Origin of the sequence: Streptacidiphilus neutrinimicus, from assembly GCF_000787815.1 — a bacterium.
Lineage (GTDB): Bacteria > Actinomycetota > Actinomycetes > Streptomycetales > Streptomycetaceae > Streptacidiphilus > Streptacidiphilus neutrinimicus.
The window spans coordinates 97,262-151,644 of sequence record NZ_BBPO01000003.1; the positions used below are offsets into that span (position 1 = coordinate 97,262).

The window sequence follows — 54,383 nt, forward strand, 5'->3', positions numbered from 1 at the left end:
CCGCCCGGGGATTGGCCCCACCGACATGAGCAGCGTCAGCGTCGTCGTCCCCTGCTACAAGTACGGCCACTACCTGGAGGACTGCGTCCGCAGCGTGCTCGACGAACAGCCGGGCGTCGACGTCCGGGTCCTGATCATCGACGACGCCTCCCCGGACGACTCCGCCGAGACCGCCCGCAAGCTCGCCGCGCAGGACGAGCGCATCGAGGTGCGGGTGCACGAGCAGAACCGCGGGCACATCGCCACCTACAACGAGGGCCTGCTGGAGTGGGCCGACGGGGACTACTGCGCCCTGCTCTCCGCCGACGACCGCCTGGTCCCCGGTGCGCTGAGCCGCGCGGCGGCCCTGCTGGACGCCCACCCCGAGGCCGGCTTCGCCTACGGGCGTCCCATCCACTTCCAGCACGGCCTGCCCCTGCCGCGGGCCCGCACCGGCGTCGGCGGCCAGGTCGTCTACCCCGGCCACTGGTGGCTCGACCGGCGCTTTCGTGAGGGCACCGGCTGCATCACCTCGCCGGAGGTGGTCGTGCGCACCTCGCTCCAGCGCGAGGTCGGCGGCTACGACCCGGAGCTGCCGCACGCCGGCGACATCGAGATGTGGATGCGGCTCGCCGCGCACGCGGACGTCGGCTACGTGAGCGGCGCGGACCAGGCCTACTACCGCGTCCACGGCCAGAACATGTCCACCACCGACTTCGGCGGCCAACTGGACGACCTGCGCCAGCGCCTGGTCGCCTACGACTCGGCCCTGGCCAAGTGCGCCGAGCGCCTGCCCGACGTGGAGCGTCTGCGCGAGACCGTCCACCGCAGGCTGGCCCGCTACGCGCTGAGGCGCGCCTACCGCGCCTACGACCGCGGCCGCACGGACGTGGTCCCCGTCGACGAGCTGGTCGACTTCGCCCGCGCCTGCACCCCCGCGGCGGACGCCCTCCCGGAGTTCCGCGCGCTGCGCCTGCGCCGCCGCGTCGGCCCCCGCGCCATGCCCTACCTGCAGCCCCTGGTCCTGTCCGCGCTCTACGAGCGCGGCCGCGAGTGGCTCTGGTGGCAGTCCTGGAAGCGCCGCGGCCTGTGAACCGAACGCTGACATGTGAACGGGCGGCGAGAAGCGGGCGCGAGCTTTCGGCTGCGCCGGGAGCCCCGCGCGCGGGGGCAGGGAGGCCCGGACGGTCCGCCGTGCGGGCGGGCGCTGTCAGGTGGCGTGCCGCGGCCGCCGGGAAGGCGTCAGGCCGGGGCGAGGGCGGTGCGGCGGCGGCGCCGGGCGCGGCCGAGGAGCCAGCGGTCGGTCCACAGGGCCGTCGTGATGCCGCCGAAGGCGCCCAGCATGGCGACGCCCACCAGGCCGCGGCTCCTGGTGCCGCTCAGCAGCGCCGCGTTCGGCGGGACGAGCACCGAGACGGTCATCCGGGCGGCGGAAGGAACGTGCTCGGTGTTCTGCAGGGCGACGACGTGCGTCGTGTAGACGTCGATGACGCGCTGTGCCACGGCGTCCGCCGTGTTCGGGTCGGGCTGGTCGGCGGTGATCTGCAGCGAGGGGATCAGGTACTGCGGCGTGGCGTTGGTACCGCTGTTGCGCGGCGCCAGCGTGTAGACGCCGTGCACGCCCGCGGCTGCGAGCTCGGCCTGACCGGACGGCGTGCCGAGCTGCTGGACGACATCGTAGGAGACCGTCGCCAGCGTCGGCTGGAGATTGGCGAGCTGGTTGGGCTGGTTGCCGGTGACCGGCGGCTTCAGCACGACCACCGCCGAGGCGCGGTAGAGCTGGGTGGGCTTGAGCACGTGGTACGCGCCCGCCGCGGTCAGCAGCAGGGCGAGCAGCAGCACGTACCAGCGTCGGAGCAGGGCGCCGACGAACGCTTCGGGCGACACGGGCTGTCCTTCCGTCAGGATCGATACTGCCAGCACTACTTGACCCCACGCCAGGAGATCGATGAGTCTGATCCGGACTTCCGGGGGGAGGAGCGACGGTGAGCCTGGCCGATATCCTGGCGACCCTGCGTCGGCGTTGGTACCTGGTGGTGCCGATCTGCGTGGTCAGTCTGCTGGCGGGGGGCTATCTGTACCGGACGGTTCCGGTCAGCTACGAGTCCGAGAGCTCCATCAGCCTGCTGGACTCCACGGATGTGGCCAAGCTGGCGCCGACCTTCGGCAATCCCATCTCCAACGCCGGCGGGTCGCTCATCGTCACCGCCGACGTGCTGATCCGCACCCTCCAGTCCGCCGACGCGGCCCGTTCGCTGCAGGACCTGGGCGTCACCGACACCTACAAGGTGGGCTTCGCCGTCGACGCCCCCGGGCCGCTCCTCACGCTGAGCGTGACCGGGGTCGGCAGGACCCGGGTGCTGGACGAGACCACCACGCTGACCCGCTTCGCCGGGCAGCAGCTGCACGCGCTCCAGCTCCAGGCCGACGTGCCCACGGCGTTCCAGGTGCAGTCCACCCCCGTCGTTCTGCCGCAGCAGCCGGTGTCGCAGCTCAAGACCAAGATGCAGGACGTCGCCGGAACCGTCATCATCGGGTTCACCAGCGCGTTCCTGCTCTGCTTCGTGGTCGACGCCGTCTCCCGGGCCCGTCGCGCACGCCGCGGCGAGACGCGGGCCCCCGTGCCCGTGACACGCCGCCGCGGCCTGCTGCACCGTCCGCTGGACGCGACCGCCGTGCTGACGGTCTACCTGTACCTGGCCCTGTTCATCCCCTCCAACCTGGCCGTGCCCGCGCTCGGCGGGGTGGGCACGCCCGCGAACGTCTTCGCGCTGCTCGGCCTGCTCTGGTTCCTGGCCTCGTGGCTCGGCGGCCGGATCACCGCGCCCGCCGGCACCCGCTCGGCGCGGCTGGCGATGTGCGTGCTCGCGGCCGCCGTGCTGCTCAGCTACATCGCCGACGCCGCCCGGGACAGCTCGCACGAGGAGCAACTCGGCGCCGACCGGGGCGTGATCGGCCTGCTGGTCTGGGTCGGCCTGGTCGTGCTCACCACGGCCGGGATCCAGGACCGCGGCCGACTGGACGTGCTGATGCGCCGTCTGGTCGTGCTCGGCGCCGTCGTGGCGGCTCTCGGCTACTACGACTTCTTCTCCGGGACCAACATCGCCGACTCGATCCAGATCCCCGGCCTGCACGCGAGCGTCACCGGCATCGAGGCGATGAACCGCGGCGACTTCGTCCGGCCGCGCTCCACGACGGCGCAGCCGCTGGAGTTCGGCGGGATGCTGGCGATCCTGCTGCCCTTCGCGATCCACCAGGCCCTCGACCCGGTGCGGCGCGGGCAGCGGCTGTGGCGTCGTTGGGCGCCCGTCGCGCTCATGGCGGGCGCGCTGCCGCTGACCGTCTCACGCACCTCCATCATCGGCGCGGCGCTGATCGCGCTGGTGATGCTGCCGCGGTGGAAGCCGCAGCGGCGCTGGACCTCGATCGCGGTGATCGGCGTCGGCGTGGCCGGCCTCAAGGTGATGATCCCCGGCCTGATCGGGACCATCGTCAACCTCTTCTCCAGCTTCCTGTCCAACTCCGACAGCAGCACCCAGGCCCGGACGGTGAAGTACGCCGAGATCGTCCCCTACCTGGAGCAACGCCCGCTGTTCGGGCGCGGGTTCGGCACCTTCACGCCGGATCTGTATTTCTACACCGACAACCAGTACATGCTGATCCTGGCCGAGATGGGCGGGCTGGGCCTGATCGCGCTGTTCGTTCTCTGCTTCACCGGGATGCACCACGGCGGCGCGATCCGCCGGCTCACGCGCCGCGAGTCGGACCGGGAGCTCGGGCAGGCCTTCTTCGCGTCCTCGGTCGTGACGCTGGTGATCAGCGCGACCTTCGACTCGCTGAGCTTCCCCATGTTCGCGGGCGTCTTCTTCCTGCTGCTCGGCGCGGGCGGCCGCTACGCCGCCTTCGTCCGTGCCGAGGCCGCGTCCCGCGACTCCTCGGTTCCCGACCCCGACCCCGAGGTCACCGTCCCGCCGGCGGCCTCGGCCGCACCCGTTCTCGTGGAGGCCTGATGACCCCGACCACCGCACCGCCTGTGGCCGTGGTGGCCGTCACCTGGAACAGCCAGGCGGTGCTGCCCGGCTTCCTCGCCACGCTGCCGCAGGCCATGGCCGGCACCGAGTGGCGCCTGGTGGTCGCGGACAACGACTCCGCCGACGACACCGTGGCCGTGCTCAAGGAGCAGGCCCCCGAGGCCACCGTCGTGCAGACCGGCCGCAACGCCGGCTACGCCGCCGGGATCAACGCCGCGCTGGCCGCGGCGGCGCAGTGGCCCGGCGGCCACGGCCCCGTCCTCGTCTGCAACCCCGACATCCGGATGGAGCCCGGCTGCGCCCGGATCCTCATGGACGCGCTGGACGCGCCGCTGCCCGACGGCTCCAGAGTCGGCATCGCGGTGCCGCGGCTGGTCGACGAGGACGGCACGGTCGCGTACTCGCTGCGGCGCGAGTCCAGCGTCACCCGGGCGCTGGGCGAGGCCCTGATCGGCAACCGCCGGGCCGGGCGCTTCCCGCGGTGGAGCGAGCTGGTCACCGATCCGGCCGCGTACGCGGCCCCCACCCGCGCCGACTGGGCGACGGGCGCGCTTCTCGCGCTCTCGCGCGCGTGCGTGGACGCCTGCGGGTCCTGGGACGAGTCCTTCTTCCTCTACTCGGAGGAGACGGAGTACTGCCTGCGCGCCGGCGACCTGGGCTTCGCGACCCGCCTCGTCCCCGAGGCGGTCGCCTCCCACCTGGGCGGCGACTCCAAGGTCTCGCCCCGCCTGTGGACCCTGCTCACCCTCAACCGCGTGCGCCTCTTCCGCCGCCGCAACAACGCCGCCGCGTCGGCGGCGTTCCACGCGGCGGTCCTCCTGCGCGAACTCTCCCGCGCCGCCCTCGCCCGCCCCCAGAGCCGCATGGCCGCGCGCGCCCTCCTCTCCCCGGCCAAGCTCCGCGAGACACCCGGGCCGTGAGCGGCGAAGGGCGCGCGACAGCGCGCCCCTCCTGCGTGCCGTGCGTCAGCGCGGCTTGCGGCAGACCATCGCGGTGAAGTCGTGGCCGAGTTCGGGCAGGGCCTTGTCCTCGAAGGCGAAGCAGAGTTCCAGCAGGTCCTCCGTCTCGGGGTCTTCGGTGAGGAAGTTGTGCGCGATGCCCGAGAGGGCGATGTGCAGGACCGTGCCGCCGTAAGGGCGCTCCTCGACCACGTCGAAGACGCGACGCAGGCCCGGCAGGAGGGCGGCGGCGTCGACCGCCTCGGAGGGGTCGTCGAGGACCATCGACATGCGGCTCGGGCGGATCACCCGGTGCTTGGTGCGGCCGTCGGCGAGGCGCCTGCGCGCGGCCGGGAGCTGCGCCAGCAGCTCGTTCGCGGCGGCGAGCTGGGCGTCCGTCCACTGGAAGCGGGTCGGGCCCACGAACTCGTCGACCACCAGCAGGCCGTCGGGGTGCAGGAGTTCGGCCAGGCGCGGCAGGGTCGCGTCCAGCTCGGAGAAGTGGTGCAGCGACTGGAGACCCAGCAGGACGTCGAAGCGCTCGCCCTGGCGGGTCATCTCCTGGACGTCGGCGACGCGGAAGCGCAACACCTCCGCGAGGTCCGCCTCGGCCGCGGCCGCGGTGGCGAACTCGATGCGCTGCGGCGCGACGTCCACGCCCTCCAGCCGGGCGAACGCCCCGGTGCGTGCCCACAGGATCTCGTTGCCGCCGGTGCCGCAGCCGAGGGAGAGGCCGTGCAGACCCGTGCGTGGGGCGAAGTGCGGCGCGAAGTGCGAACGGGCCACATACTGCGGGAAGGTGAGGTCCGCGTCGCCGGTCATCAGGTGGTTCCAGCGCCGGATCACGGCGGGTATCGCCCACCACTCCGTCATCGACGGCTCGACCTCGGACCAGTGCTCCACCACCCGGCGGCTGCCGCGTACCTTCAGTTTCGCCAGCACCGGGTCGAGGTCGAGCCGGCGCACCTTGCGCAGCAGCCGGTCGGCGTCGTGGCGGTTGACCAGGTTGTTCAGCATGCGTCCCTCCAGTCGGAGAAGAAACTCGCGGGGTTGACCAGGTAGCGCACGGTCGCCTCGGGGACGTGCCGGACGCGGTGACGGCGGCCGTAGCGGCGGATCAGTTCCCAGTCCTCGCGCGGCAGCACCTCGGGACGCCGCCGCAGGCGGCTGAAGTGCAGCGCCGGGGTGCGGCGGGCGACGAACGCGTTGGTGTCCAGGAACGCCTCGTAGGCGGCCCGTCGCCGGTCGAACGGCACGGACAGCACGTCGTGGTCCCGGCCGTCCGGCAGCACCCGGCGCAGGGCGGTGTAGACGCCGTCGACGGCGGGGGAGCCGTCGCGGCCGGTGAGGGCGGCCAGCGCCCGGCTCAGGTGGTCGGGCTCCCAGAGGTTGTCGTCGTCCAGGAACGCCACGTAGCGCGAACGGGTCAGCCGCACCCCGACGTTGCGCACGATCCCGGCCACGCCGATGTTGCGCGCCAGCGAGACGGCGAACAGGCGGGGGTCGTCGGGAAGTTCGGGCAGCCCCGCGCCGTCGTCGACGACCATGACGACCTGGTCGGAGACGCTCTGCGCGAGCGCGGAGGCGACGGCGGCGCGCAGCTGCTCGGGGCGCCGATGCGTGGCGATCACCGTGGCGACCCGCCCCTCCGGGAGCCTGCGCAGCTGGGCGGACAGGCGGCGCACCTCGGCGTCCTCGAAGCGGCGCAGCGGGATCGACCCGGGGGCGAGGAGCAGCTTGTTGCGCCATTCGAACAGCACCATCCAGCCGAAGGTCCGCTTCAGCGGCTCCCACAGCAGTCGGCGCGCGGTCGGGTGGGGCACGTGGGGTCCTTCCGTCGGTGCGAGGTGCGAGGTGCGAGGTGCGAGGTGCGAGGTGCGAGGTGCGAGATACGGGGACAGGGGTACGGGGACGGGGTACGGGGAGCGGTCAGGACGAGGGCGGCGGCACGAGGGCGCCGTCGGAGAGGCGGTTGCCGGTCCACTGGTTGCCGGAGCCCTCGCTGTTCCACGCGGTCGCGGTCCCGTACGCGCCGCAGGCGGGGTGGTACTGAGTGGAGAAGAGGTTGTCGGTGACCGTGATGCCGGTGGCCCCCGTGCCGCCGCCGTAGAGCGCGTAGGCGCCGCCGGCCATCCAGTTGTGGTCGACGACGGTGTTGTGGACGGTGGCCGAGTCCGCGTAGAGGCCGATGCTGGCCGACGCGCCCTGGGTGATGCCCACGGGATTCAGCAGCGTGTTGTTGCGGATCACCAGCGCGCCGTCGCCGCCGCCGTCGCTGATGACCGCGTCCGCGTGCTGCCACTCGCCGCCGGCGTTCACGAAGGGCCGGATGTCGTGCACGTAGTTGTCGTGCAGGTAGCCCTGGCCCATCGACAGCGCGTTGCCGAAGACGGAGATGTCGCTCCAGCCGACCTCGACGGAGCTGGTGCCCATGTTGGACACGGCGTAGTCCTCCCCGCCGTTGTCCGGCCCCTTGCCGGGGACGCCGGTGATGGTGGAGTGCAGCACGCGCAGACCGTGGTGCCCGGGGCGGAGGTTGACGCCCCACCAGTTGCTGGACGTGATCCGGCTGTCGATGACGGTCACGTCGTCCGCGTACACGTCGAGGGAGCCGGTGATGTCCCAGCCCCGGATGACGGTGCCGTTGGTGGTGATGTCGGTGGTCGCGCCCGGGAGGTGATGCGGTGTCAGCGCGATGCGCGCCCCGGTGCTCGACGCGTCGGGGAAACCGCAGGCGGAGGGCGAGGCGCAGCCGTCCGCCGGAAGCGCGCCGCCCTGCGGTCCGGCGGCCGCCGTGCCGGGGGCCGATCCACTCGGCTTCGGTGAGCCGGAAGCTGAGGTGGAGGCGGAGGCGGACGCCCCTGGGCTGCCCGGGGAGGCTGCCGGCGAGGCGCTGCCGCCGGGTAAGGAGTCGCCGCCTCCGGTCCGGCAGTGGGCGGCTCCGCCCGTCGGCGTGGCGGCGGGGGAGCAGTCCGCGGCGTTCCGCCCGGCCGTGCTCGAACAGGCGGCGTCGACGGCGAGCACGAGCAACCCGACGACCACGCCGATCAGTAGCACCCGGCGAAGCCGCGGGCCGGGCCGGGCCGGTCTGCCGGGAGGGGTGGGCACCAGGGACATCGGGATCTCCTCGCTTCGGAGCGAGCGGGCTGGGGATGAGCGGGCTGAATTGAGCGGGCTCCGGCTCGACCGGGTGTCGGGTGTCGGGCTGTCAGGTGTCGTGCGGGCGCGGCGTTCCCGCCACGATCAGGGCCGGACGCCGTCCGCGCCGGTCCCGTCCAGGAGCGGCTCGGGATCCGACTCGGAGGAGTGCCGCGGCGGCGGGACGGGCGGTCGGCTCGGGCCGGGCAGCAGCGCGCGGGGCCGGGCGTGACGGCCGTGGCGGGGCTCGACCCCGAGCAGGGCGTGCCGGGTCGGCAGCACCCCGAGCGCGTAGACGGCCAGCGCCCCGGCCGACGCCGCCGCGAGGGCGAGCAGCGAGTGGCCGAGCGCCCGGGGGAGCCCGACCAGCACGGCTGCCATCGCGGCCCCGGCGAGGAACGGCCAGGCGCACGCGCGGGCGACCACCCGCACGCCGATGCCGCCGCGCCGCAGCGCCAGCAGGAACGCGGGGACCACCAGCCCGGCCGCCACCAGGGCGTGACCCGCGGAGACGCCCGCGATCCCGTCCAGCCGGGCCCCCCCGAACAGCGTCGGTATGAGCGCGGCCAGCCACAGCCCCTGCACGGCCAGCAGCGCGTGCCGCGCGCCGATCGCGACCAGGCAGTCGTAGGCCAGCTCGCAGCCGATCCGGGTGAGGCCGAGCGCCATCAGCCACGGCAGCGCCCGGGCCGCCGGCAGCCACTCGTGCCCGTAGACCAGCCCGACCACCGGCGCGGCCAGCCCCGCCAGCAGGACGCACATCGGCACCGTGCCCGTCACCAGCACCCGCAGCGCGCGGCTGAAGCCGTCGGCCAGCGCCGGGCCGGCCGACTCCGCGAGGCGGGAGAAACCGGCGAAGGAGACCCGGCGGGCGGCCTCGGAGACCACCCGGACCGGCCAGCCGGACATGTTGAAGGCCAGCACGTAGTAGCCCAGCGCCACCTTGCCCAGGGTCGCGCCGACGATCAGCGTGTCGACGTTCACCACGCCGAGTGCCAGCAGACTCGCCCCGGCCAGCGGCAGGCCGAAGCGCAGCAGCGCCCCCGCCTCGGCCCGGTTCCACCCGAACCGGAACGCGCCCGGCGCGGCGATGACCGCGCCCAGCAGCGACGCGGCGTTCCCGGCCAGCGCGCCGACGGCGAAGCTCATCGCGCCCCACCCGGCGAAGGCCAGGCCCAGCGTGACGCCAGTGCTGATCCCGAAGTTGACGGAGTCCAGGACGAGCCGCCGGATCTGCGCGAACTCGCGCGTGATGACGCCGTTCGGCACCTGGGCCAGTCCGTCGAGCACCACGGAGACGCACATCACCCGCAGCACCCAGGACGCGCTCGGCGAGCCGAGCGCGTCGGCGAGGGCGGGCGCGGCCGCGAACAGCACCAGGTACAGCAGGCCGCTGGAGAGCGTGCTCAGTGTCTGCACGGTCGGCGCGAAGCGCCGCAGGTCGCCCTCCCAGCGGACGACGGCCAGGCCGACGCCGAGCTCGTTGGCGGACAGCAGCACCATCAAGACGGTCTGCGCCACCCCGTACACGCCCCACTCGGCGGGGCCGAGGGCGAAGCGTGCCAGCACGATGCCGGTGGCGAAGTTGCCGAGGCGCAGCACCACCGTGTTGACGAGGCTCCACCGCGCCGCCGTCCGGACCTTCCGGCCCAGCGACGCGGACTCGGCCGAGGCCATGGGGACTCCTTCGCGCCCCGTCGCGACTCGACGGGGCGGCTGGGCTCGGTCAGCTGAACTCAGCTGACGTCAGCTGAACCAGGACGAGGCGCGCTGCTTGGGCGGCTTCGCCGCGGGGATCCTCACGGTGGGCGTGTCCATGGCGTCGCCCACCCAGTCGCCGTCGCCCTCCTCGGACCGACCGGCCTGGTCGGCCTGATCGGATCGGGCCGGAGCGCCGTCGGGGTCCTCGGCCCGGCCGGCCGCGCCGGCCTCCTCGGCCAGAGCCCCGCCGGGGCCGCCGCCCTGGGAGGCTTCTGTCGACGCCGGCGCCGTGGTCGACTCCGCCGAGGCCGTCGCCGTGTCTGCCTCCGCGACCTTGCGGCCTCTGCGGCGGTGCGATGCCCCGACCGATCCCGCGGGCCCGGTCGGTTCGGCCGACCCGGCTCTCTGGTGGGCCTCCTCGACTCGGGAGGCGTCGGGCAGCTCGCCGACCCCGCCCGCCTCGCGGGCGGGAGCAGCCGCGGCCGGCCCGGCGGACCCGAGGGCCTCGGCCGGTTCCGCTCCCACCGTCGATCCGGCCCCTGCCGGGGACGCGGTGGAGCGGGGGCGGCGCCTGGCCTCGACGTAGAAGGTGGCGACCAGGCTGAGGGCCAGGCCGCCGAGGCCCAGCAGGACCACGTACTCGATCTTGGTCTTGAGCTGGGCGGCCGGCTGCTGCGGCGGGACGATGACCGTCATGCGGATCATCGCCGCCGGAGGCACCTGCTGGTCGCTCTGGAACTGCTGGAGCTTACGCCCGGTGTAGTCGACCAGGATCTGGTCGGACTTCAGCACCGACTGCTGGCCGGTGCCGGTGATGGTCAGCCAGAGCAGCGGCGCCTGCGCGTTGTCCGCGATCTTCGCCTCGGACGTGCCGGTCATGCCGAGCGCCTTCAACTCCGCAAGCGACGTGTCGGAGTTGACGTTGCGGGCCAGCGAATCCGCCATGCCGGTCAGCGAGGTCTGCGTGCTGAGGAACGGGTTGCCGTTGAACGGCACCGTCGCCTTCTGCGAGTTGAGCAGTTCGACGGTCGCCTGCGACTGGTACTTGGTCGGCGTCAGCAGGTACAGGGCCGCCGCCAGGGCGAGGGTCAGCAGCACACCGGGCAGCAGCACCAGCCAGCGCCGCCGCATCACCCGGGCGATCTCGGCGAGGTCCACTCCGACTCCTTGTCCGTGTGTCGGTCGGCGGCTACGGGGGACACGCGACTGACGAACGAGCTTATGGGCTGAGGCGATCAGCCGAGAGGGCTTCGCCGAGGTTGTTCCTGTGAATCGCCGGGGCCGGGCGGCACCAGATCCGTCGGCCGCGGGCGGCTCCCGGCGGGGCCGCCGTTCAGCAGCACCTCGGCGATGCGCTCCCCGGCGCGGCCGTCCCACAGCGCGGGGCGGCGCGCGGGCGGCGGTGCGTCGAGGACGGCCAGCGCGGTGGAGAGAATGCTCTCCGGCTCCACGCCCGCGAGGACGTTGGTGCCCTCGGTCACGGTGATCGGGCGCTCGGTGTTCTCCCGCAGGGTCACGCACGGCACGCCGAGGGCCGTCGTCTCCTCCTGGACGCCGCCGGAGTCCGTCAGCACGATCCGGGCGGACGCCTGCAGCGCGAGGAAGTCGAGGTAGCCGGCGGGCGGCACCAGCCGCACGCCCTCCGGGACGCCGAGCGCGGTGAGCTTGTCGGCCGCGCGCGGGTGCGCGGGCAGCAGCAGCGGGCAGCGTCGGGCGATCTCGCCCAGCGCCTTGAGCATGCCCCCGAGCACGGCCGGGTCGTCCACGTTGGCGGGGCGGTGCAGCGTGACCAGGCCGTACTCGCCCCGTCGCAGCTCCAGCCGCTCCAGCGCGCCGGAGTGCCGCGCGCGTGGCAGGTTGGCCAGCAGCGAGTCGATCATCACGTTGCCGACCAGGTGGATCTGGTCCTCGCGGTAGCCCTCCGCGCGCAGGTTGTCCACCGCGTCCTCGGACGGCGCCAGCAGGTAGTCGCTGAGCCGGTCGGTGACGACGCGGTTGACCTCCTCCGGCATCCGCCAGTCGCGGCTGCGCAAGCCGGCCTCGACGTGGGCCAGCAGCGGCCCGGCTTTGGCAGCCACCAGCGCGCAGGCGACGGTGGAGTTGATGTCGCCGACGACGACCACCGCGTCGGGGGCGACCTCGGTCAGCAGCGGCTCGAAGCCGGTCATCACCCGGGCCGTCTGCTCGGCGTGGCTGCCGGAGCCGACGCCGAGACTGCGGTCCGGCCGCCGGATGCCGAGGTCCTCGAAGAAGACGTCGTTCATCGCCGCGTCGTAGTGCTGGCCGGTGTGGACGAGCAGGACCTCGGCTCCGCGCCGCTCCAGCGCGTCCATCACCGGCTTGATCTTCATGAAGTTGGGTCGGGCCCCGACCACGCACACGATCCGCATCGGTCTCAGAGCACCTCGACCGTCGCGCCGGGAGCGGCGTCGGCCTGCCCGCCCGGGCCCTGCCCGCCCGAGGCCTGTGTGCCCGTGGTGTCCTGCGCGATCAGGCGGCGTCGGCAGTCCAGCACGTAGGAGGCGTGCGCGCGCACCAGCTCGTAGTCGAAGGAGTCGTGGTCGGTGAGCAGCACCACGGCGTCGGCGGCGGCCAGCTCCTCCGCCGTCAGCTCGACGCGGGCGAGCCGGGCGTCGACCTCGGGCGGCTCGACGACGTGCGGGTCGGCGGCGTGCACCTCCGCGCCCAGGTCCAGCAGGAGCTGGGCCACCCGCAGCGCGGGCGACTCCCGGGCGTCGCCGGTGTTCTTCTTGTAGGCGAGGCCGAGCAGCAGGATCCGGGAGCCGTTGACGGAGCGGCGACGCTCGTTGAACGCCTCGATCAGACGCCGCGTCACGTACTCGGGCATGTGGTTGTTGATGTCGTTGGCCAGCTCCACGAACCGGAAGCTCTGGCCCAGTTCGCGCTGCACCCGCCAGGACAGGTAGGACGGGTCGATCGGCAGGCAGTGGCCGCCGACGCCGGGGCCGGGGGTGAACCGCATGAAGCCGAACGGCTTGGTCGCGGCCGCGTCGATGGCCTGCCAGACGTCGATGTCCAGATGCCGCGCGAACATCGCGATCTCGTTGACCAGTGCGATGTTGACGTGCCGGAAGGTGTTCTCCAGCAGCTTGGCCAGCTCAGCCTCCTTGGGCGAGGACACCGGCACCACCGTGTCCACCAGCTGCCCGTAGAAGGAGCCGACCGCCTTCAGCGAGGCGGCGTCGACGCCCGAGACGACCTTCGGCGTCTGCTGGAAGCCCCAGACCGCGTTGCCCGGGTCGATCCGCTCCGGGCTGTAGCCGAGGTGGAAGTCGCGGCCTGCGGTGAGCCCCGAGCCGTCCTCCAGCAGCGGCCCGAACAGGTCCTGCGTGGTGCCCGGGTAGGTGGTCGACTCCAGCACCACCGTCGCGCCGGGACGCAGGTAGCGGCTGAGCGTGCGCGCGGACTCCTCGATGTAGCTGAGGTCCGGCACGCCCTCGCGCAGCGGTGTCGGCACCGTCACCACGGCCACGTCGAAGCCGCCGCAGTCGCGCGCTGCGTCGCTGGCGCGGTACGCGCCGGAGGCGAGGACGGCGCCCAGCCGTTCCGCCGCCACGTCCTCGACGTAGGACTCACCGGCGGCCAGGCGCTTGATCCGGCCGGCGTCGACGTCGTACCCGATCACCTCGTGCCCGACCTCGGCCGCCCGTACGGCGAGTGGCAGCCCCACGTATCCCTGTCCGACCACGACCACGCGCATCAGTTACCTCCTGCCGGTGTCGGCGGTTGCGACGGTTGTGCGGTGCGCGCGAGCATCGCCCGCGCGGTCATCAGCGCGAACTGAGTGTTCGTCACCAGGTAGCGGCGACCCAGCCGGCGCGGCTCCTGGGCGACCCGGTAGAGCCATTCCAGGCCCAGGCGCTGCCACATCTCGGGGGCGCGGCGGGTGACCCCGGCGAGGACGTCGAAGGAGCCGCCGACGCCGTGCACGACGCGGACTCCGGTCCGCTCGCCGTAGGCGGCGGTGAACAGCTCCTTCTTCGGCGAGGTCATCCCGAGGAAGAGCAGCTGCGCGCCGCTGGCCGCGATGGCGTCGGCCACCTGCGGCTGTTCGTCGTCCGTGAAGTAGCCGTCCCTGGCCCCGGCCACCCGCAGGCGCGGGTGACGCTCGGCGAGCCGGGCGAGCATCGCGTCCAGCGCCTCGCGCCGGGCGCCCAGGAAGTAGACCGAAAGGCCGCGCTCCTCGGCGACGGCCAGCAGCCGCTGGAACAGGTCGATCCCGGCGACGCGCTCCGGCAGCGGCACGCCCAGCAGCCGGGACGCCCAGACCACCGCCTGTCCGTCGGCCAGGACCAGGTCGCAGCCGGTGACCGCCTCGGCGAGACGCCGGTCCTTGCGCATGGTCACCAGCTTGGCCGCGTTGACCACGCCGACCTCCAGACGCCGGCCCTCGCCTGCGGCGCGGGCGCACGCGTCCACCGCCTGCGTCAGGGTCAGCGGGTCGAGGTCGACGCCGAGCACCTGCCGTCTCTCCACGGCGGGCGTCTGACGTGACGTCATGCTTCCTCCCCCGAGACCGATGCGGCCTCGACGTCGCCGAGCCAGGCGTGCAGCATCCAGCCGAACTCGTAGGGGCGGCACTCGCGGTCCACCGCCACCGGCGGGAAGTACCGTTCGAGCGGCTCCAGCCGCAGCCCGGGGACGAGCCGACTGCCGACGCCGCGCGCCGCGCGGACGGCCTTGCGCGGGTCGCCGCGGAACACCTTGCGCCAGGTGACCCCGAGTTCGTCGCGGATCAGCGACTCCGGCGCGCCGCCGGGTGCGCCCGCGCCGGGTGCGGCGCGCAGCTCCGGCACCTCGGTCATCCACGTCAACCCGAGCCGGACGGCGTCCCCGTGGTCCTTTCCGCCGGCCTCGGCCAGGTCGAGGAGCGCGGTCGGGGCCATCGCGTGCTGGTGCACGCTGTAGACCGGATAGCCCTCGACCACCGAGCCGTCGCGGGCGTCGTAGTGCCACCACCACTGCCCGCCCGCGCCCTGCAGCTCGCAGATGCGCGCCGCGCAGGCGTCGGCCGCGGCCAGCGCGGTCTCGTCGCCGCCGCTGTGCTCGCCCGAGACGTGGGCGCGGGCGAGCGCCTGCAGCGGGTAGGTCTGGTCGGCGAAGCAGCCGACGTGGGAGCGGTACCAGGGCAGCAGCCCGGGCGCGGTCGCGTGCGGGAACAGCGGGCTCGACCCCAGTCGGGCGCGCAGCAGGCGGTCCCTGGCGGTGCGCAGGCGGCGTTCCACGCCGGTGGCGTCGGTGAGGCCGCGGGCGGCGGCGAGCGCGGAGAGCACCCAGGCCGCCTCGACGGTGTAGCGGGGCGTCCGCGCTCCCTCGTCGAGGTCGTCCAGCGCGGCCAGTCGCGCCAGCGCGTCCTCCAGCTTCGGGTGGCGGGTGTCGGCGGCCGCCCAGGCCACCAGGGCGGCGTCGCCGAGGTTGGTCACCCGCGGCAGCCGTTCGACCAGGACGCCGGTGTACTCCGCCGCGGTCCGGCCGCCGAAGATCGGCCGCTGCCGCTCCTCGGGCAGCAGCCGGGCGCCGAGCACCGTGATGGCGGCGTAGCGCACGCTCTCGCCGCGCGACTCGAGCACGGCCTCCGACCCGGGTGCGGGCGGGGCGACGGCGGCCCGGGTGAAGACGAAGTTCTCCTCGTCCTGCCGGTACATCGCGGGCAGGCCGGCCTCGGCCAGCCGGAGCAGGCGTTCCAGCAGTGGGGCGAGGGCGGGCTCGGCCGCCACGAGGGCCGTGGTGCGTGTGGTGGTCATCAAGTCCTTCACCGCGTCAGGGGAAACGCCTGTCTCGCGACGGGGGTCGATGGCGCCGACCGCTTCCGCCGCGCCGTGCGAGGGCTGGGTGGAGGTGCTGGGAGAACGTGCAGAGAAGACGCAGACGAACGTGCGGGCGAACGTGCTGCCGGACGCAGCGTACGTCCACACAATAAGCACACATGTGTCCCCCTGGTGTCGGTTCGTGGAACTCAGCACGGGAGAAAAGCTTCTGATGATCACTCAAAAAGGCTGGATACGTGCTTGTCCAGGCGCATGTCAACCACGGTCGGCGTCAGAAACTGTTGACGTCAAGCCTATTGATCGTCGCCCGCGCTCGCCCTTAAGTTGTGGAGACCAAGTGAAGAACGGGGGAGGTCAGATGGGGGACGGTGGATTCCGGCGCGTGGTCGCGCTGGAGGCGGCACGCCTGTACTGGGGCAACGACGCGTGGACCGAGAACAACCGCGGGCAACGGCAATTGTTGGCGCGTTCCCGCTCCCGGCCGGCCCTCCCCGCCGACCCGGCCGGGCAACTGGTCGCGGCCGCGGCCGAGCGGGAGGGGTACGCCGTGCTCGACCCCGGTTACCGCCCCGGTCTGATCGACGAGGTCCGCGCCGGCTACGAGGAGCTGATCGACGATCCGACGGTGACCGTCGACATGGGCGGCCGGATCAAGGACGCGGTCCGCTACGTGCGGGACCCGGTGGACCGCGCCCCGGCCCTGCGGGAACTGCTGAACCTCCCGGTGCTGAGCGCGCTCGACGCCTTCTACGGCGGTCGCTGGCGGGTGCAGCACGTCCGGATGTGGCGGATCGCCCACATCCCGGAGCCGGAGCGTGCCTTCCACCACTACGGCAACCTCTGGCACTGCGACCAGCACCCGGTGTCCACGCTGAAGTTCTTCGTCCAGATCAGCCACGGCGTCACGGCCGAGGGCGGGGCGTTCCGGCTGCACCCCGTCCCGAGCACCCGCCGCCTGATGCGAACGGGCTTCCTGGGCCAGGGCTGGGCCAAGGGCCCCGCCCGGCGCCATCTGGACGACCCGGACCGCGTCGTCCCCTTCACCGCCCCCGCGGGGCACGGCGCGTTCGTCAACACCACCCGCTGCCTGCACCGCGCCGGGATCCCGCCGGAGGGGAGCACGCGCGGGATGGTGCAGTTCACCTTCGTGCCGTCTCCGGACGCGCGCCGTGCCGACGACCCGCTGGCGGCCCTGCCACCCGACCCGAACGTCGCCCCGGGCCGCACCGCCTGACGCACCGGCCCGGTTACTCGCGGCGCTCCTGCGCCGGGGACCGGCGGCGGCGGATCTCGTCCAGCAGCGCGACCTCCCGGTCGCTGTCCTGGATGCCCCGCAGCCAGGCCTCGTGCTCGGCGGCCCTGCGTCGGTTCCAGGCCCGCACCCGCGGCATCGCGACCGCGAGGCCCCCGATGCAGAGGACCGCCACCAGGAACCCGACCGCCGTCACCAGGCTTCTCCGTACGCAGTTCGCACCCAAGGCGCCCACCGGACGCCGCCACGACGTCACCCTACCGAAACCGGACCGCCCGGCTCCCCCTCCTCGGCCCGGCCCGGTGCAGACGCAGTACAGCTGCGGTACTGCGTCCGTACGGGCGCTCCAGGCACGACGTCATGGAACCACCGCCCGCAGTCCGTCCCCCTGCATGGGGCAGACCGCGGTCAGCGCCCGGTCGTTCCGTCGATCCGCTCGCGCAGGATGTCGGCATGCCCGGCATGCCGGGCGGTCTCGCTGGTCATATGGGCGACGACCCATCGCACGGAGAGGAACGCGCCCTCGACCGGCACCGCGACAGGGTTTCCCAGACCGCGGGCGGAACGGATCGCCGCGTGGCTGGCCGCGATCGCCGCGTGGTAGTCGGCAGGCCCTTGGCGCCCGAGGCTTCCATCCGAAGCGTCGGGCACCGAGGTCGGGTCAGCAGCAGCCGGGACGCGCGTCAGTACTGGTAGAAGCCGCGGCCGGACTTGCGGCCGAGCAGGCCCGCGTCGACCATGCGCTGGAGCAGCGGCGGGGCCGCGTACAGGGGCTCCTTGAACTCCTCGTACATGGAGTCGGCGATGGAGACGATGGTGTCGAGGCCGATCAGGTCGCACAGGCGCAGCGGGCCCATCGGGTGGGCGCAGCCAGCTTCCATGCCCTTGTCGATGTCCTCGGCCGTGGCGATGCCGGACTCGAACATGCGGACCGCGGAGAGCAGGTAGGGCACCAGCAGCGCGTTGACGACGAAGCCGGCCCGGTCGCGGGCGCGGATCGGGTCCTTGCCGAGGTTCTCGCGCGTGAAGGACTCGGCGCGGGCCACGGTCTCGGCGGAGGTGGTGAGGGTCGGGATGATCTCGACCAGCTTCTGCACCGGCGCCGGGTTGAAGAAGTGGATGCCGAGGACCTGCTCCGGGCGGCTCGTCGCGGAGGCGAGCTTGACGATCGGGATGGAGGAGGTGTTCGAGGCCAGGATCGCGTCGCGGCGCTCGACGACGCGGTCCAGCGTCTCGAAGATCGCGATCTTGATGTCCTCGCGCTCGGCGACGGCCTCGATGACCAGGTCGCGGTCGGCGAAGTCGGCCAGCTCGGTGGTGAAGGAGATCCGCCCCAGTGCCTCGTCGCGCTCCTCCTCGGAGAGCTTGCCGCGGCGGACGGCCGTCTCGAACGAGGTGGTGATCCGGGTGCGGCCCAGCTCCAGGGCCTCCCCGCTCGCCTCGGAGACCTTGACGTCCAGACCCGAGCGCGCGAAGACCTCCGCGATGCCCGACCCCATCAGGCCGCAGCCCACCACTCCTACTCGCGCGATGTCGCTCACGTGTGGCTTCCCCAGTTCCGTTCGTCGAAGAGTCGAACACTTCGAAGAGTTCTATTCAAGGCAACGGCCCGACGTTACCCCCTCCTCCTCCGCGTGTCCGCCGCCGGACCTGCCAAGACCGGACCAGGATGAGGTGGACGGACACACCAACGGGAGGGAGCGGGGCCGATGGGACTGCGCAGTCTGGAGGGCGGATCCGCCCTGGTCACCGGCGCCGGGCGCGGGATCGGACGGGAGATCGCCCTCGGCCTGGCCGAGGAGGGCATGAACCTCGGACTGATCGGCCGCCACAGCGACACCCTGACCCAGACCCTGCACGCCTGTGTACGCCACGGTGTGAAGTGCGTCGCCTTCGCGGCGGACGTCGCCCGCCCCGGCCAGGTCAAGGCTGCGGTCAACAGCGTCCTTCGGGACCTGGGCCGGATCGACCTCCTGGTCAACAACGCGGGCCAGGTGGACGGCGCCGAGGTGCCGCTGTGGGAGGCGGACCCGGCTCAGTGGTGGCAGGTGGTGGAGACGAACCTGCGCGGCCCGTTCAACCTGATGCGCTCGGTCCTGCCGGGCATGGTGCAGCGCGGCTCGGGCCGGGTGGTCAACCTCAACAGCGGCTTCGCGCTGCGCCCCGACGGACGCTACACCGCGTACGCGACCTCCAAGGCGGCCCTGCTGCGGCTCAGCGACAACCTTGCAGAATCGTTGCGCCCGCACGGCGTCACCGTCCTGGATATCAGCCCCGGCGCGGTCGCGACCGAGATGACGGCGAACATGCCGATGTTCGCGGACATGGTCCACTGGGGCAGCATCCCGTACCTGGTCGCCACCGTCGTCGACGCGGCCCGCGGCCGCCTCGACCCACTCCACGGCCGCTTCCTCCACCTCGGCCGCGACAACCTCGAGGCGATCCTGCGCGACGCCGACCTCATCCGCGCCCGCGACGCCCGCACCCTGCGCCTGCGCCCGTACGGCGACGAGGACCCGCTGGCCGCCTACTCCTGAACACGGACGGTGATCGTCAGTAGACTTGGAGGCATGCGGACGCAGGCTGAGATCTACCGTCACCTTCGCGAGTACCGGGATGCGCTGACGCAGGAACCGCACTTCGCCCTTCCTGAGATCAGTGGCGGCCAGATCCTGATGATGATGAGCCCGTCTCCGCGCCACGACCTCAATGCCCTCCGCATTCAGCAGCAGCTCCTGGCGCAGCTGGAGGGCGGGCTGGTTGCGGCCACCCTCGGCGACGTCGAGGACGAGAACCTGGGCGTCCTGCGTCGTCCGGACGTGATCGTCGTCCCGGAGGCGGCGTTCGACACCTCGGACTCCGCCCTCGATCCGGCGGAGATACTGCTGGCGGTCGAGATCGTCTCTCCGAACAACCCCGAGAACGACTATCAGGGCAAGCTCCGCGACTACCCGGCGATGGGCATCCCGCACTACGTGATCATCGATCCGCGCGACGGCACCGCACACCACTACTGGAAGCCCGTGGCCAAGGGCGGTCGCGCCGTCTACGAGGCACATGTGCCGTACGTGTTCGGCGACGTGATCAAGGTCGACGAGTGGACGATCGACACCGGCGCCCTGCGCCGGTACGCGCCGGAGGACGGCGAGTAACCCCCGTCTCCGCCTGGGTCCGTGGGACCCGGGCGGATATTCATGCCCTTCATTGCATGAATGTGCCATCCTCCGTATAGTTATCCCAACACGAGGAGGGCAGCACATGGCAGCGAGGGCCACGTACCGCGCGGCGGTCGCCGGGGCGAGCGGGTATGCCGGGGGAGAGGTGCTGCGTCTGCTGCTGGCCCACCCCGCGATCGAGATCGGGGCGCTGACCGGCGGGTCCAACGCCGGGACGCGGCTCGGGGAGCTGCAGCCGCATCTGTGGCCGCTGGCCGACCGGGTGCTGGAGCCGACCACGGCCGAGACGCTGGCCGGGCACGACGTCGTCTTCCTGGGCCTGCCGCACGGCCAGTCCGCCGCCGTCGCCGAGCAGTTGGGGCCGGACGTGCTGGTCGTCGACTGCGGCGCGGACTTCCGGCTGCACAGCGCGGAGGACTGGGAGAACTTCTACGGCTCCCCGCACGCCGGCACCTGGCCCTACGGGCTGCCGGAGCTGCCCGGCGGCCGCAAGGCGCTGGAGGGCGGCAAGCGCATCGCCGTCCCCGGCTGCTACCCGACCTCCGTCTCGCTCGCGCTGTTCCCCGCTTACGCCGCCGGGCTCGCCGAGCCCGAGGCCGTGGTCGTGGCCGCGTCCGGGACGTCCGGGGCAGGCAAGGCGCCCAAGGCGCACCTGCTCGGCAGCGAGGTCATGGGCTCGATGAGCCCGTACGGCGTCGGCGGCGTCCACCGCCACACGCCGGAGATGACCCAGAACCTCTCCGCCGTCGCCGGTGAGCGCGTGGCCGTCTCCTTCACTCCGACGCTCGCGCCGATGTCACGCGGCATCCTCGCCACCTGCAACGTCAAGGCGAAGCCGGGCGTCACCGCCGCCCAGGTGCGTGCGGCCTACGCCGACGCGCTCGCGGGGGAGCCCTTCGTCCACCTGCTCCCGGAGGGGCAGTGGCCCGCCACCGCCTCGGTCCAGGGGTCCAACAACGCGCTGGTCCAGGTCGCGCTCGACGAGAGCGTCGGTCGGATCATCGCCATCGCCGCCATCGACAACCTGGTCAAGGGCACAGCCGGCGGCGCCGTCCAGAGCATGAACATCGCCCTCGGCCTGCCCGAGGAGCTCGGCCTTCCGATGACAGGAGTCGCACCGTGAGCCAGAACCCCGTGACCAACCCCGGAATCGGTGTCACGGCGGCCCGCGGCTTCCGCGCGGCGGGCGTCGCCGCCGGGATCAAGGCGTCGGGTGCGCCCGACCTGGCACTCGTCGTGAACGACGGCCCCTCCCACGCCGCGGCCGGCGTCTTCACCTCCAACCGCGTCAAGGCCGCGCCCGTGCTCTGGTCGCAGCAGGTGGTCAAGGGCGGCGAGGTCAGCGCCGTCGTCCTCAACTCCGGTGGGGCCAACGCCTGCACCGGTCCGCTCGGCTTCCAGGACACGCACGCCACCGCCGAGAAGGTCGCCGACGTGCTGGGCCTGAGCGCGGGCGAGGTCGCCGTCGCCTCCACCGGCCTCATCGGCGTCCGGCTGCCGATGGAGCAGCTGCTGCCCGGCGTCGAGACCGCCGCCGCCGCGCTCAGCGAGGACGGCGGTGAGCAGGCTGCCGTCGCGATCAAGACCACCGACACCGTCCACAAGACCGCCGTCGCCCAGGGCTCCGGCTGGACCGTGGGCGGCATGGCCAAGGGGGCGGGCATGCTCGCGCCGGGCCTGGCCACCATGCTCGTCGTGATCACCACCGACGCCCTGGTCGAGGCCCCCGAGCTGGACGCGGTCCTGCGCTCCGCGACCTCGACGACCTTCGACCGCGTCGACTCCGACGGCTGCATGTCCACCAACGACACCGTGCTGCTGCTCGCCTCCGGCGCCAGCGGCATCGTCCCGGACGCCGACGAGTTCGCCGCCGCCGTCCGCGCGGTCTCCGCCGACCTGGCCCGCCAGCTGATCGGCGACGCCGAGGGCGCCAGCAAGGACATCCGCATCGACGTGGTGAACGCCGCCACCGAGGCCGACGCCGTCGAGGTCGCCCGCTCGATCGCCCGCAACAACCTGCTCAAGTGCGCGATCCACGGCGAGGACCCGAACTGGGGCCGCGTCCTGTCCGCCATCGGCACCACCGCGGCCGCCTTCGAGCCGGACCGGCTGAACGTCGCCATCAACGGCGTCTGGGTCTGCCGTGACGGCGGCGTCGGCGAGGACCGCGAGCTGGTCACCATGAAGGACCGCGAGGTCGTCATCACCGCCGACCTGAACGCCGGCCAGGAGAGCGCGACGGTGTGGACCAACGACCTCACCGCCGAGTACGTCCACGAGAACAGCGCCTACTCCAGCTGACCGCCGGCTGACGAACCGAGGACCGGGAACCGTCGTGCAGATCGCACCCAAGGGCGAACAGGCCCGCAACAACACCGCGCTCCCCAAGGCGCTCACGCTCGTCGAGGCCCTGCCGTGGCTGGAGCGCTTCCACGGCAAGACCGTCGTCATCAAGTTCGGCGGCAACGCCATGGTCGACGACGAGCTGAAGTCCGCCTTCGCGCAGGACGTCGTGTTCCTGCGCTACGCGGGCCTGCGCCCCGTCGTCGTCCACGGCGGCGGCCCGCAGATCAGCGCGCAGCTGGCCAAGCTCGGGCTCGAGTCCACCTTCACCAACGGTCTGCGCGTCACCACGCCGGAGACCATGGACGTGGTCCGCATGGTGCTGGCCGGGCAGGTCCAGCGCGACCTGGTCGGGCTGCTCAACGAGCACGGCCCCTTCGCCGTCGGCATGACCGGCGAGGACGCGCACACCATGACCGCAGTCAAGCGCTACGCCGAGGTCGACGGCGAGCAGGTCGACATCGGTCTGGTCGGCGACATCGCCAACGTCGACGCGGGCGCGGTCAAGGCGCTGATCGAGGACGGGCGCATCCCCGTCATCTCCTCCGTCGCGCGCGGCTCGGACGGGCACGTCTACAACGTCAACGCCGACACCGCGGCCAGCGCCATGGCCGTGGCGCTCCAGGCCGAGATGCTCGTCGTCCTCACCGACGTCGAGGGGCTGTACGCCGACTGGCCCAACTCCGACGACGTGATCAGTCAGCTGAGCGCCGCCGAGCTGGAGAAGCTGCTGCCGACGCTCGCCAGCGGCATGCTGCCGAAGATGGAGGGCTGCCTGCGCGCCGTCCGCGAGGGCGTGGGCACCGCGCGCGTCCTGGACGGCCGCGTCCAGCACAGCCTGCTGCTGGAGATCTTCACCGACGAGGGCATCGGCACGATGGTCGTGGCCGACGCCGAGACCGACATCGACGCCACCGTGATGGCTGGGGGGCTGGCATGAACGCCAACGCAACTGGGACACCGGCCAACGACGGCATGACCGACCGTTGGCAGCACGCGCTGATGGACAACTTCGGCACCCCGCGGCTGCCGCTGGTCCGCGGCCAGGGTGTGCACGTCTGGGACGCCGAGGGCAAGCGCTACACCGACTATCTCGGCGGCATCGCGGTCAACTCGCTCGGCCACGCCCACCCGGCGATCGTCGCCGCGGTCACCGAGCAGATCAGCACCCTGGGCCACGTCTCGAACCTGTTCATGGCCGAGCAGCCGATCCGCCTCGCCGAGCGGCTGATCGGCTACACCGGCCACCAGGGGGCGCGGGTCTACTTCTGCAACTCCGGCGCCGAGGCCAACGAGGCCGCGTTCAAGCTGGCCCGGCTCACCGGCCGCACCCACATGGTCTCCGCGCTCGGCGCCTTCCACGGCCGCACCATGGGCGCGCTGGCCCTGACCGCCCAGCCGAAGAAGCAGGACGGCTTCCATCCGCTGCCGGGCGAGGTCACCAACGTCCCCTACGGCGACGTCGAGGCGCTGCGCGCCGTCGTCACCGAGGAGACCGCCGCCGTCATCCTGGAGCCGATCCAGGGCGAGAACGGCGTGGTCGTCCCCCCGGCGGAGTACCTGGTCGCGGCCCGTGAGATCACCCGTTCCAAGGGCGCGCTGCTGATCCTGGACGAGATCCAGACCGGCATCGGCCGCTGCGGCCACTGGTTCCGGTACCAGGCCTTCGAGGGCGTGGATCCGGACGTGGTGACGCTGGCCAAGGGCCTCGGCGGCGGCCTGCCCATCGGCGCGACCATCGCCTTCGGCGACGCCGCGCACCTGTTCAAGCCCGGCCACCACGGCTCGACCTTCTCCGGCAACCCTGTGGTGTGCGCGGCCGCCAACGCCGTCCTCGACACCATCGAGCAGCAGGGCCTGCTGGACCAGGTCACCAAGGTGGGTGAGCGGCTGCGTGCGGGCATCACGGGCCTGGGCGATCCCCTGATCGACCACGTTCGCGGCGCCGGTCTGCTGATCGGCATCGTGCTCACCCGCCCGGGGGCGGGAGAGCTCCAGGCCGCGCTGCAGCGCGCGGGCTTCCTGGTGAACGCCGCGACCCCGGACGTCATCCGGTTGGCCCCGCCGCTGATCCTCACCGAGCGGGACGTGGACGCCCTCCTCGCGGTCCTCCCGGGTGTGCTCCGCTCGATCAAGTAAGGGACACTTGCTCCATGACCGAACCCCATCGCGACGCGCCGGCCTCGTCCGCGGCGGCCCAGCTGCCGCAGACGCGCACGGCGCGCCACCGGCGGATCGTGGAGCTGCTGACGCGTCAGCCCGTCCGCTCCCAGAGCCAGCTGGCGAAGCTCCTGGCCGACGACGGGCTGACGGTCACTCAGGCAACCCTCTCCAGGGACCTGGACGAGCTCGGCGCGGTCAAGATCCGCAACTCCGACGGTGCGTTGATCTACGCCGTCCCGGCGGAGGGCGGCGACCGTACGCCGTTGGCGCCGATGGGGGAGTCCGCGTCGGAGACCCGGATGGCGCGGCTCGCGGCCGAGCTCCTGGTCTCCGCGACGGCGTCCGGCAACCTCGTCGTGCTCCGGACGCCGCCCGGCGCGGCGCAGTTCTTCGCCTCCTCGATCGACCAGTCGGGCGTCGAGGAGATCATCGGCACGATCGCGGGCGACGACACGGTCCTGGTCATCAGCCGCGACCCCAACGGCGGCCAGGACCTCGCCCAGTACCTGCTGCGACTGGCTCAGTCCTGAGGCGCGTCCCGGGGGCCGGGTGCCCGGCTGATCCGGGTCGGGCGGCTGGGCTCTGCACCCGCCGCGAGGTGCGTCTCGCGCCGCTGCGGCGGCCGCGCACGGGCGTTGACCGACCGTCAGCCGGTGGAGCGCAGTGTGGCTCCGATGGCGCGGGACGGCTGCAACGTCAGGCCGGTGAACGGCTTCACCTCGCCCGGGTCGGTGTCGATCCGCCACCTCCGGGCGAGCACCGCGAGCACGAGTGCGGCCTCGACCAGGGCGAAGCGCGTGCCCAGGCAGGTGCGGGGGCCGCCGCCGAACGGGAACCAGGCGTGGTCGGGGACGGGAGTCGCCGCGTCCGCGTCCCAGCGCTCCGGGCGGAAGGCGTCCGGCTCCGGGTAGAGGCGCGGGTCGCGGTGGACGGACCACTGGCTCGTCCAGACCGTCGTGCCGACCGGCACCTCGCGGTCCCCGAGGCGTGCGCCCTCGCGGGCGACCGCGCTGATCAGCCAGATCGGCGGGAAGAGCCGCAGCGACTCCTTCACCACCGCCTGTGTGAAGGGCAGCCGCGCGTAGTCGTCGAACGTGGGCAGCCGGTCGCCCAGGACCTCGGCGAGCTCCGCGTCCAGGCGCGCGCGGGCCTGCGGCGAGCCGGAGAGCAGGTGCCAGGCCCAGGTCAGGGTCGTGGAGGTGGTCTCGTGGCCGCCGATGTAGAGGGTCACCGCCTCGTCGCGGAGCTCCTGGTCCGACAGCGGCGCGCCGCTCTCGTCCCGGGCCGCGAGCAGGCGGCTCAACAGGTCGTCGCGTTCCTCGCCGGCCGCCCGCGCGGCGTGGTGCTCGTCGATGATGCGGTGGATCTCCGCGTCCAACTCCGTTACGGCGGCGTCGAGTCGGCGACGCCCCGGAGTCGGGACCCAGGACGGGAAGAAGGCGGTGACACCCCGCAGTTCCGCGCCGATCTCGCGCTGCGCGACGGCCATCGCCCGCGCGATGGTCTCCTCACGCCCGGCGGTCTCCACACCGAACAGCGTGCGGACCGCGACCCGTTGCGTCAGCCGCGTCATCTCCCGCTGCACGTCGACGCGTTGGCCGTCACGCCAGGCCGTCGCCACGGCGTCGGCGCACTCGACCATCGTCGCCGCGTAGGAACGCACCTGCCGCGGCCGCACGGAGGGCTGCACCAGCGACCGCTTGCGACGCCAGTCGTCCCCGGTGCTGGTGACCACGCCGTCGCCGAGCACCCGGCGCAGGGCCACGCCCATGTCGGACGGCCCGAAGGTGACTTCGACCCCGGCCAGCAGCTCGTTGACGTCCTCGGGGCGGGAGATCAGCAGACAGGGCTTGGGGCCGAGCCGCCAGGGCGCCCAGTCCCCGTGGTCGTCGCGCAGCCGGCAGAAGAAGCCCAGCGGATCACGGGCGAAGGCGGGCAGATTGCCCAACAGCGGCAGCCCGCGCGGACCGGCGGGCAGCGTCGTGGTGGTTCCCTTGGCAGAGGCAAGAGTTGAGGTCACCGCGCCAGGATGGCGGGGCCCGCCCCAGGTCTCAAGAGCGGATCCGGCTTCCGCCGCTCGCAGGCCGCTGGCCAGCCTGCCGCAACCGTCGCCACAGACCCTAGTAGTAGGCCAGCGGCTCCTTGGCCCGCGCCTCGCACGTGGGGCAGACGCTGTCGTCGCCCCGGAGGGTCGGCGGCCACGAGCCGAGCTCGGCCGGGACCGCGCGCAGCCCGGTGGTGCTCCGCTCGCAGAGAGTCCACTGAGGACCGTCGGCGGCGTGGAAGACACGCCAACGGACAGGCCCGTCGGCGGCGGGGTCGAGACCCTGTTCCATCCACGTGTCGACTCGCATAGCTCAACGATCCGTGGGCTGCCGCCGAAGCGCATCCCGAGCCGGACGTCGAGCGGGGCCGGCCGCGGAACGGCCTTCAGGAGACGGACTCGCCGCGCATGTGGCCGAAGATGAGGCTGGTCTCGGTGTGGGCGACGGCCGGGTGGGCGGTCAGGTGGTCCAGGACGAAGTCACGCAGCGCGTCCGTGTCCGGTACGGCGACGTGCAGCAGGTAGTCGTCCGCGCCGGAGAGGTGGTAGGCGGCGATGACGCCGGGCAGCCGCGGTATCTCGGCGGTGAAGCTGGAGATCCGCTCCTTGGTGTGCGCGTGCAGCCGTACCGCGATCATCGCCTGGATGCCGAGGCCGAGCGCGGCCGGATCCACGTCGGCGTGGAAGCCGCGGATGACGCCGTGCTCGCGAAGCGCCCGCATCCGCGTCAGGCAGGTGGACGGCGCGATGCCGACCGCCTCGGCGATGGCGTTGTTCGGCATCCGCGCGTCCTGTGCGAGCAGGCGCAGGATCGCGCGGTCCACGGGCGCGAGCGCGGGCTGCGGATTCTTCGGCACGAAGCCCATCGTGCCCGCCCCTCCCGAATATGTACACAACGAGGGAGTGGTATGCCCGAATCTTCTGCGGAACTGTGGCGTCGAATGTGCCGGATCTTCATTCTGGGGGCCATCGCCGAAGCCCCGACCCGGGCGGTCGGCTCCGCAGCCCTCGACGAGGAGGACTCCCCGATGCTGTCCGACGCCACCCGCGCCGACACCCGTGCCGTCCATGCCGGCCGCACCGACCTGCGCGACCTGGGCGTGCACGTTCCCCCGATCGACCTGTCGACGACGAACCCGCTGCCCGGCGTCGGGAGCGGCGGCGACAGCTACGAGTCGCTCGCGACCGGCGGTCTGATCCCTGACGGCGGCACCGCCGTCTACCAGCGTCTGTGGAACCCCACGACGGCCCGCTTCGAGCAGGCGCTCGCCGAACTGGAGGGCGCGGAGGCCGGCATCGCCTTCTCCTCCGGCATGGCCGCCATCAGTGCCTGCCTGCTCGCGGCGCGGGCCGACGGCAAGGGACACGTCGTCGCGGTCCGCCCCCTCTACGGCGGCACCGACCACCTGCTCGCCACGGGCCTGCTCGGCACCGAGGTCACCTGGGCGACCGCCGACGAGGTCGAGGCCGCGATCCGCCCCGACACCGGCCTGGTCGTCGTCGAGACCCCCGCCAACCCGACGCTGGAGCTCGTCGACCTCGGTGCGCTGGCCGCCCGCTGCGGCGAGGTCCCGCTGCTGGTCGACAACACCTTCGCCACACCCGTGCTGCAGCAGCCGATCCGGCACGGCGCCACGATCGTCGTGCACAGCGCGACCAAGTACCTCGGCGGCCACGGCGACGTGCTCGCGGGCGTCGTCGCCACCAGCGACGCCTGGGCGCGCAAGATCCGCCCGGTGCGCGCCGTCACCGGCGGCATCCTGCACCCGCTCTCCGCCTACCTGCTCCACCGCGGTCTGCAGACCCTGCCGCTGCGGGTGCGTCACCAGTCCGAGAGCGCGGGCAAGGTCGCCCTGTGGCTGGCCGAGCAGGCCGGCGTCGACCGCGTCTTCTACCCGGGCCTGCCGGACTGCGACCCGCTCGGCCTGATCGGCAAGCAGCAGTCCTCGCCCGGTTCGGTGCTGGCCTTCTCCTTGAGCGGCGGCTACGACGCCGCGGCCCGCGCGGCGGAGCGCTGCAAGCTGATCACCCACGCCGTCTCCCTCGGCGGCGTGGACACTCTGATCCAGCACCCGGCTTCGCTCACTCACCGCCCCGTCGCCCCTGAAGCCCGCCCGCACGCGTCGGTGCTGCGCGTCTCGGTCGGCCTGGAGGACGTCGAGGACCTCTACGAGGACCTGGCCCAGGCGCTGGCGTAGCGCACGGGCGGCGCTGCGCCGGTCGGGTGGACGGGTACGACTGATCGGCGGGCGGCGGCGCGCCGCGTCCGGGCGCGCCCGCGCTTCGTTGGCAGCCTGCTGAGGGGGCTACCGCGAAGCGAAGGGCAGGCGTGCCGGTGAAGCAGGTCCAAGGTCCAAGATCGGTGCGTCTCCGCGGCCTGTTGGCCGCGGTGTGCGCGGCGGCCGCACTCGTCCCGCTCGCGACCGCCCCCGCCGGAGCCTCGGCGCCGAAGGGGGCGGTCGCGGCGCGTTCGGCCGACGTGGCCTCCGGTGACGACCGGCAGCTCTCCCCGGCGCTGGAGAAGGAGCTTGACCGCGCCATCCGGACCTCGATGCACACCTACGGCATCCCCGGCGCGATCGTCGGGATCTGGCTCCCGGGCCACGGGCGTTACGTGCGGGCCTTCGGTGTGGCGGACAAGAAGACCGGCGCGCCGATGCGGACCGACATGAACACCAGGATCGGCAGCGTCACCAAGACCTTCACCGTCACCGCGCTGCTGGAGCTCGTCGACCAGGGCCGGGTACACCTGGACGACCCGATCTCCAGGTACGTCGCCGGGGTTCCCGAGGGCGACCGGATCACGCTGCGGGACCTCGCCGACATGCGCAGCGGCCTGTACCCGTACACCGCGGACACGGCCTTCGAGAAGGAGTTCCTGTCGCACCCCACCCGCCCGTTCACCCCGCAGCAGTTGCTCTCCTACGGCTTCAAGCACGCCAACCTGTTCCCGCCCGGGCAGGACTACCTCTACTCGAACTCCAACACCGTGCTGCTGGGACTGGTGATCGAGAAGCTGACGCACACCTCGCTGAGCGACTACGTCTGCCGCCACGTGATCGCGCCCAGCGACCTGGACCACAGCGTGATGACGCCGACGACCTACCTGCCCCGGCCGCGCCCGCACGGGTACACCGCGCAGACCCTGGACGGGAAGATCGCGGACGCCACCGGCTGGAGCACCAGCTGGGGTTGGGCCGACGCCGACATGGTGTCCGACCTGCGGGACCTGCACGTCTGGGCGTACGACCTCTACCGGGGCACGCTGCTGTCGCGTCGGACGCAGGCCCAGCGGCTGACGTTCATCCCCACCGGCCAGCCGGGCCTGGGCTACGGCCTGGGGATCGCCGACTTCAACGGCTGGATCGGCCACAACGGCGAGGTGCCGGGGTACGAGACGGTGGACGTCTACCTGCCGTCGGAGCGGGCCACCCTCGTCGTCATGGTGAACACGGACGTGCCGTACCAGAACAACGCGGCCAACGCCCCGGAGGACCTGCTGGCCGCAGCCGTGACGTCCGTGATCACCCCGAAGAACGTCTTCCCCTGACCGAGCCGGTGACCCGCGCGACGCCCGGGGCTCAGCGCTCGTAGAACCCGTCGAGCCGTCCGCGGGCGAGCACCGGGCCGCCGACGGACGCGAGCACCTCCCGGGGCCGTGCCTTCGCCAGCGCGGCCCCGTCCAGCGCGGTCTCCAGTGCGAAGAGCTGGAAGACGTAGCGGTGCGGGCCGTGGCCCTTGATCGGCTCCGGGCCGTGGTAGCCCGACAGGATGGTCGAGCGTAGGATCCGCACGCCGTCGGCCGGAGCCTTCGCGTCGAGTGCCCCGGCGTCCAGCGCGGTGAGCTTCGGGTCGATCAGCGCGAGGGTGTGGACGGCAGGGGTGCTCATCGGGACGTCCGGGTCCTCCATGACGAACAGCAGTTGGGCCGTCCCGGCGGGAGCCGGGTCCCAGGCGAGGGCGGGGGAGAGGTTCCGGCCCCCGACGCGCCGCCCGGCCTGCGTCGTCGGCATCGTCGCGCCGTCCGCGAAGGCCTCGCTGCGCAGCTCCAGGGTGTCGGGTCCGTTCAGGTTCGGGCGGTGCCAGGCGACCTGCTCCTCGCCGGCGCGCCTGTTCTTGAGCAGTCGTCCCATGATCGCCACGGTGCGGGTCCTCTCCTGTTTCTGCGATCGCTGTTCGCAGTATCGTCCCGACTAAGATACTGCATACGGCGTTCGCAGAAAAGAAGGGTCCATTCCGTGGTGGAGCAGTCGGAGCAGTCCGAGGTCAGCATCTGGCTCCGTCCTGCGCGCTCCGGGCGCGGCCCCGCGCCCGCCTTCGACCGCGACCGCCTCGCGGAGGCGGGCGTGGCGCTCGCCGACGCGCAGGGCCTCGCCGCCGTGACGATGCGCGCCGTCGCGCAGTCGCTCGGCTCCGCGCCCGCGTCGCTGTACCGCTACGTCGCCACCCGGGACGAGCTGGTCGAGCTGATGAGCGACCGGGTCAACGCGGAGATCTCCTACGCGTACCTGGGCGCGGGCGACTGGCTCGACGACCTGCTGGCGCTCGCCCGCGAGGCGCGTGCGGTCTGTCTGCGCCACCCCTGGCTGCTCGACGTCCTTGCCGCGGGCGCCCCGGTCGGCCCGCGCACGCTCGCCTACCTCGACCGCTGCCTCGCCTGCCTCGCCGAGCTGCCGCTCGGCGGCAAGGAGAAACTGGAGGCGGTCGCCGTCCTGCAGTCCCTCGTCGCCTCGCTCGCCCGCGCCGAGCTCGCCAAGGAGCTGGACGCGGCCGAGCCCCCGCCCTGGCGCCGCGCTCGCGACGCGTACCTGCGCCACGCCGCCGCGACGGGCGACTACCCGCATCTGACCGCCGCCCTGAAGAGCGCGGGCCCGCCGGGCTCCAAGTCGGCGGACGAGCTCTTCGACCGCATCATCACCCGCGCCCTGCGCGGGCTGCTCGCCTAGGTTCTGCCTTGTGGATCATGCCGGGCCCGCGGCGTCACGGTACGCTCCCCCAGCCTTCGGCCGGGGGTACCGCCACCTCCGCCTTGCGATCCACGCACCCTGACGCCACGGGCCCACGCGGCGGAGCCGCAGGTGTCACCGACTGCGCGTCCTCCGGCCTATCGCCGCGCCCGCGCCGGGCTGGACGCAGCCGCCGCCGTCGTCGAGCCGGAGCGCGAGGCGGCCCGTGTGGGCAGCCCCGACCTGGCCCACGGCGCTCCCGGCACGGAACTGCCTATGGGCCTCTCCGGCGCCTACCGGCTCGACCTGCGCGGCCACGACCAGGTCGCGACGCTCGTGGCGTTGGACGTGCCGGCGCTGCTGCTCCAGGGTGGACGTGACTACCGGGCCCGGTCGCCGACGACCTCGGCCGCCGGCGCGAGGGCCTCGCCGGCCGCGAGGGGATCACCGTCCGCGTCCACGAGGGTCGACCACTTCTTCTTCGCGGGCGAGGGTCCGTCCACGCCGGCTGACTACGCGCGCGGGGCACGTCGACGCCGCCGTGGTCGCTGAGGTCGCGACTGGATCGCCACGGCGCGGCTTTGAATTTCATACGGAGGCATGCATAATTATGCCAAGCGTCGCGAGGCTCCGCCGCGCACCCGCACCCATGCCTTCAGCGGTCCTGGACGCACGCCCGCCTGCCCTGTGAGTGATAGGAGATAGCCGTGACCGAGCGCGTCGTACTCGCTTACTCGGGCGGTCTGGACACGTCCGTCTGCATCGGCTGGATCGCCGAGGAGACCGGCGCCGAGGTCGTCGCCGTCGCCGTCGACGTCGGCCAGGGCGGCGAGGACCTGGACGTGATCCGCGAGCGCGCCCTCGCCTGCGGCGCCGTCGAGGCCGAGGTCGCCGACGCCCGCGACGAGTTCGCCGACGAGTACTGCCTCCCGGCGATCAAGGCCAACGCGCTGTACCAGGGCGAGTACCCGCTCGTCTCCGCGCTGTCCCGGCCGGTCATCGTCAAGCACCTGGTCGCCGCGGCCAGGAAGCACGGCGCCACCACCGTCGCCCACGGCTGCACCGGCAAGGGCAACGACCAGGTCCGCTTCGAGGTCGGCATCGCCAATCTGGCGCCCGAGCTGAGGTGCATCGCCCCTGTCCGCGACTACGCGATGACCCGCGACAAGGCCATCGCCTTCGCCGAGGCGAAGAACCTCCCGATCGCCACCACCAAGAAGTCCCCCTACTCGATCGACCAGAACGTCTTCGGTCGCGCCGTCGAGACCGGCTTCCTGGAGGACATCTGGAACGCCCCGATCGAGGACATCTACGACTACACCCAGGACCCGGCGCTGCCGCGCGAGGCCGACACCGTCGTCATCTCCTTCGAGGCGGGCGTCCCGGTCGCGATCGACGGCCGCAAGGTCACCGTGCTCCAGGCCGTCGAGGAGCTGAACCGCCGGGCCGGCGCCCAGGGCGTGGGTCGGCTCGACATGGTCGAGGACCGCCTTGTCGGCATCAAGTCCCGTGAGATCTACGAGGCTCCGGGCGCCATCGCGCTGATCACCGCGCACCGGGCGCTGGAGAACGTCACCGTCGAGCGTGAACTGGCCCGCTACAAGCGGCAGGTGGAGCAGCGCTGGAGCGAGCTGGTCTACGACGGCCTGTGGTTCTCCCCGCTCAAGCGCGCCCTGGACGGCTTCGTCGACGAGGCCAACCAGTACGTCACCGGCGACATCCGGCTGGTCCTGCACGGCGGTCGCGCGGTCGTCAACGGCCGGAAGTCCGCCGAGTCGCTCTACGACTTCAACCTCGCCACCTACGACACCGGCGACACCTTCGACCAGTCCATGTCCAAGGGCTTCATCGAGATCTTCGGCATGTCGTCGAAGATCGCGGCGAAGCGGGACCTTCAGAGCTGAGGGCTTGATCACGATGGCGAAGAACGAAGACGTCCGGCTCTGGGGCGCGCGGTTCGCGGACGGTCCGTCGGAGGCGCTGGCCGCGCTCTCGGCCAGCGTGCACTTCGACTGGCGGCTCGCACCCTACGACATCGCCGGCTCCAAGGCCCACGCCAAGGTGCTGCACCGGGCCGGCCTGCTCAGCGACGACGAGCTGACCCGGATGCTGGAGGGCCTGACGGCCCTGCTCGCCGACGTCGAGTCGGGCGCCTTCACCGGCACCGTCGCCGACGAGGACGTGCACACCGCGCTGGAGCGCGGACTGCTGGAGCGGCTCGGCCCCGAGCTCGGCGGCAAGCTGCGCGCCGGCCGGTCCCGCAACGACCAGATCGCCACGCTCGGCAAGATGTACCTGCGCGACCACGCGCGGATCATCGGCGGACTGCTGCTGGAGCTCCAGCAGGCGCTGGTGGGCCTCGCCGAGGCCCACCCCGCCACGGCCATGCCGGGCCGCACCCACCTCCAGCACGCCCAGCCAGTGCTCTTCGCGCACCACATGCTGGCCCACGTCCAGGCCTTCGCCCGGGACGCGGAGCGGCTGCGGCAGTGGGACGAGCGCACCGCCGTCTCGGCCTACGGCTCGGGCGCGCTGGCCGGTTCCTCCCTGGGGCTGGACCCGCGGTACGTCGCCGCCGAACTCGGCTTCGAGGGCGGCTCCGCGGCCAACTCCATCGACGGCACCGCCTCGCGCGACTACGTCGCGGAGTTCGCCTTCATCACCGCGATGATCGGCGTGAACCTCTCCCGCGTCGCGGAGGAGGTGATCATCTGGAACACCAAGGAGTTCGGCTTCATCACGCTGCACGACGCCTTCTCCACGGGCTCCTCGATCATGCCGCAGAAGAAGAACCCGGACATCGCGGAGCTGGCCCGCGGCAAGTCGGGCCGCCTCATCGGCAACCTGACCGGCCTGATGGCCACGCTCAAGGCCCTGCCGCTGGCCTACAACCGCGACCTGCAGGAGGACAAGGAGCCGGTCTTCGACTCCTGCGACACCCTCGAGGTCCTGCTCCCGGCCTTCGTCGGCATGATGGCGACGCTGACGGTCCACGAGGAGCGCCTGGAGGAGCTGGCCCCCGCCGGGTTCTCCCTGGCCACCGACATCGCCGAGTGGCTGGTCAAGCGCGGCGTCCCGTTCCGGGTCGCCCACGAGGTCGCGGGCGCCTGCGTCAAGTTCTGCGAGCCGCGCGGCATGGAGCTGTGGGATCTGACGGACGAGCAGTTCGCCGAGATCAGCTCCGAGTTGACCCCTGAGGTCCGCGAGGTGCTGTCGGTCGAGGGCGCGATCGCGGCCCGCAACGGCCGCGGCGGCACCGCGCCGGACGCGGTCGCGGTCCAGCTCGCGGAGGTCAAGTCGAACCTGACGCTGCAGCAGGAGTGGCTGGACGCCAAGCGCTGAGGCGAGCCGGCCGAGCACCGAGTGTCAGACGGGCACGGCAGGGTTCAGGGGCGCGGGGAACGGTTCCCCGCGCCCCTGACGTTGGAGCCCTCGTGCACCCTGTCTTCGTTGATTTCTCCACAGCCGCCCCCCGGACCGGAAATGCCGCGGTCGAGTCGCAGGGGGCCCGCTTCGCGCGGGACCACCTCGCGCTGGACTCCGGCGCCACCGTGACGCTCTCGTTCGACGTGCCCGAGGAGGGCGTCAGGGACGAGCTCACTGTCAAAGTCCGCGCCCTCGTCTCCAAGCTCGGCCCGCGGCCCGGCTACGCGCCGCTGGGGATCGCCGTCAACTCCAAGGTGATCGTGGGCGAGCACCGCATACCCGGCGGGGGAGACCTCCCGCAGGAGATGACGTTCGCCGTCCCCGCGGAGCTGCTCCACCCCGGCCGGACCAACACGCTGACGTTGCGCACCGCCGCCGACGCGCGCTCGCACCTGTGGCTCTACCGGGTGCTGGCCGAGCCCGTCTGGGACCGGGACGCCGCCGAACGGGCATGGCTGGCTGAGTCCTTCGCGCAGTCCCTGCTGACCTACCGCACCGACCGGCGCGCTCCCGGCGCGCAGGAGTGGGAGCCCGCGGCGACCTGGCGCCTGCACCTCGACTCCGGTGAGGGCGCGATGCCGTCTCGGCTGGACTGGCGGGTGCGGTCCGGCGCCGAGGCCTCGGTCGAGTTCGCGCTGGAACTGCACACCTTCTACGGCCACACCCGCGACGCCGACGGCCGGTGGTACGAGCTGCGCGGTGAGCTGATCGATCGTCAGGCCTACCCCGGCGACGCCGACCTGGACGCCACCCGCTCCTTCGCCACCGAGGCCGGCTGGGGCGGCCGTTGGCACCGCGGCGGTCCGCTCGTGTACCACCTCGCCACCGGCGAGGAGAGCCCCTTCGACCGGATCGGCTGGACCGACCAGCGGGCCTGCTCGGCGTCCATCGGCCTGACGGAAGACGGGAGTTCGTTCCAGGGCTGGTCCCAGCGCGTCAACGAGGGCCCGGTCGGCTACCGCGGCACGGAGATCCTGCCGGAGCCCGGGACGCCGCAGGGCCCGTCGGAGCAGCGGGAGCCGAACACCTTGACCGAGGACCTGGACGAGCTCGGCCAGGCGCTCACCCGCCTGGCCGACACGGCCGTCAAGTCACTCGGCTCGTTCCTGCGGAGGTTCTGAGCCGACGCGCCGGACTACTCCGGCTCGACCAGCAGCCGGGCGTAGTTCGCCATCGACCGCTGGTAGCGCGGCAGATGGGGTGCGAGCGCGGAGAGCGCGACCGAGACTGCCTCCCGCTCGCGGCCCGAGTCCACCAGGCACAGGGCGAGCGTGGCGTCGACCGCGTCCTTCAGGACCGCGGCGTCCGGGTCGTGGTTGTCACGCTCGGCGGTGAGCAGTTCGACCGCCTCCGCGACGCGGCCGACGTTCCGCAGTGAGCTGCACATCTGGACCAGGGCCCGGCGTCGGCGCATGCCCGCCAGGCCCCGGTCCAGCGCCTCCTGGTAGAGCGGAACGGCCTTGTCGGAGTGGCCCGTCGAGTCCCAGGCGCTGGCCCGCTCGAAGGGCGCGACGGGGCTCTGCGCCGGCAGTTCGTCCGCGAGCGCGTCGATCCGCCGGCGGAACTCCGCCTCCCCGGCCTCGCCGCGCTCGAAGTAGCGGTCGATCTCGGCCCAGGCCTGGGCGCTGCGACGCTCCCAGTCGTTGATGTCGATCTTCACGTCCATGCGGGCAGCCTGGCATGCCGGGACGGGCCGGTCCATCTGCCCGGGCAGCCCGGACGGATGGACCGGCCCGTCCCGGCACTGCCTGGGGCCCTGCCTAGGCGGCGTCCTTCAGTTTACCCGAAGCGGCCTGCGGGGCTTCCGCCTTGGCCGCCTTGGCGGCCAGCAGCTTGGCCTTCGTGGCGTACATGTCCACGTACTCCTGGCCGGAGAGGTCCAGGATCGCCGAGACGATCTCGTCGGTGACGGCGCGGAGCACGAAGCGGTCACGCTGCATGCCCTCGTAGCGCTCGAAGGTCAGCGGCTTGCCGAAGTGGATCTCCGGGCGGACGCGGAACGGCCTGCGCCAGCGCATGCTGCCGTTCGCCTGGACCTGGTCGGTGTTCACCAGCCCCACCGGGATCACCGGCGCGCCGCTGGCCAGTGCCAGGTGCGCGACGCCCGTGCGGCCGCGGTGGAGACGGCCGTCGGGGGAGCGGGTGCCCTCGGGGTAGATCCCGAAGAGGCGGCCCTTCGCCAGCTGGGCCATGCCGGTGTCGATCGCGGCCATGGACGCGCGACCGCCGCTGCGGTCCACCGGGACGGCCCCGACGCCGGTGAAGAACCACGCCATCAGCCGGCCCTTGACGCCCTTGCCGATGAAGTACTCCTCCTTGGCCACGTAGTGCACCTGGCGCGGCGCCGCGAGCGGCAGGAAGACGGAGTCGCAGAAGGAGAGGTGGTTCGGCGCGATGATCGCCGGTCCGTCGACCGGGACGTTCTCCAGACCTGTGACCCGAGGCCGGTAGAGGGTGCGGACCAGCGGGCCGACAATGATCTTCTTGAGCGTCCAGTAGAACACCGTGCCTCCGTCGTGGCCGAGGACGATCGCGGGCGGTTTACGCGAAACGGGATGCGGTGATCCTAGTGGTCATCTGTTACCGCCGGGTACGCGGCAGTCGGTGGTCTGGGTTACATTCTGTTGATCATCTGATGGCGCGCAGTCCGCCATGCGGGTGAAACCGTCCGCCGACGGCATCCGGGGACGCGTCGTGGAACGTCCCTACGGGCATGGTCACTGTCGAGATCCCCGCCGGCCTGCGGCTTCCCCGCACCGCCGTCTGCCCGGAGAGCCACCACCTCGCCCGGGAGCGCTCGGCACGCCTGCGCGCCGCCGTCGCGCGCCTACCCGCCCGCTGCGGCGCGCTGGTCGCCGCGCTGCTTGAGGATCCGACGGCGGATTACGCCACGCTCGCGGCCCACCTCGGCAGCATCGGCCCCACCCGCTCCCGCTGCATCGAGTGCCTCCGCCGCCGTCTCGGCCCGGACCTTTAGTTCCCCGCGCCCCTGGGGAAGTGCAACTCCGTCAGTTGCCCAACCAAGCCCCCAGGCCCGTGTGGGCCTGCTCCGTGCTCGGGTTCTCCGCGGCCCAGGCGACGTAGCCGTCGGGGCGGACGAGGACCCACTCGGAGGTGAGGCTCGGGGCGGTGGCGGTCACCACGCGGTCGGACCAGTCGGCGGGAAGGCCCTCGCCGGAGGAGGTCCCCTCCGGTCCGACGAGGACGAAGCGGCCCTCCCGCAGGGCCTCGTACAGGCGGGTCGGGGCCTTGCCGTCGGCGTCGGAGCCCGGGTCCGCGAGGTCGATGTCCGCGGCGCGGTCGCCGACGAGGCGGTGGGAGCCTGCGGGGGCCTGGTCGCGGTAGGAGACGGAGATGCCGGAGACCTCCATGCCGCCGCGCCGCGCCAGCGGCGCGAGGTGGGAGCCGAGGGCCTTGGCCAGCCCGCGAGCCAGCCGCAGCGGGGCGGTCTGGCCGATCGAGAGCCGCAGCAGGCCGCCCGACGTCCGCAGGACCTGCGCGCCGACGGGGTGCCGCTCGGCCTGATAGCTGTCGAGCAGGCCGGGCGCGGCCCAGCCGCGCACCGCGGCGACCAGCTTCCAGCCGAGGTTCGCCGCGTCCTGCAGTCCGGTGTTCATGCCCTGGCCGCCGGCGGGGGAGTGGCAGTGCGCCGCGTCGCCGGCGAGGAAGACCCGGCCGACCCGGTAGCGGGTGGCCTGCCGTTCGTCGCTGTGGAAGCGCGAGGTCCAGCGGGGGTCGTGCAGCCCGTGGTCCCTGTCCAGGACCGATGTCACCAGCCGGCTCATCGCCTCGAAGTCGACGGGCGCGGAGTCGGGGAGCTGTTCGGCGTGGTCCCAGGCGATGACGCGGTACCAGCCGTCGCCGTAGGGGGCCATGAAGGCGAAGCCCTGCTTGTTCGCGCCGACGGCCAGCACGTCCTCGGGCGGGGTGTCCAGCCTGACGTCGGCCAGCATCACCGAGGAGATCGCGGACTCGCCCGGGTAGTCGACGCCGAGCAGTCGTCGGACGGTGCTGCGCACCCCGTCGCTGCCGACGGCGTACGCCGCCCGGAGGGTGACGGTCTCGCCGTCGACGAGGGCGTCCACCTCGACGGCGTCGGCGTCCTGGCGCAGGTCGGTGACCTCGGCGCCGCGCAGCAGGGTCGCCCCGGCGCCGAGCGCCCGGCGCAGCAGCACCCGCTCGGTCTGGTACTGAGGCGTGATCAGCAGCTCGGGGAAGCGGCTCGGCAGCGTGCTCATGTCGACGTGCACCGCGCCGAAGATGCTCAGGTCGGACAGGCGCGCGCCGGTCTGCAGCAACTCGTCGGCGACGCCGCGGGCATCGAGCTCCTCCAGCGTGCGGGCGTGGACGGCGAAGGCACGGGTGAGCTTCGACTCCTCGGTGCGCTTCTCCAGCAGGGCGACCCGCAGTCCCGCGGCGGCCACGTCGCCGGCCAGCAGCAGGCCGGTCGGTCCGGCGCCGACGACCAGGACGTCGTAGTCACGGTTCTGAGTGGTGTTCATCGTCGTGCTCCCCCATCGCTCGGTGACGGCCCTGGGGCGTGCGACCTACCCCATGTCTCGAAGGTAATTCATCACCTGATGAATTACAAGTACCCGAGCCCGCTCGAGGACGCGTCGCGCCCGACTCGCGGCGGGAGGTTGCAATCCGGAGGCCGCTGGGTAAAGGGGACTGGAACGTATGCCGATGGCGACGCAAGATCGTCCATCGCAGACCGCACCTCCGGTCAGGGCAAACCCGGGCGCACTCCCCTCGCTGTCGCGCGGCCGGGCTCACGAGAAAGGGAGGAAGCGCGTGGGCATGAGCGTGACCACCTCGGTAGCCACCGAGGACGACGCCGAGCGGATCCTGAAGTTGCAGTTCCTCTGCTACCAGGGCGAGGCGGAGCTCTACGGTGACTGGGCCATCGACCCGCTGACGCAGACGCTGGAGAGCCTGCGCGCGGAGCTGAAGGAGCACCATGTGCTCGTCGCCCGTCTGGGCGACGAGGTCGTCGGCAGCGTGCGCGGCTGGGTCGACGCCGACGGGGTGGGCCGCATAGGGCGCCTGATGGTCCACCCCCGGATGCAGCGGCACGGACTCGGCAGCCGGCTGCTCAGCGCGATGGAACGGCAGCTCGCCTCCGGGCCGCGGCCGCTCACCGGCTACCGGCTCTTCACCGGCCACCGCAGCGTCGGGAACCTGCGCCTCTACCAGCGCCTCGGCTACCGCCAGACCCAGGTCGAGGAGATCAACACCAAGCTGAGCTTCATCGTGCTGGAGAAGCAGGTCGCCCAGCCGGCGGAGCAGTTGGCCGCCACCGCGTGACGCGCGCCGCCCCGGGTTCTCCCCACGTCCCCGGGGCGGCACGACCCTGACCTGCCCGACGGCGTCGACCAGCGATTTTTCGCGGAACGTCCACTGTTCGTCTCATTCTTCGGACAGCGATTTTGGGCGTTCCGCCGACCGTGTGTTTAGCTGGCTCCCATGACGACGACCACGCACACCCACATCACCGGCGCGATGCCGGCAGGTGGTCGTGGCATGCGCAGCATGATGCGCTGTTGTCGAATGTGCGGCTGCTGAGCCTTCCCGCCCAGCGCACGCCCCGCCCGTAGAGCTCCGCTCCGGGCGGCACCCGCACACCCCTCCCCGCGCGAACGACGCCGCACGGACGGCTTCGCGCGCCGACCCACGGAAAAACTGTGATCACCACCTCTGACCTGCGTAAGGTCTACCCTGCCCAGGGCCGGGAGATCGCCGCACTCGACGGAGTCGACCTACACGTCCGCCAGGGCGAGGTCTACGGCGTCGTCGGCACCAGCGGCGCCGGCAAGTCCACCCTGATCCGCTGCGTGAACCTGCTGGAGCGGCCCACCTCCGGCAGCGTCAGCGTCGACGGGCGCGAGCTGACCGCGCTCTCGCCCGCCGAGCTGCGCGAGACCCGCCGCTCCATCGGCATGGTCTTCCAGCACTTCAACCTGCTCGCCCGCCGCACCGTCGCAGAGAACGTAGAACTGCCGCTTGAGATCACCGGACTGAGCCGCCGTCAGCGTGCCGCCAAAGCACGGGAGCTGCTGGACCTGGTCGGCCTCGCGGACAAGGCCAAGGCCTACCCGGCGCAGCTCTCCGGCGGCCAGAAGCAGCGCGTCGGCATCGCCCGCGCCCTGGCCGGCGACCCCAAGGTGCTGCTCTCGGACGAGGCCACCTCGGCGCTCGACCCGGAGACCACCCGCTCCATCCTCCAACTGCTGCGCGACCTCAACCGTCAGCTCGGCCTCACCGTGCTGCTCATCACGCACGAGATGGACGTCATCAAGTCCGTCTGCGACTCCGCCGCGCTCATGCGGGGCGGCCGCGTCGTCGAGTCCGGCACGCTGCACGAGCTGCTGGAGCGGCCCGGCTCCGAACTGGCCCGCGAGCTCTTCCCGCTGGGCGAGGGCGAGCCCCTCCAGGGCAGCACCCTCCTCGACATCACCTTCCAGGGCGAGGCGACGGCCCAGCCGTTCATCTCGCAGCTGGCCCGCACCTACAACGTCGACGTCAGCATCATCGGCGCCGCCGTCGAGACCCTGGGCGGCCGTCAGGTCGGCCGGCTGCGCGTCTCGCTGCCCGGCAGCTTCGACGAGAACGTCGTGCCGATCGGCTACCTGCGCGAGCAGGGCCTCCAGGTGGAGGTGGCTGCTTGATGGGCTGGAACGACATGCAGCCGCTGTTGGTGCAGGCCACCCAGGAGACCGCCTGGATGGTCGGCCTGGCCACCCTCGCCACCGTCCTGGTCGGCCTCCCGCTCGGCCTGCTGCTCGCGCTCACCCGGCGCGGCGGCCTGCTGCAGAACGCGGGCGCGAACAAGCTCGTCGGCACGGTCGTGAACGTCGGGCGGTCGCTGCCCTTCGTCATCCTGATCGTGGCGATCATCCCGTTCACCCGCTGGGTGACCGGCACCACGCTCGGTTGGCAGGCGGCGACCGTGCCGCTCGCCGTCGGCGCGATCCCGTTCTTCGCCCGGCTCGTGGAGACCGCCGTCGTCGACGTCGACGGCGGGCTCGTCGAGGCCGTGCAGGCCATGGGCGGCGGGACCTGGGCCGTCGTGCGCAAGGCGCTGCTGCCCGAGGCGCTGCCCGCGCTCGTCTCGGCGCTGACCACCACCGTGATCGCGCTGGTCGGCTACTCGGCGATGGCCGGCACGGTAGGCGGTGGCGGACTCGGCACGCTCGCCATCAACTACGGCTACATGCGCTTCGAGACCACCTTCATGTGGGTCATCGCCGCCGAACTGGTCGTCCTGGTGACGCTGGTTCAGCTGGCCGGCGAGGGCCTCGCCCGCAGCCTCGACCACAAGCGGCCCGCGGCCGCCTCCCGTTGGACGCTCCGCCGGAGCGTCCCCACCCGGACTTCCGCCGCCCCCGAGGCCGCGGAGACCCCCGCGCGGGAACCGGAGCTCACCGGCTCCACCTCGCGCTGAACACCGCACCACCCGATCCACCCGCACCAAGCACCACCAATAAGGAAGGGCACTTTTCGTGCGCACCTCCGTGAAGTTCACCACCACCGCCCTCGCCACCGGAGCGCTGGCGCTCACCCTCGCCGCCTGCGGCTCCTCCTCGACCTCGTCGAGCGGCGCCAGCAGGTCGAACGACGCGAGCAAGCCGCTGGTCGTCGTCGCGAGCCCCACCCCGCACGCGCAGATCCTCGAGTACATCCAGAAGAACCTGGCCGCCAAGGCCGGACTGAACCTCCAGGTCAAGGTCGTGACCGACTACGTCACGCCGAACCTCGCGGTCCAGGACGGCTCCGCCGACGCCAACTACTTCCAGCACCAGCCCTACCTGGACGACTTCAACAAGACCCATGGCACGAACATCGTGTCCGTCGAGGCCGTCCACCTGGAGCCGCTGGGTCTGTACTCGCAGAAGGTGAAGTCCGCCGCCGCGCTCGCCGACGGCGCCACCGTCGCCATCCCCAACGACGCCACCAACGAGGGCCGCGCGCTCCAACTGCTGGCCGCGAACGGGCTGCTCAAGCTGAAGAGCAGCGCGGGGACCACGGCGACCCCGGGCGACATCACGGACAACCCCAAGCACCTGAAGTTCCAGGAGATCGACGCGGCCCAGTTGCCGCGCACCCTCGGCGACGTCGACGCCGCCGTCATCAACGGCAACTACGCGATCGACGCCAAGCTGAACCCGAAGAAGGACGCGCTGCTGCTGGAGAAGGCGCAGGGCAACCCCTACGCCAACATCCTCGCCGTCAAGGACGGCGAGCAGAACGACCCGCGTGTGAAGAAGCTGGCCGAGCTGCTGCACACGCCGCAGGTCAAGCAGTACATCGAGGAGACCTTCTCGGGCTCGGTCATTCCGGCCTTCTGAGGGAGCGAGTAGCCTCGTTCTCCCACACGCCGTCACCTCCGCGTCCCGGCACGCCGCGGCAAAGAGGTGACGGCGGCCCCCACCCTGGAGCATGATCGTTCCATGAGCAGCAGCGATGCGGCGGCGGCGTCCGGGCCGAAGGGATGCGCGCCGGTCTTCCCGGAGATCACGATCAACACCGATCGCCTGGTGCTGCGCGCGTTCGATCCCGACGACGCCCCCGCGCTCGCCGAGATGATGAACGACGACATGGTCCACCAGTGGACCACCGCTCCCCATCCCTACGCCCTGCGCGACGCGCAGGCCTGGGTCCACACCCGCTCGCTGGGCGAGCGCGTCGCCGGTCGCGGCTTGGCGCTTGCCGCGGTGGAGTTCCTGACCCAGCGTCTGATCGGCACGGTGCGCCTGCGCGCGACGGACTGGCGCCTGCGCAGCACCGAGCTCCAGGTCGTCACGGCCCCCTGGGCCCGGGGCGAGGGCTACGCGGGCGAGATCGCCCACGCGGTGGCCCGCTGGCTCTTCGAGGACCAGAAGTTCGAACGCCTGGAGCTCCGCACGGCGGCGGGCAACATCGCCGCCCAGCAGGTCGCCCAGAAGCTGGGCGCGATCAGCGAGGGCGTCCTTCGCAGCGCCTGGCTCGTCCGCGGCCCGGACGCGGAACACACCACCCGCTCCGACCTCATCATCTGGAGCCTCCTCCCGGAGGACCTCGACCCGATCTGGTCCTGAAGATTCGGTCCTGCACTTTTCACTCCCGCGGCCAGGTGCACTGTCCCGGGGCGCGGGGAACCGCGCGAGAAACCACGGCGTGCGAATGACCCTGCGCGCTCGGCCTGCCAACTGCGTGGGTGGCTTGTCGCGCCCACGCGGCGGAGCCGCAGGTCGGATGAGCCCCGCGCCCCTGTCGACTGCAGCGACGTGCGGGAGTGGAGTCCCCCTGGTCGCGCCGACGCGGCGGAGCCGCAGGTCGGATGAGCCTCGCGCCCCTGTCGACTGCAGCGACGTGCGGGAGTGAAGTCCCCCTGGTCGCGCCCACGCGGCGGAGCCGCATCTCGGCGCAGTCCCGTTGACCCTGGCAGGGTGAAGCCCACTGCGGGGGGGGGTGCAACTGGCCCCCGTGATCCTTGGCGGCTAGCCTGTGCGAGGCCCGGGTGGAGGACGACGGTGGGGGACAAGGTGCGGAGCGACCGCCATGGCTGACCGGGTGACCGTGATCGGCTGGGACGGCTCGCCGCTCGGCGACGCCGCGCGTGCCGCGCTGGACGCGGCCACCCTCGTTGCCGCGGGCAGCGTGCCCCTGCGGGCGCTCAGGCTCGCGCCCAGCGTCGAGCGGATGGCGCTCGGCAGCGTCGAGCTCGTTGCGAGGCGCATCGCCGAGCACCGCGGGACCGCCGTCGTCGTCACGGACGGGGACCCCGGATTCTTCGGTGTCGTGCGCACTCTGCGGCGGCCCGAGTACGGGTTGGAACTCGAGGTGCTGCCGGCCGTCTCCGCCGTCGCCGCGGCCTTCGCGCGGGCGGGGATGCCCTGGGACGACGCCCAGATCGTCTCCACCCACGGGCGCGGGCTCCGCCGCGCCGTCAACATCTGCCGGTCCCACCCGAAGGTCGCCGTGCTGACCGCGCCGGGCGCGGGGCCCTCCGAGCTCGCGCTCATGATGCGCGACGTGCACCGCACCTTCGTGATCTGCGAGTCCCTCGGCACGCCTGAGGAGAACGTCACCGTCCTCACCTCCGACCGGGTGCCCGACCACCTGTGGCGGGACCCGAACGTGGTGCTGGTGATCGGCGGCTCGGGCAACGGCGGGACGTTGCCGCCGTCGGGATGGCTGGCCGGGCGGCCCGTCGACTTCCCCGGCAAGGCCGGACGCGGCTGGGCGCAGCCCGCCGAGCCGCCGTCGCCCGCGCCGGAACGACGGACGGCGGAACTGCCCGCGCCCGTGGCGGCGCTGGCGCTGGCCCGGCTCGGGCCGCGGCCGGGCGATCTGGTGTGGGACGTCGGGGCCGGCGACGGCGCGCTCGCCGTGGACGTCGCGCGCTGCGGCGCGGCCGTCATAGCCGTGGATCAGGACCCCGACGCCTGCGCCCGACTGGACGTCAGCGCGCGCCGCGCGGGCGTGGAGGTGCAGACCGTGCTCGGCGCCGCGCCGGCGGTGCTCGCCGACCTGCCCGAGCCCGACGTCGTACTCGTGCGGCAGGGGGCCGCGGTGCTCCAGGCCTGCCTGACCCGGCGACCGGAGCGGATCGTCGCCCTGCCGCGCACCACGACGGAGCTGGAGGAGGTTCGGCGCGCTTTCGCGCGGTCCGGATACCGCGCCGAAGGCAGCCTGCTGCAGTCCTCTTCGCTCGATGCGGAAGGCGAGTTGGGGGCTTCCGCGCCCCGGTGGGTGCTGTGGGGGGACCGCGCGTGAAGGCTTCGTGGACGAGCCGGGGAGTGTGTCCGCCGCGCAAGACCGTGGCGTCCGGCGTCACTGACGGCAGGTAGGCTGACGGCGTGTCCCGAGGGGCGCGATGCAACGTGGCGGAAGCCACAGCATCGTCGGGCGTGCGCGTTGGCCATGGCCCCCGGTGGGACGGAAGAATGCCGGTGTGGCCGGGGCGATCGTGCCGGTTGCCACGGTTCTGTCGTTCTTCTTTGTGGCGGGCGGGGTGTGCACCGGTCCGTCGCAGTGAGGCGAGGACCGGAACGGTGGGTGTCGTGGCCGCAGCCGCGGTGCCGTGGACGCCAGGCGGCCCTGGAAGGAGCCAGTGACATGAGCGAGACCGGCAACGTCCCCCACGGGGGCCAGGTACCGGGCCTCGAGCCGGAGCAGGTGCCGCAGCACGTCGGCTACGCCGCCGAGCAGGGCCCCGTGCAGGGTGTCCGGCCTGCTTACACCTTCCTCGACGACGTCGACGAGGAGGAGGACGAGCTGCTCATGCCCGGCCCGCAGGGCGCGTGGAACGAGGGCGCCCGCGGCCAGGAGTACCCCCAGGCGCAGCACCTTCCGCCGGTCGTTCCCATCGTCCCGGGTCAGCCCGGTGTCGCCGGGATGGAGATGCCGGGCATGCCGGGCACCTACGAGCCGGGCGCGCAGACGCACTCACCGGCGCACGGTGAGCCGCCCGCGCCCTCCTGGCCCCCCATGGCGCCCCCCGGGGCCGAGGTTCCGCACGCGTCCGCGTCGCAGCCGCTGACGCCTCCGGCGATCGACCCGCTCACCGATCCGCTGTCGTCCGTCCTCGGCCAGTCGGCCCCGGTGGGTCAGCAGCCGGGCCTGCCGGGTGACCTGTCCGCGGCTGACCCGTACGCCGCCCAGGGCTACACCACCGACCCGTACCTCGCCGCCGCCGGCATGTCCGGCCTCCCGGTCGAGACCTTCGCGCCGACCGAGCAGATCGAGCCGGCCGAGCAGACCGGGCCGGCCGAGCAGTTCGGGCAGAGCCTCCCGGCCCCCGAGGTCGCGGCTCCGGCCGCCGCGGCGGCCCCGACGCCGCAGGCTTTCGAGTCGTCCGCCGCCGACGGCGGGGAGGCTCAGGCGCAGCAGGCCGCGCCCCGCCGCCCGCTGCACGCCGGGCCGCCGATCCCGGACCCGTCCCTGATGACGGGCCAGGTGCCGGTCCGCTCCCTCGCCGACCGCGGCCCGAGCAGCCACGGCGGCAACGGCTCGCTCCCGGCGGGCACGCCTCCCTACGGCGTCGCGGCCCCGAACGGGCCAGCGACGCTCGGCGGCGCGCCCGAGTACCTGGACCAGTCCGCCGCCGCCCAGGCCGCCGCCGGGGCCACGGCCACCGTGACGGTGACCGTCCCGATGCAGATGCCGTCCCCGGACAGCACGCTGGGCGGCTCGGCCGCCCAGGTCGAGACCGCGCTGCAGAACGGAACGGCCGCTCCCGCCGAGCCCGTTGCCGAGCCTGCCGCCGAGCAGGCCGTTCCCACCGAGGCGACCGCTTCCGGGCCGTTCGTGATGGAGTCGGTCCCGGTCGAGCCCGTCGCGGTCGAGCCCGCCGAGCCGATCGCCATGGAGCCGATCGCCATGGAGCCGATCGCCGTCGAGGCGGCGGCGCCGGTGGCCGAGCCCCAGCCGGTGGCCGGGCCCCAGCCGGTGGCCGAGTCGACCGTCGCGGCCGAGTCCGCCGAGGCCGAGGGCACGTCCGAGCCGGTCGCTCCGGTGCAGGGCGGGGCCGTTGACGCTGCGCCGATGCGGATCGCCTCGTTCCTCGCCCCGCCGTCCCAGACCCGCGCTCCGGTTCAGCCCGAGGAGACCGCGCAGGGCAGCGGCCTGCTGACCGGCGAGCTGCTGGTCGAGCCGGTCGCCGAGCCCGTCGCCGCCGGCCCCGCGGCCGAGGCCGAACAGCCGCTCGCCGAGCAGCCCGCCGTCGAGCAGCCCGCCGAGGCCGAGGCGCCGACGTCGGCCGAGCCCGTCGCCGAGACGGCCGTCGAGACCCCCGCCGAATCGGCGGCCGAGCCGGCCGCCCAGCCGGTGACCGAGTCCAGGACCGAGCCGGGCGCCGAGGCGCCCGCCGAGGTCGCCGAGGTCGCGGCTGAGCCGGTCGTCGAGCCGGTCGACCAGCCGGTGGGGGAGCAGGGCGCGGAGTCAGGCGCGCAGCCGGGCACCGAGGCGCCGGGGAAGTCGGACGTGGTGGAGGCAGAGATCGTGGCGGAGCAGGCCGTCGAGCAGGTGCCGGAGACGCAGGAAGCCCAGTCGGCCCACGAGCCGTCACAGGCGGCGGCCGTCGAGCCGACCATCCCGCACCAGACGTCAGAGGCCGTCGTCCCGGCCGCCGTCAGCGAGCCCTCCCCGGCCGCGGACGCGCTGGCCGATCCCGCCGCCCAGAGCGAGCAGGACCGCGCGGAGGCCACCGACGAGACCCCTGCCGCCGAGGCAGAGGAGCTGGGCGACGCCGCTCCGGGCTACGCCGAGGACATGCGCGAGGCCGTGCACCGCGTGATGCGCGAGCGCCGCGACATCCGCAACGGCTTCCGCTCCGACCCGATCCCGCACGAGGTGCTGATCCGGGTCCTGGAGGCCGCGCACACCGCGCCCAGCGTCGGCTACTCGCAGCCGTGGGACTTCGTGGTCATCCGCTCGGCCAAGACCCGCACCAAGATGCACGAGCTGGCCGAGCGTCAGCGCGACATCTACGCCGAGTCGCTCCCCAAGGGCCGCGCCAAGCAGTTCAAGGAACTGAAGATCGAGGCCATCCGGGAGACCCCGGTCAACATCGTGGTCACCGCCGACCGCACCCGGGGCGGCCGCCACACCCTCGGCCGTCACACCCAGCCGCAGATGGCGCCGTACTCGGCCGCCCTCGCGGTCGAGAACCTCTGGCTCGCGGCGCGCGCCGAGGGCCTCGGCGTCGGCTGGGTCAGCTTCTTCGACGAGGAGGAGCTGGTCCGCGAGCTGGGCCTGCCGGAGCACCTGGAGGTCGTGGCCTACCTCTGCGTCGGCTACGTCAACGAGTTCCCCGAGGAGCCGGAGCTGGCGCAGGCCGGCTGGGCCAAGAAGCGCCCGCTCTCCTGGGTCGTGCACGAGGAGACCTACGGTCGCCGCGCCCTGCCGGGCGAGGAGCCGCACAGCGTGCTCCAGGAGACCCTGCGCGGCATCCGCCCGCTGGACGCCAAGGCGCTCGGCGAGGCCTGGGACCGCCAGAAGCGGATGACCAAGCCGGCCGGTTCGCTGGGCATGCTGGAGATAATCTCCGCGCAGCTGTGCGGGCTCTCCCGCAAGTGCCCGCCGCCGATCCCGGAGCCCGCGTGCGTCGCGATCTTCGCGGGCGACCACGGCGTGCACGCCCAGGGTGTGACCCCGTGGCCGCAGGAGGTCACGGCGCAGATGGTCGGCAACTTCCTGGCGGGCGGCGCGGTCATCAACGCGTTCGCGAGCCAGCTGGGCGCCGAGGTCTGCGTGGTCGACGTCGGCGTGGCCTCGGAGCTGCCCCCGGCGCTCGACTCGGGCCGCACCACCGGCCTGCTGCCGCGCAAGGTCCGCCCTGGCACCGGCGACATGACGCAGGGCCCCGCGATGACCCGCGAGGAGGCCATGCGGGCGCTCGAGGTCGGCATCGAGACGGCGCGCGACCTGGTCGCGGCGGGCAACAAGGCGCTGGTCACCGGCGACATGGGCATCGCCAACACCACGGCCGCCGCCGCGCTGATCTCCGTCTTCACCGGCGAGGACCCGGCATCCGTCACCGGCCGCGGCACGGGCATCGACGACGAGACGCACGCCCGCAAGGTCGCCGTCATCCGCCAGGCGCTGGAGCTGCACCGCCCGGACCCGTCCGACCCGATCGGCGTCCTGGCGGCGGTCGGCGGCCTGGAGCACGCCGCCATCGCGGGCTTCCTGCTGGGCGCGGCGTCGTTGCGCACGCCCGTCATCCTGGACGGCGTGATCGCCGGCTCGGCGGCGCTGGTCGCCAAGGCGATCGCCCCCGAGGTCCTGGCGGCGTGCATCGCCGGCCACAGGTCGGCGGAGCCGGGCCACAAGGCCGCGCTGGCCAAGCTGGGCCTGCGTCCGCTCATCGACCTCGACCTGCGCCTCGGCGAGGGCACGGGCGCGCTGCTGGCGCTCCCGCTGGTCCAGTCGGCGGCACGGGCGATGCACGACGTGGCGACGTTCGACTCGGCGGGTGTCACCGAGAAGCACTAGGCCCTACCCGGGCGAATCGCTTCTGCACGTGCGGTGGATCACCTTTCGCCACTGCCGGGAGTTGCACTTTGCTGGGGGCGCGAGGAACTGCGCGACGAGCCACCCCGTGTGGTGAGCCCCTGAACGAACAGGGCCATCCGCGCAGGGTGGTCGTTCGCGCAGTCCCCGCGCCCCTGGTTGTTCTCCACGTCCGTTCGCAAAGTTCCCGGGAGTGCCCATGCCCACCGCCCCGCTCGACGACGAGGCCACCCCGCCGTACCCCGTAGGCCTGCGCCTCGCCGGGCGGAGGGTCGTCGTGATCGGTGGTGGCGTGGTCGCTCAGCGGCGGCTCCCGGCCCTCCTCAGCGCGGGGGCCGACGTCGTGGTCGTCTCCCCGGAGACGACCCCCGCCGTCCAGGCGATGGCCGATGCCGGCGAGCTCCGCTGGGAGCAGCGTGCTTACCAGGACGGCGACCTCGCCGACGCCTGGTACGCGATGGTCGCCACCTCCGACCCGGCCACGAACGCCGCCGCGGCCGCCGAGGCCGAGGCGCAGCGGATCTTCTGCGCGCGCAGCGACGACGCCGCCGCCTCCTCGGCGTGGACGCCGGCCAGCGGGCGCGAGGAGGGGACGGTCGTAGCCGTCCTCTCCGGTGACCCGCGCCGTTCCGTCGCCCTGCGCGACGCGATCGTGGGCGGCCTCCGCGACGGCAGCCTGGCCGCCGCGCACCACCGGGGGCGGACGCCGGGCGTCGCGCTGGTCGGCGGCGGGCCGGGCGATCCGGAGCTGATCACCGTCAAGGGCCGCAGGCTCCTCGCCGAGGCGGACGTCGTGGTCGCCGACCGCCTCGCGCCGCGCGAGCTGCTGGACGAGCTGCCGCCGAGCGTCGAGGTCATCGACGCGTCGAAGATTCCCTACGGCCGGTTCATGGCCCAGGAGGCGATCAACAACGCGCTGATCGAGCACGCCAGGGCGGGCAAGTTCGTGGTCCGGCTCAAGGGCGGCGACCCGTACGTCTTCGGGCGTGGCATGGAGGAGCTGATCGCCTGCGCCGAGGCGGGCGTGCCGGTCACAGTCGTGCCGGGCATCTCCAGCTCCATCAGCGTGCCGGCCGCCGCCGGCATCCCGGTCACGCACCGGGGCGTGACGCACGAGTTCAGCGTCATCTCGGGGCACGTCGCGCCCGAGGACCCGCGCTCGCTGGTCGACTGGGACGCGGCCGCGAAGATGCGCGGCACGCTGGTGCTGCTCATGGCCGTCGAGCGGATCGCCGCCATCTCGGCCGCCTTGGTCGCGGGCGGGCGCGCGCCGCAGACGCCGGTCGCGGTGATCCAGGAGGGCACCACCTCCGCGCAGCGCGTGGTGCGCGCGACGCTCGCGACGGTCGCCGACGTCGTCGCCGCCGAGGGGATCAGGCCGCCGTCCATCGTCGTGATCGGCGACGTCGTCGCCTTGGCAGGCTGAGCCCGAGGGGGAAGGATTCGACCGTGGCCGAGCTCATCACCATCGAGGACCCGGAGGACCCGCGCCTCCACGACTACGTCGCGCTCACCGACGTGGACTTGCGCCGCCGCCGCGAGCCGGAGGAGGGCCTGTTCATCGCCGAGGGCGAGAAGGTGATCCGGCGCGCGCGGATCGCCGGCTACCGGATGCGGTCGATGCTGCTCTCGGCCAAGTGGATCGACCAGCTGAAGGACGTCATCGACGAGGTCCCGGCGCCCGTCTACGCCGTGACGCCCGCCGTGGCCGAGCAGGTGACCGGCTACCACGTGCACCGCGGCGCGCTCGCCTCCATGCAGCGCAAGCCGGCCGTGCCGGTCAAGGACGTGCTGGCCGGCGCGCGCCGGGTCGCGGTCTTCGAGGACCTGGTCGACCACGCCAACATCGGCGCCGCGTTCCGCAACGCCGCCGCGCTCGGCGTCGAAGCCATCCTGCTCAGCCCGCGCTGCGCGGACCCGCTCTACCGACGTGCCGTCAAGGTGTCGATGGGGGCGACCCTCAGCCTCCCCTACGCGGTCCTCGATCCCTGGCCGGACGGGCTCACGGAGCTGCGCGACGCCGGCTTCACCATCGCGGCCTTCTGCCTCGCGGACCACGCGATCTCCCTGGACGAGTTCGCCGCCCGCGGGCACGAGCGCGTCGCGCTCGTCTTCGGCACCGAGGGCAACGGCCTCAGCACGGCGGCGCTGCGTGCGGCGGACGAGTGGGTCACCATCCCGATGTCGAACGGCGTCGACTCGCTCAACGTCGCCGCGGCCTCGGCCGTGGCCTTCTACGCCACCTCTCCCTGAGGTCGCGACCGCGCGCTGCACGACCGCGCGCTACACGACCGCGCGCTACACGACCGGGCCCCGCCCGGGCTCCCAGCCCGGGTCGCGGCCGGTCAGGGCCAGCAGACGGTCCAGCAGCGGCGCGTCCTCGGGCACCGCGACGGACGGGCCGAAGAGGCCCGGAACGCCCTCGGGGTTCTGCGCGGCGACGGAGCCGACCCACGCGTGGGCGGTCTCCAGCGCCTCGGTCAGCGAGCGGTCCGAGCCGGGAAAGGGCTGACGGGTGGCGGCGGCCAGGTCCCAGCCGTGGACGAGCACCTCGTCCAGGCCGGACGCCCCGGCGACCGGCGCGGGCAGTTCGAGGCCGCCGACCATGGTCACGCCCTCCCATGCCTCCTCGGGCCGCCAGGCCCCGGCCAGCGCGTCCAATCCGGCCGCCAGCCGGTCCCGCCAGTCCTCCCCGAGGCGTGACGCGTCCGGCTCCCGCGCCCGGCCGCCGTCGGGCAGACGCTCCTTGCGGGCCGCCGCCGCGAACGCGACGCTGAGCCCGTCGATGTGGTCCAGCAGCCGACCGACCGAGATCCCGCCGCACGGCGTCTCCAGGTCCAACTGCTCCTCGCGCACCCCGCGCACGAGCCGGGCCACCACGTCGGTCGCCGGGCGGAAGTCGACGGGCCGGAACCCCGCTGTCCCCGGATCCGCTGTCGCCATGGCCGTCCTCCTCCGATTCGTCCCTCGGGGACGAGTCTCCCGGCAATCGCCCCCACCCGGCGGGACCGACCCCCGGCGCGTCGAGCGAGTCACGCGTCGCGGGCGCTCAGCGGCCTCAGGTGCGGACGCGCTTGAGGCCGAGCAGGACGCGGTAGCGGTCGCGGGCGCGGAAGGCGGCGAGGGGCCAGAGGGCCGGGTGGCCGACCTCGCGGGAGAGGTGGAGGACCCGGTCCGGGCCGAGCCAGACGCCGAGATGGGCGCCGTAGGGGTCGCCGGTCGGGGCGAAGAGGAGGAGGTCCAGCGGCTCGGGAGCGGGGACCTCGCGCGTCGCCGTGCGGTCCGTCCACAGCTCGGCGGAGCGCAACGGCGGCAGCCGGAGGCCGAAGTGGGCCAGGACCGCGTAGGCGTAGAGCTGGCAGTTGGCCCCGTCCGCGAGCCCCGGTCTGGCGGTCACCGCGGGGGAGCCGGGGTAGCGGGCGGCGACGTACGGCACGTGGAGAAGCTCGGGCGACAGGAGGGCCGTGAGGTCCGGGACGGCCTCGTGCCGGGGGAGGTCCACGTGGTCCGTCCTGCTCCCCGGCCCGGAATCAGCCGTGGGCCGGGGACGCGGTGGGGGAGGAGCCGAGGGCCTGGGCGGCGGGCGAGCCGGATCCCGGGGCCGACGCCGAGGAGGAGGGGACGGCCGGGGAGGACGCCGCGCCCGTGCCCGGCCAGGTCTCGGTCATCGTGCCCTTCGCGGCGACCGTGTAGCGGGTGGTGCTGACCGTGCGCCCGCCGCTCTGCGGCGTGCGCTCCTCGCGCAGCACCGCGCCGTTCTGGATCTGCCAGACGCTGGTGCCGTTGGGGTCCCCGGTGGTGGCGTGGGCGGCCAGCAGAACCGGTTCTGCACCGCTGCGGACCCGGTAGAGCTCGATCATGTCCTCCGGCACGGCCCGGTCCCGGCGGGTGAGCACGACGACCGCCGCGGCCTCGCCCTGGTAGCGGGCGGCGAGCACGGTGGTCAGCGTCACCGGCGCTCCCGGAGCGGTGCCGTGACCGTTCGACAGGTCGATGCGCGAGCCGTCGGCGGGGTCCTGGTAGGAGCGCGAAGCCCAGTCGACGGCCGCGACCGCACGCTCCGCCGGGTCGCTCGCGGCGACCGCCGTCAGGCCCGCCGAGGCGTCCTGCGCCGAGGCCGGCGCGGCCGCGGAGGCCCTGGCGCCCTGCGGGGACGGCGACACCGCCCCGCTGCCCTTGGCGGTCCGGTTCTCGCAGCCCTGCGCGGTGGCGATGGCCAGCGCCACGCCCAGGGTCACCGTGATGAACACGATCAGCCGCTGCCGCAGCAGCCGACGCCGCGCCGCAGGGCCGCCCGGACGGGCGGGCGGCGGCGTGCGGAGGGGCCCGCCGGACGGCTTGCGCGCCGGACGGGGGGACGGGGTCCGCGGCGACGGGGTGCGCGCGCCGGGTGCGGGCCTCGCGCGACGCGTCGGATGCTCGCCCGAGTGACGTGCGGGCTCGCCGGGGTGGCGTGGGGG

At 73.0% G+C, this 54,383-nt stretch carries 50 protein-coding genes and 1 pseudogene; 28 read left to right on the forward strand and 23 right to left on the reverse strand.

All coding sequences use genetic code 11. The features are described 5' to 3' along the window. Window positions 1-1,072, forward strand: a 1,072-nt coding sequence (locus tag TR48_RS03435; RefSeq protein ID WP_236651991.1) for a glycosyltransferase family 2 protein, incomplete at its 5' end; no start/stop codon positions are given. 149 nt (window positions 1,073-1,221) lie between these two features. Here the strand turns inward: TR48_RS03435 and TR48_RS03440 are convergent. Then, a complete protein-coding gene (locus TR48_RS03440; protein ID WP_042364336.1) occupies window positions 1,222-1,866 on the reverse strand; it encodes a hypothetical protein in 645 nt (214 codons plus the stop codon). A 98-nt stretch (window positions 1,867-1,964) separates the two neighbouring features. On the opposite strand from TR48_RS03440, the gene TR48_RS03445 reads away from it, so the two are divergent. Continuing rightward, a complete protein-coding gene (locus tag TR48_RS03445; RefSeq protein ID WP_042364337.1) occupies window positions 1,965-3,989 on the forward strand; it encodes an O-antigen ligase family protein in 2,025 nt (674 codons plus the stop codon). Continuing rightward, window positions 3,989-4,930, forward strand: coding sequence for a glycosyltransferase (locus TR48_RS03450; protein WP_042364338.1), 942 nt, complete (start codon window positions 3,989-3,991; stop codon window positions 4,928-4,930). The genes TR48_RS03445 and TR48_RS03450 overlap by 1 nt, the downstream gene beginning before the upstream one ends. A 45-nt stretch (window positions 4,931-4,975) precedes the next feature. Here TR48_RS03450 and TR48_RS03455 read toward each other — a convergent pair whose 3' ends face one another. From TR48_RS03455 to TR48_RS38575, 9 genes are all read right to left on the reverse strand, one after another. Further along, the gene (locus TR48_RS03455; RefSeq protein ID WP_042364339.1) at window positions 4,976-5,965 is read right to left on the reverse strand and encodes a class I SAM-dependent methyltransferase; all 990 of its coding nucleotides are present in this window, start codon (window positions 5,963-5,965) and stop codon (window positions 4,976-4,978) included. Continuing rightward, on the reverse strand, window positions 5,959-6,771 hold the full coding sequence (locus tag TR48_RS03460; protein WP_236651992.1) for a glycosyltransferase family 2 protein: 813 nt from the start codon (window positions 6,769-6,771) through the stop codon (window positions 5,959-5,961). Before TR48_RS03460 ends, TR48_RS03455 begins: the two co-directional genes overlap by 7 nt. Window positions 6,772-6,877: 106 nt before the next feature. Continuing rightward, entirely contained in the window at window positions 6,878-8,065 is a 1,188-nt protein-coding gene (locus TR48_RS03465; protein ID WP_236651993.1) for a hypothetical protein, read from the reverse strand. A gap of 126 nt (window positions 8,066-8,191) precedes the next feature. Continuing rightward, the gene (locus TR48_RS03470; protein ID WP_084728737.1) at window positions 8,192-9,763 is read right to left on the reverse strand and encodes an oligosaccharide flippase family protein; all 1,572 of its coding nucleotides are present in this window, start codon (window positions 9,761-9,763) and stop codon (window positions 8,192-8,194) included. 69 nt (window positions 9,764-9,832) lie between these two features. Beyond that, window positions 9,833-10,945 (reverse strand): Wzz/FepE/Etk N-terminal domain-containing protein, encoded by a 1,113-nt coding sequence (locus TR48_RS45140; protein WP_063770896.1) that lies wholly within the window; start codon window positions 10,943-10,945, stop codon window positions 9,833-9,835. A gap of 77 nt (window positions 10,946-11,022) precedes the next feature. After that, window positions 11,023-12,177 (reverse strand): non-hydrolyzing UDP-N-acetylglucosamine 2-epimerase, encoded by a 1,155-nt coding sequence (gene wecB, locus TR48_RS03480; RefSeq protein ID WP_042364340.1) that lies wholly within the window; start codon window positions 12,175-12,177, stop codon window positions 11,023-11,025. A gap of 5 nt (window positions 12,178-12,182) precedes the next feature. After that, window positions 12,183-13,508, reverse strand: coding sequence for a nucleotide sugar dehydrogenase (locus tag TR48_RS03485; protein ID WP_084728738.1), 1,326 nt, complete (start codon window positions 13,506-13,508; stop codon window positions 12,183-12,185). Beyond that, window positions 13,508-14,308, reverse strand: coding sequence for a WecB/TagA/CpsF family glycosyltransferase (locus TR48_RS03490; protein ID WP_042364457.1), 801 nt, complete (start codon window positions 14,306-14,308; stop codon window positions 13,508-13,510). Before TR48_RS03490 ends, TR48_RS03485 begins: the two co-directional genes overlap by 1 nt. Then, window positions 14,305-15,552: a hypothetical protein gene (locus tag TR48_RS38575; protein WP_052442386.1), complete on the reverse strand. Its 1,248-nt coding sequence runs from the start codon at window positions 15,550-15,552 to the stop codon at window positions 14,305-14,307. The genes TR48_RS03490 and TR48_RS38575 overlap by 4 nt, the downstream gene beginning before the upstream one ends. 382 nt (window positions 15,553-15,934) lie before the next feature. Here TR48_RS38575 and TR48_RS03500 point away from each other — a divergent pair, with 382 nt between their 5' ends. Next, window positions 15,935-16,810: a hypothetical protein gene (locus TR48_RS03500; protein ID WP_152627774.1), complete on the forward strand. Its 876-nt coding sequence runs from the start codon at window positions 15,935-15,937 to the stop codon at window positions 16,808-16,810. A gap of 13 nt (window positions 16,811-16,823) precedes the next feature. Here the strand turns inward: TR48_RS03500 and TR48_RS03505 are convergent, their stop codons facing one another. The 3 genes from TR48_RS03505 to TR48_RS03515 all read right to left on the reverse strand — a co-directional run bounded on the left by TR48_RS03505 (window position 16,824) and on the right by TR48_RS03515 (window position 18,369). Next, window positions 16,824-17,024: a hypothetical protein gene (locus TR48_RS03505; RefSeq protein ID WP_042364342.1), complete on the reverse strand. Its 201-nt coding sequence runs from the start codon at window positions 17,022-17,024 to the stop codon at window positions 16,824-16,826. Window positions 17,025-17,236: 212 nt separating this feature from the next. Further along, on the reverse strand, window positions 17,237-17,479 hold the full coding sequence (locus TR48_RS03510; RefSeq protein ID WP_052442371.1) for a mycothiol transferase: 243 nt from the start codon (window positions 17,477-17,479) through the stop codon (window positions 17,237-17,239). Between the two features lie 32 nt (window positions 17,480-17,511). Continuing rightward, window positions 17,512-18,369: a 3-hydroxybutyryl-CoA dehydrogenase gene (locus TR48_RS03515; RefSeq protein WP_042364343.1), complete on the reverse strand. Its 858-nt coding sequence runs from the start codon at window positions 18,367-18,369 to the stop codon at window positions 17,512-17,514. Between the two features lie 168 nt (window positions 18,370-18,537). Between TR48_RS03515 and TR48_RS03520 the strand changes: the two genes are divergently transcribed. The 7 genes from TR48_RS03520 (at window position 18,538) to TR48_RS03550 (ending at window position 25,040) form a co-directional block, all read left to right on the forward strand. Continuing rightward, a complete protein-coding gene (locus TR48_RS03520) occupies window positions 18,538-19,365 on the forward strand; it encodes an SDR family NAD(P)-dependent oxidoreductase (RefSeq protein WP_042364344.1) in 828 nt (275 codons plus the stop codon). 33 nt (window positions 19,366-19,398) lie between these two features. Then, complete coding sequence (locus tag TR48_RS03525) at window positions 19,399-19,980, forward strand: Uma2 family endonuclease (protein ID WP_042364345.1); 582 nt, start codon at window positions 19,399-19,401, stop codon at window positions 19,978-19,980. Window positions 19,981-20,086: 106 nt separating this feature from the next. Next, window positions 20,087-21,127, forward strand: a complete 1,041-nt coding sequence (gene argC / locus TR48_RS03530) for an N-acetyl-gamma-glutamyl-phosphate reductase (RefSeq protein WP_042364346.1) — start codon at window positions 20,087-20,089, stop codon at window positions 21,125-21,127. Between the two features lie 26 nt (window positions 21,128-21,153). Then, the gene (argJ, locus tag TR48_RS03535; RefSeq protein ID WP_042364460.1) at window positions 21,154-22,305 is read left to right on the forward strand and encodes a bifunctional glutamate N-acetyltransferase/amino-acid acetyltransferase ArgJ; all 1,152 of its coding nucleotides are present in this window, start codon (window positions 21,154-21,156) and stop codon (window positions 22,303-22,305) included. Window positions 22,306-22,339: 34 nt separating this feature from the next. Next, entirely contained in the window at window positions 22,340-23,287 is a 948-nt protein-coding gene (argB, locus tag TR48_RS03540; RefSeq protein WP_084728739.1) for an acetylglutamate kinase, read from the forward strand. Next, entirely contained in the window at window positions 23,284-24,486 is a 1,203-nt protein-coding gene (locus TR48_RS03545) for an acetylornithine transaminase (RefSeq protein ID WP_084728740.1), read from the forward strand. The genes argB and TR48_RS03545 overlap by 4 nt, the downstream gene beginning before the upstream one ends. Window positions 24,487-24,500: 14 nt before the next feature. Beyond that, the gene (locus tag TR48_RS03550; protein WP_042364462.1) at window positions 24,501-25,040 is read left to right on the forward strand and encodes an arginine repressor; all 540 of its coding nucleotides are present in this window, start codon (window positions 24,501-24,503) and stop codon (window positions 25,038-25,040) included. Between the two features lie 116 nt (window positions 25,041-25,156). Here TR48_RS03550 and TR48_RS03555 read toward each other — a convergent pair whose 3' ends face one another. The 3 genes from TR48_RS03555 to TR48_RS03565 form a co-directional block, all read right to left on the reverse strand. Next, window positions 25,157-26,530 (reverse strand): cytochrome P450, encoded by a 1,374-nt coding sequence (locus TR48_RS03555; RefSeq protein WP_042364347.1) that lies wholly within the window; start codon window positions 26,528-26,530, stop codon window positions 25,157-25,159. Between the two features lie 100 nt (window positions 26,531-26,630). After that, entirely contained in the window at window positions 26,631-26,864 is a 234-nt protein-coding gene (locus TR48_RS45145) for a hypothetical protein (protein ID WP_042364348.1), read from the reverse strand. Window positions 26,865-26,940: 76 nt separating this feature from the next. Beyond that, window positions 26,941-27,420 carry an Lrp/AsnC family transcriptional regulator gene (locus TR48_RS03565; protein WP_042364349.1) on the reverse strand — a complete coding sequence of 160 codons (480 nt, stop codon included), beginning with the start codon at window positions 27,418-27,420 and terminating at the stop codon, window positions 26,941-26,943. A 162-nt stretch (window positions 27,421-27,582) separates the two neighbouring features. Here TR48_RS03565 and TR48_RS03570 point away from each other — a divergent pair, with 162 nt between their 5' ends. Both TR48_RS03570 and TR48_RS03575 read left to right on the forward strand, forming a co-directional pair. Next, window positions 27,583-28,752: a trans-sulfuration enzyme family protein gene (locus TR48_RS03570; protein WP_042364463.1), complete on the forward strand. Its 1,170-nt coding sequence runs from the start codon at window positions 27,583-27,585 to the stop codon at window positions 28,750-28,752. A gap of 164 nt (window positions 28,753-28,916) precedes the next feature. After that, a complete protein-coding gene (locus TR48_RS03575) occupies window positions 28,917-30,104 on the forward strand; it encodes a serine hydrolase domain-containing protein (RefSeq protein WP_236651995.1) in 1,188 nt (395 codons plus the stop codon). Between the two features lie 31 nt (window positions 30,105-30,135). On the opposite strand, the gene TR48_RS03580 is transcribed toward TR48_RS03575, so the two are convergent. Next, window positions 30,136-30,687, reverse strand: coding sequence for a YbhB/YbcL family Raf kinase inhibitor-like protein (locus tag TR48_RS03580; RefSeq protein ID WP_042364465.1), 552 nt, complete (start codon window positions 30,685-30,687; stop codon window positions 30,136-30,138). Between the two features lie 105 nt (window positions 30,688-30,792). On the opposite strand from TR48_RS03580, the gene TR48_RS03585 reads away from it, so the two are divergent. From TR48_RS03585 to TR48_RS03605, 5 genes are all read left to right on the forward strand, one after another. After that, window positions 30,793-31,500 carry a TetR/AcrR family transcriptional regulator gene (locus TR48_RS03585; RefSeq protein WP_236651996.1) on the forward strand — a complete coding sequence of 236 codons (708 nt, stop codon included), beginning with the start codon at window positions 30,793-30,795 and terminating at the stop codon, window positions 31,498-31,500. A 132-nt stretch (window positions 31,501-31,632) separates the two neighbouring features. Beyond that, complete coding sequence (locus tag TR48_RS03590; RefSeq protein ID WP_052442373.1) at window positions 31,633-32,052, forward strand: hypothetical protein; 420 nt, start codon at window positions 31,633-31,635, stop codon at window positions 32,050-32,052. A 155-nt stretch (window positions 32,053-32,207) separates the two neighbouring features. Continuing rightward, on the forward strand, window positions 32,208-33,404 hold the full coding sequence (locus TR48_RS03595) for an argininosuccinate synthase (RefSeq protein WP_042364350.1): 1,197 nt from the start codon (window positions 32,208-32,210) through the stop codon (window positions 33,402-33,404). Between the two features lie 13 nt (window positions 33,405-33,417). Next, on the forward strand, window positions 33,418-34,842 hold the full coding sequence (argH, locus tag TR48_RS03600) for an argininosuccinate lyase (RefSeq protein WP_042364467.1): 1,425 nt from the start codon (window positions 33,418-33,420) through the stop codon (window positions 34,840-34,842). A 92-nt stretch (window positions 34,843-34,934) separates the two neighbouring features. After that, window positions 34,935-36,047, forward strand: coding sequence for a hypothetical protein (locus TR48_RS03605; RefSeq protein WP_052442374.1), 1,113 nt, complete (start codon window positions 34,935-34,937; stop codon window positions 36,045-36,047). Window positions 36,048-36,061: 14 nt separating this feature from the next. On the opposite strand, the gene TR48_RS03610 is transcribed toward TR48_RS03605, so the two are convergent. Both TR48_RS03610 and TR48_RS03615 read right to left on the reverse strand, forming a co-directional pair. After that, entirely contained in the window at window positions 36,062-36,592 is a 531-nt protein-coding gene (locus TR48_RS03610; protein ID WP_042364351.1) for a tetratricopeptide repeat protein, read from the reverse strand. A gap of 94 nt (window positions 36,593-36,686) precedes the next feature. Continuing rightward, window positions 36,687-37,430, reverse strand: coding sequence for a lysophospholipid acyltransferase family protein (locus TR48_RS03615; protein WP_042364352.1), 744 nt, complete (start codon window positions 37,428-37,430; stop codon window positions 36,687-36,689). A gap of 209 nt (window positions 37,431-37,639) precedes the next feature. On the opposite strand from TR48_RS03615, the gene TR48_RS03620 reads away from it, so the two are divergent. Then, window positions 37,640-37,903 carry a hypothetical protein gene (locus TR48_RS03620; protein ID WP_042364353.1) on the forward strand — a complete coding sequence of 88 codons (264 nt, stop codon included), beginning with the start codon at window positions 37,640-37,642 and terminating at the stop codon, window positions 37,901-37,903. A gap of 31 nt (window positions 37,904-37,934) precedes the next feature. Here the strand turns inward: TR48_RS03620 and TR48_RS03625 are convergent, their stop codons facing one another. Next, window positions 37,935-39,428: an FAD-dependent monooxygenase gene (locus TR48_RS03625; RefSeq protein ID WP_042364354.1), complete on the reverse strand. Its 1,494-nt coding sequence runs from the start codon at window positions 39,426-39,428 to the stop codon at window positions 37,935-37,937. Window positions 39,429-39,720: 292 nt separating this feature from the next. On the opposite strand from TR48_RS03625, the gene TR48_RS03630 reads away from it, so the two are divergent. The 9 genes from TR48_RS03630 (at window position 39,721) to TR48_RS03670 (ending at window position 52,176) form a co-directional block, all read left to right on the forward strand. Then, window positions 39,721-40,233 carry a GNAT family N-acetyltransferase gene (locus TR48_RS03630; RefSeq protein WP_042364355.1) on the forward strand — a complete coding sequence of 171 codons (513 nt, stop codon included), beginning with the start codon at window positions 39,721-39,723 and terminating at the stop codon, window positions 40,231-40,233. 377 nt (window positions 40,234-40,610) lie between these two features. Next, on the forward strand, window positions 40,611-41,594 hold the full coding sequence (locus TR48_RS03635) for a methionine ABC transporter ATP-binding protein (RefSeq protein WP_042364356.1): 984 nt from the start codon (window positions 40,611-40,613) through the stop codon (window positions 41,592-41,594). Further along, on the forward strand, window positions 41,594-42,370 hold the full coding sequence (locus TR48_RS03640; protein WP_042364357.1) for a methionine ABC transporter permease: 777 nt from the start codon (window positions 41,594-41,596) through the stop codon (window positions 42,368-42,370). Before TR48_RS03635 ends, TR48_RS03640 begins: the two co-directional genes overlap by 1 nt. Window positions 42,371-42,428: 58 nt before the next feature. Further along, window positions 42,429-43,274: a MetQ/NlpA family ABC transporter substrate-binding protein gene (locus tag TR48_RS03645; protein ID WP_042364358.1), complete on the forward strand. Its 846-nt coding sequence runs from the start codon at window positions 42,429-42,431 to the stop codon at window positions 43,272-43,274. 102 nt (window positions 43,275-43,376) lie between these two features. Next, window positions 43,377-44,003 (forward strand): GNAT family N-acetyltransferase, encoded by a 627-nt coding sequence (locus TR48_RS03650; protein WP_042364359.1) that lies wholly within the window; start codon window positions 43,377-43,379, stop codon window positions 44,001-44,003. A 463-nt stretch (window positions 44,004-44,466) separates the two neighbouring features. Beyond that, complete coding sequence (cbiE, locus tag TR48_RS03655; protein ID WP_042364360.1) at window positions 44,467-45,684, forward strand: precorrin-6y C5,15-methyltransferase (decarboxylating) subunit CbiE; 1,218 nt, start codon at window positions 44,467-44,469, stop codon at window positions 45,682-45,684. A gap of 342 nt (window positions 45,685-46,026) precedes the next feature. Further along, entirely contained in the window at window positions 46,027-49,905 is a 3,879-nt protein-coding gene (gene cobT / locus TR48_RS03660) for a nicotinate-nucleotide--dimethylbenzimidazole phosphoribosyltransferase (RefSeq protein ID WP_042364361.1), read from the forward strand. Between the two features lie 217 nt (window positions 49,906-50,122). Further along, window positions 50,123-51,349, forward strand: coding sequence for a uroporphyrinogen-III C-methyltransferase (cobA, locus tag TR48_RS03665; RefSeq protein ID WP_042364362.1), 1,227 nt, complete (start codon window positions 50,123-50,125; stop codon window positions 51,347-51,349). A 23-nt stretch (window positions 51,350-51,372) separates the two neighbouring features. Beyond that, the gene (locus TR48_RS03670; protein WP_042364363.1) at window positions 51,373-52,176 is read left to right on the forward strand and encodes a TrmH family RNA methyltransferase; all 804 of its coding nucleotides are present in this window, start codon (window positions 51,373-51,375) and stop codon (window positions 52,174-52,176) included. Window positions 52,177-52,221: 45 nt separating this feature from the next. Here TR48_RS03670 and TR48_RS03675 read toward each other — a convergent pair whose 3' ends face one another. The 3 genes and pseudogenes from TR48_RS03675 to TR48_RS44195 all read right to left on the reverse strand — a co-directional run. Beyond that, window positions 52,222-52,866, reverse strand: a complete 645-nt coding sequence (locus TR48_RS03675) for a TIGR03086 family metal-binding protein (RefSeq protein ID WP_042364364.1) — start codon at window positions 52,864-52,866, stop codon at window positions 52,222-52,224. A gap of 115 nt (window positions 52,867-52,981) precedes the next feature. Beyond that, entirely contained in the window at window positions 52,982-53,425 is a 444-nt protein-coding gene (locus TR48_RS03680; protein WP_042364365.1) for an NlpC/P60 family protein, read from the reverse strand. 28 nt (window positions 53,426-53,453) lie between these two features. Next, window positions 53,454-54,383, reverse strand: a pseudogene (locus tag TR48_RS44195) (hypothetical protein); the annotation flags it as partial.

What these genes read in the sequence shown, in the direction of transcription:
- TR48_RS03450 (WP_042364338.1), top strand. Translation starts at nt 3,989, where the DNA reads ATGACCCCGACCACCGCACCGCCTGTGGCCGTGGTGGCCGTCACCTGG.
- TR48_RS03455 (WP_042364339.1), bottom strand. Translation starts at nt 5,965, where the DNA reads ATGCTGAACAACCTGGTCAACCGCCACGACGCCGACCGGCTGCTGCGC.
- TR48_RS03465 (WP_236651993.1), bottom strand. Translation starts at nt 8,065, where the DNA reads ATGTCCCTGGTGCCCACCCCTCCCGGCAGACCGGCCCGGCCCGGCCCG.
- TR48_RS03470 (WP_084728737.1), bottom strand. Translation starts at nt 9,763, where the DNA reads ATGGCCTCGGCCGAGTCCGCGTCGCTGGGCCGGAAGGTCCGGACGGCG.
- wecB (WP_042364340.1), bottom strand. Translation starts at nt 12,177, where the DNA reads ATGCGGATCGTGTGCGTGGTCGGGGCCCGACCCAACTTCATGAAGATC.
- TR48_RS03485 (WP_084728738.1), bottom strand. Translation starts at nt 13,508, where the DNA reads ATGCGCGTGGTCGTGGTCGGACAGGGATACGTGGGGCTGCCACTCGCC.
- TR48_RS03490 (WP_042364457.1), bottom strand. Translation starts at nt 14,308, where the DNA reads ATGACGTCACGTCAGACGCCCGCCGTGGAGAGACGGCAGGTGCTCGGC.
- TR48_RS38575 (WP_052442386.1), bottom strand. Translation starts at nt 15,552, where the DNA reads ATGACCACCACACGCACCACGGCCCTCGTGGCGGCCGAGCCCGCCCTC.
- TR48_RS03500 (WP_152627774.1), top strand. Translation starts at nt 15,935, where the DNA reads ATGGGGGACGGTGGATTCCGGCGCGTGGTCGCGCTGGAGGCGGCACGC.
- TR48_RS03520 (WP_042364344.1), top strand. Translation starts at nt 18,538, where the DNA reads ATGGGACTGCGCAGTCTGGAGGGCGGATCCGCCCTGGTCACCGGCGCC.
- TR48_RS03525 (WP_042364345.1), top strand. Translation starts at nt 19,399, where the DNA reads ATGCGGACGCAGGCTGAGATCTACCGTCACCTTCGCGAGTACCGGGAT.
- argC (WP_042364346.1), top strand. Translation starts at nt 20,087, where the DNA reads ATGGCAGCGAGGGCCACGTACCGCGCGGCGGTCGCCGGGGCGAGCGGG.
- TR48_RS03545 (WP_084728740.1), top strand. Translation starts at nt 23,284, where the DNA reads ATGAACGCCAACGCAACTGGGACACCGGCCAACGACGGCATGACCGAC.
- TR48_RS03550 (WP_042364462.1), top strand. Translation starts at nt 24,501, where the DNA reads ATGACCGAACCCCATCGCGACGCGCCGGCCTCGTCCGCGGCGGCCCAG.
- TR48_RS45145 (WP_042364348.1), bottom strand. Translation starts at nt 26,864, where the DNA reads ATGCGAGTCGACACGTGGATGGAACAGGGTCTCGACCCCGCCGCCGAC.
- TR48_RS03565 (WP_042364349.1), bottom strand. Translation starts at nt 27,420, where the DNA reads ATGGGCTTCGTGCCGAAGAATCCGCAGCCCGCGCTCGCGCCCGTGGAC.
- TR48_RS03570 (WP_042364463.1), top strand. Translation starts at nt 27,583, where the DNA reads ATGCTGTCCGACGCCACCCGCGCCGACACCCGTGCCGTCCATGCCGGC.
- TR48_RS03580 (WP_042364465.1), bottom strand. Translation starts at nt 30,687, where the DNA reads ATGGGACGACTGCTCAAGAACAGGCGCGCCGGCGAGGAGCAGGTCGCC.
- argH (WP_042364467.1), top strand. Translation starts at nt 33,418, where the DNA reads ATGGCGAAGAACGAAGACGTCCGGCTCTGGGGCGCGCGGTTCGCGGAC.
- TR48_RS03610 (WP_042364351.1), bottom strand. Translation starts at nt 36,592, where the DNA reads ATGGACGTGAAGATCGACATCAACGACTGGGAGCGTCGCAGCGCCCAG.
- TR48_RS03620 (WP_042364353.1), top strand. Translation starts at nt 37,640, where the DNA reads ATGGTCACTGTCGAGATCCCCGCCGGCCTGCGGCTTCCCCGCACCGCC.
- TR48_RS03625 (WP_042364354.1), bottom strand. Translation starts at nt 39,428, where the DNA reads ATGAACACCACTCAGAACCGTGACTACGACGTCCTGGTCGTCGGCGCC.
- TR48_RS03640 (WP_042364357.1), top strand. Translation starts at nt 41,594, where the DNA reads ATGGGCTGGAACGACATGCAGCCGCTGTTGGTGCAGGCCACCCAGGAG.
- TR48_RS03650 (WP_042364359.1), top strand. Translation starts at nt 43,377, where the DNA reads ATGAGCAGCAGCGATGCGGCGGCGGCGTCCGGGCCGAAGGGATGCGCG.
- cbiE (WP_042364360.1), top strand. Translation starts at nt 44,467, where the DNA reads ATGGCTGACCGGGTGACCGTGATCGGCTGGGACGGCTCGCCGCTCGGC.
- cobT (WP_042364361.1), top strand. Translation starts at nt 46,027, where the DNA reads ATGAGCGAGACCGGCAACGTCCCCCACGGGGGCCAGGTACCGGGCCTC.
- cobA (WP_042364362.1), top strand. Translation starts at nt 50,123, where the DNA reads ATGCCCACCGCCCCGCTCGACGACGAGGCCACCCCGCCGTACCCCGTA.
- TR48_RS03675 (WP_042364364.1), bottom strand. Translation starts at nt 52,866, where the DNA reads ATGGCGACAGCGGATCCGGGGACAGCGGGGTTCCGGCCCGTCGACTTC.